This is a genomic window from Pseudomarimonas salicorniae (assembly GCF_023156535.1).
GTDB lineage: Bacteria > Pseudomonadota > Gammaproteobacteria > Xanthomonadales > Xanthomonadaceae > Pseudomarimonas > Pseudomarimonas salicorniae.
Window position 1 is genome coordinate 343,284 of sequence record NZ_JALNMH010000001.1, and the last position, 55,779, is coordinate 399,062.

At 69.9% G+C, this 55,779-nt stretch carries 51 protein-coding genes; 33 read left to right on the forward strand and 18 right to left on the reverse strand.

Annotated features, from left to right (window positions below):
- Positions 1 to 715: 715 nt before the first annotated feature.
- From M0G41_RS01435 to M0G41_RS01460, 7 genes are all read left to right on the forward strand, one after another.
- Positions 716 to 1,777 carry a cyclic nucleotide-binding domain-containing protein gene (locus M0G41_RS01435; RefSeq protein WP_248204413.1) on the forward strand — a complete coding sequence of 354 codons (1,062 nt, stop codon included), beginning with the start codon at positions 716 to 718 and terminating at the stop codon, positions 1,775 to 1,777.
- Positions 1,778 to 2,295: 518 nt separating this feature from the next.
- Positions 2,296 to 2,652 (forward strand): VOC family protein, encoded by a 357-nt coding sequence (locus tag M0G41_RS18875; protein WP_425511221.1) that lies wholly within the window; start codon positions 2,296 to 2,298, stop codon positions 2,650 to 2,652.
- Between the two features lie 1,001 nt (positions 2,653 to 3,653).
- The gene (locus M0G41_RS01440) at positions 3,654 to 4,103 is read left to right on the forward strand and encodes a hypothetical protein (protein ID WP_248204415.1); all 450 of its coding nucleotides are present in this window, start codon (positions 3,654 to 3,656) and stop codon (positions 4,101 to 4,103) included.
- Positions 4,104 to 5,282: 1,179 nt separating this feature from the next.
- Entirely contained in the window at positions 5,283 to 5,699 is a 417-nt protein-coding gene (locus M0G41_RS01445) for a hypothetical protein (RefSeq protein ID WP_248204416.1), read from the forward strand.
- Between the two features lie 492 nt (positions 5,700 to 6,191).
- Positions 6,192 to 6,626 carry a hypothetical protein gene (locus M0G41_RS01450; protein ID WP_248204418.1) on the forward strand — a complete coding sequence of 145 codons (435 nt, stop codon included), beginning with the start codon at positions 6,192 to 6,194 and terminating at the stop codon, positions 6,624 to 6,626.
- A gap of 235 nt (positions 6,627 to 6,861) precedes the next feature.
- The gene (locus M0G41_RS18880) at positions 6,862 to 7,116 is read left to right on the forward strand and encodes a DUF1841 family protein (RefSeq protein ID WP_425511222.1); all 255 of its coding nucleotides are present in this window, start codon (positions 6,862 to 6,864) and stop codon (positions 7,114 to 7,116) included.
- Between the two features lie 654 nt (positions 7,117 to 7,770).
- Positions 7,771 to 8,133 carry a hypothetical protein gene (locus tag M0G41_RS01460; protein WP_248204421.1) on the forward strand — a complete coding sequence of 121 codons (363 nt, stop codon included), beginning with the start codon at positions 7,771 to 7,773 and terminating at the stop codon, positions 8,131 to 8,133.
- 417 nt (positions 8,134 to 8,550) lie between these two features.
- Here the strand turns inward: M0G41_RS01460 and M0G41_RS01465 are convergent, their stop codons facing one another.
- The 4 genes from M0G41_RS01465 to M0G41_RS01480 are packed head-to-tail and all read right to left on the reverse strand — an operon-like array spanning position 8,551 to position 15,082.
- Positions 8,551 to 10,404 (reverse strand): phospholipase D family protein, encoded by a 1,854-nt coding sequence (locus M0G41_RS01465; RefSeq protein WP_248204423.1) that lies wholly within the window; start codon positions 10,402 to 10,404, stop codon positions 8,551 to 8,553.
- Between the two features lie 3 nt (positions 10,405 to 10,407).
- Positions 10,408 to 10,998 (reverse strand): YceI family protein, encoded by a 591-nt coding sequence (locus M0G41_RS01470; protein WP_248204424.1) that lies wholly within the window; start codon positions 10,996 to 10,998, stop codon positions 10,408 to 10,410.
- Positions 10,989 to 11,471 carry a SixA phosphatase family protein gene (locus M0G41_RS01475; protein WP_248204426.1) on the reverse strand — a complete coding sequence of 161 codons (483 nt, stop codon included), beginning with the start codon at positions 11,469 to 11,471 and terminating at the stop codon, positions 10,989 to 10,991. The genes M0G41_RS01470 and M0G41_RS01475 overlap by 10 nt, the downstream gene beginning before the upstream one ends.
- Positions 11,468 to 15,082, reverse strand: coding sequence for a PKD domain-containing protein (locus tag M0G41_RS01480; RefSeq protein ID WP_248204428.1), 3,615 nt, complete (start codon positions 15,080 to 15,082; stop codon positions 11,468 to 11,470). The genes M0G41_RS01475 and M0G41_RS01480 overlap by 4 nt, the downstream gene beginning before the upstream one ends.
- Before the next feature lie 198 nt (positions 15,083 to 15,280).
- On the opposite strand from M0G41_RS01480, the gene M0G41_RS01485 reads away from it, so the two are divergent.
- Together M0G41_RS01485 and M0G41_RS01490 are read left to right on the forward strand one after the other, a co-directional pair.
- Positions 15,281 to 16,759, forward strand: coding sequence for an AAA family ATPase (locus tag M0G41_RS01485; RefSeq protein ID WP_248204431.1), 1,479 nt, complete (start codon positions 15,281 to 15,283; stop codon positions 16,757 to 16,759).
- 950 nt (positions 16,760 to 17,709) lie between these two features.
- Entirely contained in the window at positions 17,710 to 20,541 is a 2,832-nt protein-coding gene (locus tag M0G41_RS01490) for a penicillin acylase family protein (RefSeq protein ID WP_248204433.1), read from the forward strand.
- Between the two features lie 51 nt (positions 20,542 to 20,592).
- Here the strand turns inward: M0G41_RS01490 and M0G41_RS01495 are convergent, their stop codons facing one another.
- The 3 genes from M0G41_RS01495 to M0G41_RS01505 form a co-directional block, all read right to left on the reverse strand.
- Positions 20,593 to 21,270, reverse strand: a complete 678-nt coding sequence (locus M0G41_RS01495) for a PilZ domain-containing protein (protein WP_248204436.1) — start codon at positions 21,268 to 21,270, stop codon at positions 20,593 to 20,595.
- A 119-nt stretch (positions 21,271 to 21,389) separates the two neighbouring features.
- Positions 21,390 to 21,710 carry a hypothetical protein gene (locus tag M0G41_RS01500; RefSeq protein WP_248204438.1) on the reverse strand — a complete coding sequence of 107 codons (321 nt, stop codon included), beginning with the start codon at positions 21,708 to 21,710 and terminating at the stop codon, positions 21,390 to 21,392.
- Between the two features lie 146 nt (positions 21,711 to 21,856).
- A complete protein-coding gene (locus M0G41_RS01505; RefSeq protein ID WP_248204440.1) occupies positions 21,857 to 22,531 on the reverse strand; it encodes a DUF4124 domain-containing protein in 675 nt (224 codons plus the stop codon).
- Between M0G41_RS01505 and M0G41_RS01510 the strand changes: the two genes are divergently transcribed.
- From M0G41_RS01510 to M0G41_RS01540, 7 genes are all read left to right on the forward strand, one after another.
- Complete coding sequence (locus tag M0G41_RS01510) at positions 22,530 to 24,104, forward strand: amidohydrolase family protein (protein ID WP_248204444.1); 1,575 nt, start codon at positions 22,530 to 22,532, stop codon at positions 24,102 to 24,104. The genes M0G41_RS01505 and M0G41_RS01510 overlap by 2 nt on opposite strands.
- A 39-nt stretch (positions 24,105 to 24,143) precedes the next feature.
- Entirely contained in the window at positions 24,144 to 24,545 is a 402-nt protein-coding gene (locus M0G41_RS01515) for a VOC family protein (protein ID WP_248204446.1), read from the forward strand.
- A gap of 114 nt (positions 24,546 to 24,659) precedes the next feature.
- Positions 24,660 to 24,953 (forward strand): hypothetical protein, encoded by a 294-nt coding sequence (locus M0G41_RS01520; protein ID WP_248204448.1) that lies wholly within the window; start codon positions 24,660 to 24,662, stop codon positions 24,951 to 24,953.
- A 68-nt stretch (positions 24,954 to 25,021) separates the two neighbouring features.
- On the forward strand, positions 25,022 to 25,234 hold the full coding sequence (locus tag M0G41_RS01525) for a hypothetical protein (RefSeq protein ID WP_248204449.1): 213 nt from the start codon (positions 25,022 to 25,024) through the stop codon (positions 25,232 to 25,234).
- On the forward strand, positions 25,234 to 26,076 hold the full coding sequence (locus M0G41_RS01530; protein ID WP_248204452.1) for a DUF1223 domain-containing protein: 843 nt from the start codon (positions 25,234 to 25,236) through the stop codon (positions 26,074 to 26,076). The genes M0G41_RS01525 and M0G41_RS01530 overlap by 1 nt, the downstream gene beginning before the upstream one ends.
- A complete protein-coding gene (locus tag M0G41_RS01535) occupies positions 26,054 to 26,269 on the forward strand; it encodes a class I SAM-dependent methyltransferase (RefSeq protein ID WP_248204453.1) in 216 nt (71 codons plus the stop codon). The genes M0G41_RS01530 and M0G41_RS01535 overlap by 23 nt, the downstream gene beginning before the upstream one ends.
- A 6-nt stretch (positions 26,270 to 26,275) precedes the next feature.
- Positions 26,276 to 26,680, forward strand: coding sequence for a class I SAM-dependent methyltransferase (locus M0G41_RS01540; protein WP_248204455.1), 405 nt, complete (start codon positions 26,276 to 26,278; stop codon positions 26,678 to 26,680).
- A 15-nt stretch (positions 26,681 to 26,695) separates the two neighbouring features.
- On the opposite strand, the gene M0G41_RS01545 is transcribed toward M0G41_RS01540, so the two are convergent.
- Positions 26,696 to 27,112, reverse strand: coding sequence for a DUF4156 domain-containing protein (locus tag M0G41_RS01545; RefSeq protein WP_248204456.1), 417 nt, complete (start codon positions 27,110 to 27,112; stop codon positions 26,696 to 26,698).
- A 439-nt stretch (positions 27,113 to 27,551) separates the two neighbouring features.
- Positions 27,552 to 28,064, reverse strand: a complete 513-nt coding sequence (soxR, locus tag M0G41_RS01550; RefSeq protein ID WP_248204457.1) for a redox-sensitive transcriptional activator SoxR — start codon at positions 28,062 to 28,064, stop codon at positions 27,552 to 27,554.
- Positions 28,065 to 28,126: 62 nt separating this feature from the next.
- Between soxR and M0G41_RS01555 the strand changes: the two genes are divergently transcribed.
- The 4 genes from M0G41_RS01555 (at position 28,127) to M0G41_RS01570 (ending at position 32,997) form a co-directional block, all read left to right on the forward strand.
- Positions 28,127 to 29,476 carry an MFS transporter gene (locus tag M0G41_RS01555; RefSeq protein WP_248204458.1) on the forward strand — a complete coding sequence of 450 codons (1,350 nt, stop codon included), beginning with the start codon at positions 28,127 to 28,129 and terminating at the stop codon, positions 29,474 to 29,476.
- A gap of 111 nt (positions 29,477 to 29,587) precedes the next feature.
- Positions 29,588 to 31,315, forward strand: a complete 1,728-nt coding sequence (locus tag M0G41_RS01560; protein WP_248204459.1) for a trypsin-like serine peptidase — start codon at positions 29,588 to 29,590, stop codon at positions 31,313 to 31,315.
- 76 nt (positions 31,316 to 31,391) lie between these two features.
- Positions 31,392 to 32,378 (forward strand): XdhC family protein, encoded by a 987-nt coding sequence (locus tag M0G41_RS01565; RefSeq protein WP_248204460.1) that lies wholly within the window; start codon positions 31,392 to 31,394, stop codon positions 32,376 to 32,378.
- On the forward strand, positions 32,368 to 32,997 hold the full coding sequence (locus tag M0G41_RS01570; RefSeq protein ID WP_248204461.1) for a nucleotidyltransferase family protein: 630 nt from the start codon (positions 32,368 to 32,370) through the stop codon (positions 32,995 to 32,997). Before M0G41_RS01565 ends, M0G41_RS01570 begins: the two co-directional genes overlap by 11 nt.
- Here the strand turns inward: M0G41_RS01570 and M0G41_RS01575 are convergent.
- Positions 32,990 to 33,127 carry a hypothetical protein gene (locus tag M0G41_RS01575; protein WP_248204462.1) on the reverse strand — a complete coding sequence of 46 codons (138 nt, stop codon included), beginning with the start codon at positions 33,125 to 33,127 and terminating at the stop codon, positions 32,990 to 32,992. The two genes, M0G41_RS01570 and M0G41_RS01575, sit on opposite strands and share 8 nt — an antisense overlap.
- 97 nt (positions 33,128 to 33,224) lie before the next feature.
- Between M0G41_RS01575 and M0G41_RS01580 the strand changes: the two genes are divergently transcribed.
- Together M0G41_RS01580 and M0G41_RS18750 are read left to right on the forward strand one after the other, a co-directional pair.
- A complete protein-coding gene (locus M0G41_RS01580; protein WP_248204464.1) occupies positions 33,225 to 36,623 on the forward strand; it encodes a response regulator in 3,399 nt (1,132 codons plus the stop codon).
- Positions 36,623 to 37,573 (forward strand): diguanylate cyclase domain-containing protein, encoded by a 951-nt coding sequence (locus tag M0G41_RS18750; protein ID WP_248204466.1) that lies wholly within the window; start codon positions 36,623 to 36,625, stop codon positions 37,571 to 37,573. Before M0G41_RS01580 ends, M0G41_RS18750 begins: the two co-directional genes overlap by 1 nt.
- Positions 37,574 to 37,628: 55 nt before the next feature.
- Here the strand turns inward: M0G41_RS18750 and M0G41_RS01590 are convergent, their stop codons facing one another.
- From M0G41_RS01590 to M0G41_RS01605, 4 genes are all read right to left on the reverse strand, one after another.
- Positions 37,629 to 38,060, reverse strand: a complete 432-nt coding sequence (locus tag M0G41_RS01590) for a BLUF domain-containing protein (RefSeq protein ID WP_248204467.1) — start codon at positions 38,058 to 38,060, stop codon at positions 37,629 to 37,631.
- Positions 38,061 to 38,130: 70 nt separating this feature from the next.
- The gene (locus tag M0G41_RS01595) at positions 38,131 to 38,679 is read right to left on the reverse strand and encodes a GNAT family N-acetyltransferase (RefSeq protein ID WP_248204468.1); all 549 of its coding nucleotides are present in this window, start codon (positions 38,677 to 38,679) and stop codon (positions 38,131 to 38,133) included.
- 446 nt (positions 38,680 to 39,125) lie between these two features.
- Complete coding sequence (locus M0G41_RS01600; protein WP_248204469.1) at positions 39,126 to 40,133, reverse strand: chorismate transformation FkbO/Hyg5 family protein; 1,008 nt, start codon at positions 40,131 to 40,133, stop codon at positions 39,126 to 39,128.
- The gene (locus tag M0G41_RS01605) at positions 40,130 to 41,470 is read right to left on the reverse strand and encodes an NAD(P)/FAD-dependent oxidoreductase (protein ID WP_248204471.1); all 1,341 of its coding nucleotides are present in this window, start codon (positions 41,468 to 41,470) and stop codon (positions 40,130 to 40,132) included. The genes M0G41_RS01600 and M0G41_RS01605 overlap by 4 nt, the downstream gene beginning before the upstream one ends.
- A 257-nt stretch (positions 41,471 to 41,727) precedes the next feature.
- On the opposite strand from M0G41_RS01605, the gene M0G41_RS01610 reads away from it, so the two are divergent.
- The 9 genes from M0G41_RS01610 to M0G41_RS01650 all read left to right on the forward strand — a co-directional run bounded on the left by M0G41_RS01610 (position 41,728) and on the right by M0G41_RS01650 (position 48,639).
- Entirely contained in the window at positions 41,728 to 41,997 is a 270-nt protein-coding gene (locus M0G41_RS01610) for a phosphopantetheine-binding protein (protein ID WP_248204472.1), read from the forward strand.
- Positions 41,994 to 42,677, forward strand: a complete 684-nt coding sequence (locus M0G41_RS01615; protein ID WP_248204474.1) for a COG4648 family protein — start codon at positions 41,994 to 41,996, stop codon at positions 42,675 to 42,677. The genes M0G41_RS01610 and M0G41_RS01615 overlap by 4 nt, the downstream gene beginning before the upstream one ends.
- Before the next feature lie 31 nt (positions 42,678 to 42,708).
- Entirely contained in the window at positions 42,709 to 43,011 is a 303-nt protein-coding gene (locus M0G41_RS01620; protein WP_248204475.1) for a 3-hydroxyacyl-ACP dehydratase FabZ family protein, read from the forward strand.
- Positions 43,008 to 43,958: a lysophospholipid acyltransferase family protein gene (locus M0G41_RS01625; protein ID WP_248204476.1), complete on the forward strand. Its 951-nt coding sequence runs from the start codon at positions 43,008 to 43,010 to the stop codon at positions 43,956 to 43,958. The genes M0G41_RS01620 and M0G41_RS01625 overlap by 4 nt, the downstream gene beginning before the upstream one ends.
- The gene (locus M0G41_RS01630) at positions 43,897 to 44,538 is read left to right on the forward strand and encodes a LolA-related protein (protein WP_248204478.1); all 642 of its coding nucleotides are present in this window, start codon (positions 43,897 to 43,899) and stop codon (positions 44,536 to 44,538) included. The genes M0G41_RS01625 and M0G41_RS01630 overlap by 62 nt, the downstream gene beginning before the upstream one ends.
- Entirely contained in the window at positions 44,535 to 46,859 is a 2,325-nt protein-coding gene (locus tag M0G41_RS01635; protein WP_248204481.1) for an MMPL family transporter, read from the forward strand. Before M0G41_RS01630 ends, M0G41_RS01635 begins: the two co-directional genes overlap by 4 nt.
- The gene (locus M0G41_RS01640; protein WP_248204483.1) at positions 46,846 to 47,298 is read left to right on the forward strand and encodes a hotdog family protein; all 453 of its coding nucleotides are present in this window, start codon (positions 46,846 to 46,848) and stop codon (positions 47,296 to 47,298) included. Before M0G41_RS01635 ends, M0G41_RS01640 begins: the two co-directional genes overlap by 14 nt.
- Before the next feature lie 42 nt (positions 47,299 to 47,340).
- Positions 47,341 to 48,069: a 3-oxoacyl-ACP reductase FabG gene (gene fabG / locus M0G41_RS01645; RefSeq protein ID WP_248204484.1), complete on the forward strand. Its 729-nt coding sequence runs from the start codon at positions 47,341 to 47,343 to the stop codon at positions 48,067 to 48,069.
- A gap of 63 nt (positions 48,070 to 48,132) precedes the next feature.
- Positions 48,133 to 48,639 carry a hypothetical protein gene (locus tag M0G41_RS01650; protein ID WP_248204486.1) on the forward strand — a complete coding sequence of 169 codons (507 nt, stop codon included), beginning with the start codon at positions 48,133 to 48,135 and terminating at the stop codon, positions 48,637 to 48,639.
- Between the two features lie 565 nt (positions 48,640 to 49,204).
- On the opposite strand, the gene M0G41_RS01655 is transcribed toward M0G41_RS01650, so the two are convergent.
- The 4 genes from M0G41_RS01655 to M0G41_RS01670 are packed head-to-tail and all read right to left on the reverse strand — an operon-like array spanning position 49,205 to position 53,551.
- The gene (locus M0G41_RS01655; protein ID WP_248204488.1) at positions 49,205 to 50,776 is read right to left on the reverse strand and encodes an NAD(P)/FAD-dependent oxidoreductase; all 1,572 of its coding nucleotides are present in this window, start codon (positions 50,774 to 50,776) and stop codon (positions 49,205 to 49,207) included.
- Positions 50,776 to 51,600 (reverse strand): glycosyltransferase family 2 protein, encoded by an 825-nt coding sequence (locus M0G41_RS01660; RefSeq protein WP_248204490.1) that lies wholly within the window; start codon positions 51,598 to 51,600, stop codon positions 50,776 to 50,778. Before M0G41_RS01660 ends, M0G41_RS01655 begins: the two co-directional genes overlap by 1 nt.
- On the reverse strand, positions 51,597 to 52,370 hold the full coding sequence (locus M0G41_RS01665; protein ID WP_248204492.1) for a beta-ketoacyl synthase chain length factor: 774 nt from the start codon (positions 52,368 to 52,370) through the stop codon (positions 51,597 to 51,599). Before M0G41_RS01665 ends, M0G41_RS01660 begins: the two co-directional genes overlap by 4 nt.
- Positions 52,367 to 53,551, reverse strand: a complete 1,185-nt coding sequence (locus M0G41_RS01670; RefSeq protein WP_282452573.1) for a beta-ketoacyl-[acyl-carrier-protein] synthase family protein — start codon at positions 53,549 to 53,551, stop codon at positions 52,367 to 52,369. Before M0G41_RS01670 ends, M0G41_RS01665 begins: the two co-directional genes overlap by 4 nt.
- A gap of 113 nt (positions 53,552 to 53,664) precedes the next feature.
- Between M0G41_RS01670 and M0G41_RS01675 the strand changes: the two genes are divergently transcribed.
- Both M0G41_RS01675 and M0G41_RS01680 read left to right on the forward strand, forming a co-directional pair.
- Positions 53,665 to 54,333 carry a YdcF family protein gene (locus tag M0G41_RS01675; protein ID WP_248204494.1) on the forward strand — a complete coding sequence of 223 codons (669 nt, stop codon included), beginning with the start codon at positions 53,665 to 53,667 and terminating at the stop codon, positions 54,331 to 54,333.
- Positions 54,334 to 54,424: 91 nt separating this feature from the next.
- Positions 54,425 to 54,826, forward strand: a complete 402-nt coding sequence (locus tag M0G41_RS01680; RefSeq protein WP_248204495.1) for a hypothetical protein — start codon at positions 54,425 to 54,427, stop codon at positions 54,824 to 54,826.
- Positions 54,827 to 55,779 lie beyond the last annotated feature (953 nt).

Below are 55,779 nucleotides of genomic sequence, written 5' to 3' on the forward strand. Positions count from 1 at the left end.
ACCGCCGCGCCACTACCCACCGCCCCAAGCCTCCGCCAACACGCCGGCGCCTCCCACGCCCGCCAAGCCCCAGAACCGTTCGTGCTGAGGTACCGAAGCAAGAACGCCTCCGCCAGAACGCGGCTTCGCCTTCCCATAGGGTGCGGCTCGCCGCACCGAACGTACCCCCCGAATGCCCGCACCGCCGCGTCACTGCCCACCGCCCCAAGCCTCCGCCAACACGCCGGCTCCGTCCCCACCGGCCACGTAACGAAAGCGTTCGTGCTGAGGTATCGAAGCAGGAACGGCCTCGCAATCCTGCGGCCTCGCCCTTCGATACCTCAGGGCGAACGGATCACGTGCGTGCGCACGAATAGCCCAGCCGTGGCCTGTCGCGCCGGCAAGCGCGGCAGAAGCGAATGCATTCCAACAGCGCGCCCGCCAGCCCCGAGCCGCCCCAACACCCACCAGCCAACGAAGCCGTTCGTGCTGAGGTATCGAAGCACGATCGGCCCCGCAGCCAAGAGATCACGCTCTCCGCCACCCAAGGACCAAGGCCCGAACGCCATCCCTGCGCCAAGCCCCGTCGCCGCCGCCAGCCCGCCAAACCTCACCCAAAGGCCCATCCGAAACCCGCCCCCGGCAGCGCAGCATCCCCTGCCCGCAGGGCCCGCCTGATTGCAAGCGGCCGCACTGTGGCTAGACTGGCCGGCATTCAATCGGGGGATCCCGCCGCATGACCATCGAAGCGTCCGACCTTGCCAAGCTGTATCCGCTGGACAGCCTGCGTCCGGAAACCCGCGAACAGCTTGCCGGCGAGGCGGCGGTCAACGAGTACCTGAAGGGCGAGGAGCTGTTCCGCGCCGGCGACGTCGACGGCGACACCTTCTACGTGCTCGAGGGCATCGTCGAAAGCGTCTATCCCGATGGCCGTAGCAAGCAGTTCAACGCCAGCTCGCTGCAGGGTCGCTACGCCATCGGCGACTCGCAGCCGCGCCGCTTCACCGCACGCGTGGTTTCGCCCAGCGCCCGCGTGCTGCGCCTCGACCGCCGCTACACCGAGAAGGTCATCGCCTGGGACCAGCTCTCGCGCAGCGAGAACTTCCGCCACTTCGACCCCAGCCCCGAAGGCAACCGCTGGGTGTTCCGCCTGCTGCAGAGCCGCGCCTTCCACAAGCTGCCCACCGGCAATATCGAACGCATGTTCTCCAGCTTCGAGGAGATCAGCGTCCGCGCCGGTGAGGTGGTGATCAAGGAAGGCGACAGCGGCGACTACTTCTATGTCATCAAGGAGGGCGCGGCCTCGGTGTCGAAGTTCCTCGACGGCGCCGAGACCGTGGTCGCCTATCTGGTCCGCGGCGACTGCTTCGGCGAGGACGCCCTGCTCTCCAACTCGCCGCGCAACGCCACGGTGAAGATGATGCAGGACGGCCGCCTGATGCGCCTCGCGCGCAAGGCCTTCGAGGACGTGCTCAAGCCGCCGGTGGTCGAGTGGCTCAGCCCCGGCCAGGCCTCCATCCTCGCCCGCAAGGGCGCCGTGGTGGTCGACGTGCGCCTGCCCGCCGAACACGCCCAGCGCTCGATCAAGGGCTCGCTGAACATCCCGCTGTCGATCCTCCGCGAGGAAGCCTCGGAGAAGTTCGATCGCCGCCAGCAGTTCGTCGTCTACTGCAACACCGGCGAACGCAGCGCCGCCGCCGCCTTCATCCTCACCCGCCTCGGCTACACCGACGTCTACGCCCTGCAGGGCGGCCTCGCCGGCATGCTGAAGCAGCAGGAAAAAACCGCCGCAGGCTGAGCGGTCAAGGCACGCACGCACCGGAAGCGGCGCAGGGCCGCTTCCGGCTGGCGACATCATCGCGCAGCATCCAGCCCGGCCGGCGCGCGTGCGCGCCGCGCTTCGCCGAAGCCACCCCAGCCGCCCCAGACAAGACCCGAACCCCGCCCGGCGCGCGCTCGCAACGGGCGGACACAGCACGGCTGCCCTTTGCCGACATTCCGTCCCTGTTGCGGATACCCAGGCAAGCAGTACGGCGCCGAGGGGCGTCGCTAACCGGGGCAATCAACGCCGCGCGAGATCTCCCCAATCGCCCAACCGCAAACCGGTTATCACCCCGCTTCCGCCCGGATAACGGATATCACCCCGCTTTGACCCCCTCGTTCAGCTTTCCGCACCGGCGATCTACGCGCCCAGCCCGCGTAAGTGGTGGATTCGAGGCACAAAGCTTGTTGACCCTACGACCTCCAGCCACCAAGATCCGAGATATCGCCCCACTTCTGGGGTCTACTAGTAGTTAGGTAGCTGTAGACATGTCTATGCACGTCTCCTACATCAACGTCTTTGTCGATGACTTGGCTGGGGCGATCGAGTTCTACCGAGACTGTCTCGGGTTGGAGTTACAGTTTGCGTCACATCAGCACGGCTACGCCTCTTTCTCCGCTGGCTCAGTCCGTTTGGCTCTCGCCACGGCTCGCGACGAGCACGCTAGCCTTGTAGGGCGTCATACTGGCGTCGGCTTTGAGGTTGCCGACATCCAAGCCGAGCATGGTCGTCTCGCTGGGCGCGGAGTTCATTTTGTCATGCCGCCTACAAATCAGCCCTGGGGTGGCTTAATGGCAATGTTCGAGGATCCATCAGGCAACGTTTACTATCTCAATGAGCCGGCCAGATAGGCACGCTAACGCTCTGTGCCGGCAGCTACCTAACTACGCATTAGAGCGGACCGATGGGACGTGTTTCGATGTTTCCTGAGATGATGTCGGCCATCGGCCGCTCAATGCGGCGTTAGCTCTCGATTTATGGCTTGTCGCTCACTCGCCTTCTTTTCGATTTTGGTCGCGTCCAGCACAACATTTGCTTGTCGTCCGATGCCGTTTTCTGAGAGCGCGATCCATGGCGCCGAGGCAATCGCTATCGGCACGATAACAAGTGTCGCCCACCCAGAGTTCGAGGCCCAGCTCCTGAGCGGCTCGGCGCAAGTTTGGCCGAGTTATGCCCTAGACCCATACAAAGTCAGACTTGTCGTAACGGAGGTCCTCATCGGGAAAGCATCGGGCGTCATTGAGACGCAAGTCGGAGGCTGTCCTCCGCCATGGGTTCCAGGTGAATTGGCGGTTATCATCTTCCGCTCTGGTGAACACCCGAAGCTCTGGCGCTACAAGGTCGTTGGCCCCAGAATAAGGGCCATTATGCTCGGCGACGAGAGCTAACTATGCGTTCAAGCGGACCGCGGGGTGGTGTTTCGCTATTTCCTGAAATTTCATCGGCCCGCGGCCGCTTAACGCGGCGTTGGGCCGCAAGGGAGTCGGGTTTCATCGAGGCTCCGCGAGATCATGTCATCCACGCTCCGGGTCACCGTGGCGTCGGGCGCCTGGGGTCCGCTTTCGCTGTTTCCCGAACGGTTTCGCAGGCGGGCACCGCTTTCGCAGGTCAGGGGTGCTGAGTCGTGCGGCAGGTCGCCATTCCGGTGCCTGGTTCCGCTAGCATCTGGCCAGCGGCTCGGCGGATTTCAGGTGGCGGGCGACAGGGGCAGGCTTTCCGTACCGAGGCGCCTCGCTCCGGCACCCTCCCTTGCTGCCCAACTATGCGTTCAAGCGGACCGCCGGGAGGTGCTTCGATGTTTACTGATACGCTTTCGGCCGGCGGCCGCTTAACGCGGCGTTAGGAAGCTTGGATGGAGTGGCAGGGAGTCTTTGAGCCCATAGAGAAGCCTAGCTTCGGTAACCCGACAAGGGTTGCTGAAATGCTTCGAGAAATGTGGCCGTGTCTGTTGTTCTCTTGGTCCCGTACGGGAGTCGAGGAACTCGCCAGAATTGATGCGCAAGGGTTCAATCCACCGGAAGAGTTTCGGCAGATCGTCGCTGCACGCCCAAGCTTCCTCTGCGGAAGCGGCGTCTCTGAGGGCATCGAGCTGAGCTTCAATGTCGGGAGCGGAGAAACCGCAGACTGCATTTGGGCGACGCTAGGTGGTGAAGACTCTGACGTCCTTGGGGTGATCGCAAAGATCGAGAAGGCGCTAGGTGCGCGGTCGATGAGTCCTGAGCCTCTCGACGTGCGCGAATACGGCGATACCTCGAAGCCCGTAAAGGGTGCGACGTTGTACCGTTCCGGCTCATCTGGCTGAGCGACAGCTTCCTAACTACGCATTAGAGCGGACCGATGGGACGTGCTTCGATGTTTCCTGAGATGATGTCGGCCATCGGCCGCTCAATGCGGCGTTAGCCATCATATGAGACGGTCGATTGCGTCCGGGTTTGCCTGCTTGCTCACTGCCTGCGCGGCCTACGGACCGATGAAGGGCGAGCCGAGTCAGGGAGGTTTCGGCTACTCGGAAGAGCGAACCTCAAACTCCACTTGGCTCGTTCGTTACGACGGCCACAACGAATCAAGCTATGAGAGCCTGCGCTCCGGGCTTGTGAGAAGGGCGTCAGAGCTCTGTCCAGGTTCTTTTTCAGTTTCGGATTACCGGCTGGAGCGCCACTTCGTTCTTCATTCTCGAAAGGTCGTCTGGCCGTTTGTGCAGGCCAAAGTTGAGTGCACGGCTGATCCGATTGACAACTCGGTCTTGTTCGCGCCAGATGAAGGCTAACTGTGTATTCGAGCGGACCGATGGGGTTGGCCTTCGAGTTTCCTGACAAGATGTCGGCCATCGGCCGCTCAATACGGCGTTAGCCACCTTTCACGAGTTCTCTCGAGTCTCGTCGAGATCGCAATGAACCGACCAAGCGTTCTCGTAGTTCTGCTGTTAGCGGCCATCGTTGGCTCAGCCCTAATCTATGTATGGCCTTTCTTGGCACTCTTCAGCCCGAGCGAAGCTGCGTTTGTGCTGGGGCTTGGGGTAGGCGTAGTTCTACTGGCGTGGCTCCCCCTGCTGTACCCTCTGTTTATGATTGTTCGTTCGAAGCCTCAGCAGCCCTGGCGGTTTAGGTTTGTCGGCGTGGTTGGCTCACTCACCTATGGAGCCTCGCTGCTGTTGGCCGCCGTAGTCGGGGTTCCATTGGAGCTTTACCTCTTTCACGTGGCCCCCCAGCTCCAGGCCATGGGTGAGCCAGTTGGTGAGCCGGTGGTAATTGCGGGAGAGTTCATCCTTTCCTACGGCTGGATCGCAGCTCCTGCATTGCTCTCAGTTGCTTCAGTTGTGCTCACTAGATACCTTCTGCCTCGTTGGTCGGCAGTCGTTTCGGCGCTAGGCGGCTAACTGTGCGTTAGAGCGGACCTGCGGGGAGATACTTCGAATGAACCGATCACTGTCGGCCGCAGGCCGCTCAACGCGGCGTTGGGCGACTCCGTAGAGGGCTTCGTGATGATCCAGGCACTCGCCGATACCCTCAGCCTGAAAGGCGTCTTAGATGGGCTCAAGCCATTCGGGTGGGAGCATGTCGATCACTGGCAGCAGGGTGAATTCCACCACGACGTCGTGCTGAGGGTTCAGTCACCTCCGCCGGAGCTTCCTGGTGAAGTGGTTGTGGTTTCTACCAACTGCAATGGCGGGGTGAAGGAGGTCCTGTGCCTGTCGGAGATCCCCGACCGTTATGGACTGTGGCATCACCGCTGCCCAGACAACCCGGAGTTCGACGGCCCTGCTCCGTCAATCAAGGCGGTAGCAAGAACTGTTCACTGGTTTGACCCGTGTGACCTCTTGAAGCCTGGCACTCGCAGCGAATACCGCGAGGAGTTCCGTGAGCGTCAGCGAGGCGGCGGGTACACTTGCAAGAAGTAGCGAGTTGAGTCGCCCAACTATGCATTCGAGCGGACCGATGGGGCTGGCCTTCGAGTTTCCTGACATGATGTCGGCCATCGGCCGCTCAATGCGGCGTTGGGCCGCAAGGGAGTCGGGTTCCTTTCGGGCGCTGCGGCGGCATGTCGCGCAGGCGCCGGTTCACCGTTGCGTCGGGCGCTTGGGGTCGGTTTTCGCTGTTTCCCAGGTCGTTTCGCAGGCGGGCACCGCTTTCGCAGGCCGGGGTTGCTGAGTCGTGCAGCAAGTCGCCATTCCGGTGCCTGGTTCCGCTAGCATCTGGTCAGCGGCTCGGCAGATTGCGGCGCACAGGCGACAGGGGCAGGCTTTCCGTCCCGAGGCGCCTTGCTCCGGCACCCTCCCTTGCTGCCCAACTATGCGTTCAAGCGGACCGCCGGGAGGTGCTTCGATGTTTACTGATACGCTTTCGGCCGGCGGCCGCTTAACGCGGCGTTAGCCTTCGCAGGAGAGTTGGTCGTGTACTCAAGGATCCAAGCGCTCCTCGTCCTGCTCCTTGCCTCGTCGCCTGCATTCGCATGCAGTCCTGCTGTTGAAGCTCCTCTTCCAACCATGCCGACCGGCGAGAAAGTAAGGGCATTCTCGAGCGAAGACTTGGCTCTGGTAGGTGAAGTCAGAGGCAGTTTTCGCGAGCCGTGGCGTGTTGGTCTCTTTGTCCGTGTGACCGATGCCATCGCTGGCCCGGTCCAGATTGACGACATTGTAGAAATTGAGTTTATGGGCGGCACCTACATATGCGGCGAGACTTGGCACTCCGCGCAAGACGTAAAGGCCGAGGAGTTCCCATCCGGCTCGCGGGTTTTTCTTCTTATACCGCGCAGCAGCAAGCCATATCGCGTCCACACTTCTGAGTTCGGCTCCCGCTTCCGTGTTCTTGCTAGGCGCGAAGGCTAACTATGCAATCGAGCGGACCGATGGGGCTGGCCTTCGAATTTCCTGACATGATGTCGGCCATCGGCCGCTCAATACGGCGTTAGCCACCGCAATCGGAGGTAGTCGCAGTTTGGAAGCCTACGATCCAAGTATTGCGCCGGTCGCTGAGCAGTGGCTCGCGCTTTCAGAGTTGGAGCGCATCGATCTCGTCGAGGAGTTTCACAGTGTATCGGGAGATTTCGGTGAGAGCTTGCGCTTGCACTCTACGATTCATGCTGTCGTCGAGAACCAGCTTGCCCAGGGTCAGCCCGTAGAAGCACGGGCAGCTCTTGCGCGCTTGCTCCAGGGTGGTGTGACGCGTCACGATGCGATTCATGCAATCGGTAGCGTCTTGGCAGAGCACCTGTTTCCTGTTCTCCGAGAGGCCGAGGTTCCACAAGAGTTCAATCGGCTTAGCTATGTTCGTGGGCTTGCGAAGCTAACGGCGAGGAAGTGGCGAAGCTGTGGCTAACTATGTGTTCAACCGGACCGGGGAGGTAGTTCGAATTAACCGAACACTGTCGGCCGCAGGCCGGTTAACACGGCGTTAGGCCATCGGAGGATGGACCGTGAGTAATTGGAAGCGCCCGTTCACAGAGTCGTTGCTCTTGGGTACCGCGCTTACTCTGACGGTACTCTTCATCGCCAGAGCTCAGATGTTCACGCTCCTCGAGTGGATTGGGCCGGTGTTCTACGTTCCCTTTCAGGGTTCAGTGCTTCTTTCCGGCAACGCGGAAGAGCCATCGCCGTGGCTCTACCATACGATAATGTTTCTTCAGTTCTTTCTGGCAGTCTTCATCGTGGGGTGGGTGGTCGGTCGGTACCGAGAACGGCCGGCCAAGGCCTAACTATGTATTTCACCGAACCCGGGTTCAGTGCCCCGCGCCGGAGGTTGTGCAGCCGGCCAGCAAGGCGCGCGTCGCAGGGCGTGGTGGTGCAACGGCCAGGACGCGCAGCACACGGATGGCTGCACGATCCCGGCCCGAAGGCTTTCCACGGTGTACGCCCGCACTTTCGTTGGCCGCCTTGAGCGTGGCACCACTACGTCCTTCGGTGTTCGCCCTGGTGCGAGCGCGCACCGTGGCATCCCGGGTCACCGGACCTGTTCAGAGGCTTCTAACCGCCCATGCCCAAGCAACCGCCAACCCCCCTGGTTCTCGCCGGTGTCTCCTATCTGGGTTATCTGTGCTGGTCGCTGATCGCCACCCGATCCGTTGTGGTGGGCGGCGTGCATCTTGTCTTGTCTGCGGTGCTCTTCTTCTTTGTCATGCGTGGCAGCAGGATGGCTGCACGCATTCTTGCCGCTCTTTGTGGGCTTAGCGCGCTGGTTCTGTTCGTCGCTGCGGTGGCAACGTTTCAAGCTCAACCGCGGGCGGCCGGTACGCTCACCGTGATGTCGGGGCTTCTGGCTCTCTTCGTCGCCTACTTGTGTCGAAGCGATGCCATGAAGCGGTTCCAGGAGCGCTCGGCCGCCAGTTCATCGCCATGATCGGCGACCAACCATTCGAACCAGTGCGGGTTCGGTGTTTCCTGAAGTCGCTGTGAGCTGAGCGCCAACCGATCCATCATGCTGGGCTGGAGCACGGGCCGCCACCTGCCCGGCAAGGCGGACGCCTCTCCTTTCGAACCTGAGCGCTGCCGACGGCTTCCCCATCTGGCGCACCGATTCGGGCCTTCGGACGCTATGCCCGGTGCGGCCAGCCGCACCCTATGGGTGTCCTCTACGCGGCTGAACCGGCATTTCCTTCAGTCTCAACGAAGCCGGTGGGGTGGCGGAATTTGGGAGGTGGGGCGCGGAGTTGTCGGGCGACCTCCTCCCGACCGCCCCTTGCGCCGCCTGCGGCGGTGCAAGGGGAGGGGTAGGCGCTACAGTGGCGCAAGGGAAGGTGTGGAGGCAGGCTTCGCACTAGAGAATCGGCGCGAGGCCTGCGCCGAAGGCGGTGAGGATGCGGGTGGAGAGGGACTTGCCGCCGAGCTGGACTTCGGGGAAGTCGCCGACCGGTTCATAGCAGTCCCGGAACGCGGGGTCGGTGTAGGGGATGGGCTCGCAGCCGGGCTTGATGTCCCAGCTGGTGGCGTAGCGCCAGGGCCAGAAGTCGAACAGGGGGAGCACCTCGAAGACCTTGCCTACCGAGTAGTTGAGGCCGGAGAGCACGGGCGGCTTGGGACGCGGGGCGATGGCCCAGGCGTTCTCGGGCAGCGTGTCCTGCAGGATGATGCCGCGCAGGCGCAGGGCGAACTCGCGGTCGCGGACGAGAACGAAACTCTCGGTGTTGAGCCAGTCCGAGCGCGGGTCGAAGTTGTGCGTTCCGACCAGGGCGAGGTCGTCGTCGATGACCATCGACTTGGCATGCATGCCGACGCGCAGGCCGGCCTGGCGCAGGGGCACGGGGCCGCGGCGGGCGGCCGAGCCGCGCGAGGAGCCGAACAGCCGTCGTGATTCGGTGGCGTAGGCGCCGAGCACCTCGCCGTCGACCTCGCGGGCGGTGGAGAGGTCGATCGGTGCCGACTCCGGATGCGGCTTGTACTCGTGGATGCGGAAGCCGAACTCGCGCAGGTAGCGGCGCTTGTATTTGTGCGAGAGGGCGTAGACCGGCAACGCGTCGGTGGAGGCGAGGCTGTTGGTCGAGATAGTGACCGTGGGTGGCCTGTCGCGCTCGCGCAGGGCGCGGAACTGGCGCTGGGCCTCCTGGGAAAGCACCAGGTAGGGGGTCTGCAGGACGATGCTGTCCTCGGCGGTGTCGAGCAGGCCGCGCAGGCTTTCCGAGAGGGCACGCTCCTCGCGCGAGTTGCGCTCGAGCGGCTTGTTGGGAAAGTCGGAATAGAAGGCGACCTCGCCAACCTCGAGCCCGGGGTCGAGCAGCCGCTGGCGGATCAGGATCTCGCTCTCGGCCATGGCCGAGACGTCGAGCAGGCGGTCGCCGCGCTTGATGCGGCCGAGCTGCAGGGCGATGTCGTCCTCGCGACGCAGGATGCGCTCGACATCGCGCAGGGCGGCGATCGGCACGGCCAGCCGGTGCCGCCAGAAGGCCTCGAAGCTCTGCTCCATGGTGCGCGCGGCCGGCCCCAGCACGAGCAGGTCGCGGTCGCGGTAGTTGAAGCCCGGGTCCCAGTCGAAGTATCGGTTCTGGATGTTACGGCCGCCGGTGATCGCCATCACCCCGTCGACCGCGAGCAGCTTGTTGTGCATGCGCTGGTTGAAGCGGGTGAAGCAGCAGAGGATGCCGGCGACGAACTGCAGTCGGCCGGTCTCGGCCTCGCCGAAGGTCGGGTTGTAGAGGCGGATCTCGAGGTTGCGGTGGAGGACGGCCAGTTCGGCGAGGCGACGCGGGTCGTCGACCGAGAACAGCTGGTCGACCAGCACGCGCACCTTGACCCCGCGCCGTGCGGCGGCGATCAGCTCGCGCATGATGAAGATGCCGGCATCGTCCTCGGTGTAGATGTAGCTCTGCAGGACGATGCTGCGCTGGGCGCTGCGGATCAGGTGGATGCGGGCAATCAGCGCATCCTGGCCCCACTCGAGCAGGCGCAGGTGGTGTCGCGGGGGCTCGCTGTCGTACAAGGCATAGGCGCGCTGGTAGAGCGGGCTGGGAATGGCGCAGCGGTCGGGGCGGGCGCAGCTGAGGGCGGCGTCCTGGCGCTCGAAGGCGTCGCGCTGGGCGACGCGGATCTCCTGTCGAGTCGGCATGCAGCCGGCCAGCAGCAGGCAGACGAGGGCGAACGCCGCGAGGCGAGCGCCGGGAGCGTGCGGCAGGGACATCGATCAGCCGGTCGGCGCGCCGTCCTGGCGCAGGCGAAAGCGCAGGGCGAGGCGGACCTTGTCGGAGACCGCCCAGCGCCGCGCGGTCATGCCGTACTCGCTGCGCTGCAGCTCGCCGCGGGCTTCGACCGCGCAGTCGAGGCCCGGGCGCTCGCAGCGCGCGGGAAGCAGCTCGAAGCTGGCCGGCAGGGTGACTCCGCGCAGGCTGAGCAGGCCACGCAGCTCGCCGCCGTCACGGAGCAGGTCGGTGGATGCGCCGAGCGCCTCGAAGGCAATCCACGGATGTTTCTGGGCGTCGAAGAACTCCGGCGACTGCGCCCACTCGGCGTGGTCGGGATTGGGCATCGTCAGGCTCTGCGCGGCGATCCTGACCCGGACGTCGAAGCGCCCGGGCGCGGGGTGCGAGATGCTGCCCTGGATGTACTCGAAGTGGCCTTCCAGCCGGCGCACCCAGACCACCCGCAGGGAGAACTCGGCGCGTGACTGGGCGGGATCGATCTGGCCCAGCAGTTCGCTGGTCTGGGCGCCGGCCGGCGCCGCCGAAGCCGCGGCCAGCGCGGCCCATAACAGACAGCTTGGCCGGATCAGGGCCACCAGAAGGCCACCATCCGCGCACAGCCGGGCTCGACCGGCCCGCCGTCGGGCAGTTCGAGCTCGGCGATGCCGGCCGGCGGCATGCCGCGATGGTCTCCACTCTGCCCGGTGGCCAGCAGGGCGACGACGCTTTCGAAGCCCGGGTTGTGGCCGACCAGCAGCAGCGAGCCGGCATCGCGATGGCGTTCGATGAGCGCCATCAGGGTGCCCGGCGAGGCCTCGTAGATCTCCGCCTCTTCGCGGGTGTCGACAAAGCCGAGCTTGTCGAGCACCCGCGACAGGGTCTGCCGCGCGCGCGCGGCGGGCGAGCAGAGCACCCGGGCCGGCGCGCCACGGGCGGCCAGCCAGACCGCGGCGTCGTCGGCCTCGGCCTCGCCGGTGGACGAGAGCGGCCGCTCGAGGTCGGACTGCCCCGACAGGGCCGGCTCGGCGTGGGCGTGGCGCAGCAGGGTGACGCGAAGCGGTTGGCTCATGGGCGAGGGTCCTCGATGGGCTGGATCGGCGTCTGGTTGCGGGTCCAGCTGCCATTGAGCGGCGCCGGCAGGGTGATGGAGGTCGACAGGGTCGCCCGGTTGCGCGCGCTGTACTGGATGTCCAGCGAGCCGGCCGGCTGCAGCTTCTCCTGCGAGTCGGTGTACCAGGGGCATCCGGGGCAGTGGATGCGGAAGTCGAACAGCGGCACGTTCCCCGAGGCGGTGCTGGGCTTGTCGCCCACCACCCAGCGCGGCGCGCCACTGGCGTCGAAGATGTAGGCGGCGAAGAACTCGAAGTCGGTGCTGCCGACGTCGAGGCTCTCGATCGCCAGCCCCCAGCCCTCTTCGGCCGGATTGAACCAGGCCTGGGTGTGGTTGTTGCTGGCGAAGCTGAAGCCCTGGGTCGCATCCATGAGCTCGACGCCCGAGCGCCCGTCGTTGAACTGCCAGGCCAGCATCAGGCTGTCGCCATCGAGCTGGGCAACCCAGGCGCGGCCTACCGACTGCGACTGGGTGGCGAATCCGCTCGGTGCAGCGGCGTTGGAGACCCGGGTCAGGGGCACCTCCCCGCCCTGGCCCCGGACCGATCCGGCCACCAGGTACCAGGCCGAGGTGGCGTCAGCGAGCCCGGTGTACCAGAGGCCGCCGAAGAACTGCTCGCCACCGCCGATGTCGTAGAAGTAGCCGTTGAGTCCATTGCCCGGACGCAGCGGGTTGAAGTAGAGGCCGCGGCGCGGCTCGGCCACCGGCGGGGCGCTGGCCGGGCAGCTGGTGACGACATTGCAGCTCGAGGCCACTGCCCCGTCGAACGCAGTGTTGAGGGCGAAGCTGCCGCGCAGCAGATCGGCGCTGGCCACGTAGTCGAGGCGCAGGGCGCTGCCACAGGCGGCATCGGCGGCGATCTCCACCGGCACGTTGACGGTCTGCGACTGGCCGACCGCCAGCCCGGGCAGCGCCACCGCCGCCTGCGGCAGACGCAGGGCCTGACGGATCTCGGGCTGCGCGCTGGGGGCATAGCCGCAGTAGGCGCGCTGGGCGGTGACGCTACCGCTGGCATTGCAGGCGAAGTTGAACGGGTCGTTGCCGGCGGCGTCGATCAGGCCGAGCGTTGCCTCGGCGCCGTTGAGCGGATCGGCATTGACGTACTGGTAGGTGACCTGGCCGCTCTGCTCGTAGGCGATCGCCTGGAAAGCGAAGTTCCCGGTCGGCGTACCCCCGGCGTAGCTTTGCATGCCGTTCCACTGGAAGACGTGACAGGGCTGGGCGCCGCCGGCCTGGGCCGGTCGCGGGCAGGTCGCGAAGTAGCGGTAGCGCAGGCCGCCGCCGCTGCCGACCACCAGGTCGTCGTGCAGCACGCGCAGCTGCGGGCCGGACGAGCCGCTGAAGAAGCCGGTGCCGCAGGAATTGGCGAAGGCGCCGCCGGTCTCGGTGCTGTTGAACGAGACGTAGCCATTGGTCGACATGAAGGCGGTGGTGTAGCGCTGTCCGTAGAGCAGCACGCCCTGGCCGCCGAGAGTGATCGGATCGGCGGTGCGCGCGTCGTCGTTGGGGCCGAAACCGTTGCCGTCGAAGACCGCGGTGCTCAGCGCCGGGACGGCATTGGCGCCGCTGGCGATGTCGACAAAGCTGTACGGGCAGCTGCCGGCATTGGCGGTGCCGGCATAGCCGAAGCTGTTCGGACCGATCTCCAGGGCGCCGCCGGCCGAGGCGTTGGCCGCGAACAGGGCGCGACCGCCGCCCAGCGCGCCGTCGCCGTTGTTCTGCAGGCGGACCGGCAGGTTCCAGCGCTCGCCGGGGTCGATATTGGCGTCGCCGTCGCCGCAGATCTGGGTCGCCGCACCGCCGCTGCTGGCGGCGATCTGCGGCCCGCGTACGGTCAGCGCGCGCTGGGTGGAGCCGGTGGCCCCGGTGCTGTCACGGGCCTGCACCCGGACCTGGAAGGCACCGCCGCGCGGCACCGTCACCTGCTCGACATTGCCCGATCCGGTGCGCTCGAAGGTGCCGTCGCCATCGACATCCCAGTCGAAGGTGTAGGGCGCGCTGCCGCCGCTCGCGTTGGCGGTGAGACGGATCTCGGCGCCACTGTCGGGCGGCGTGGTGAAGGCGGGGCCGTCGAGGGTAACCGCGATCGACGACAGCGAATCCAGGCCGTCCAGCGCCAGCGGCGCGGTGCCGCGCGGGTCGAGGTGGTCACGCATGCGGGTCGAGGCGCTGCCGAGGCCGTCCCAGGCGTGGAACAGGCCACCGTACTCGTCGTTCAGCCCGGCCGAGCCGACACCGCAGAACGAGGCGCCGCCGGAGAGCACGCCGACCACGCGGCGGTCGGCATTGAACAGCGGCGAGCCGGAGGAGCCGGGCTCGGTGACGCTGGGCGGCAGCGAGGACGGGGGCGGCTGCATGTTGGCCAGGATCGGCGGGGTCGGATCCCAGTTGGCGCGGAAGTGCACGCCCGAGGCACTGCTGATGTTGCCGAGCACCAGCGGCGACTCGACGAAGGTGATCCGCTTCTCGTCGCCGGCCGGATGATGGATCGAGGCGCACAGTCCGCTGGTCGAGCTGATGCTGGACGGCGCGGCGCAGGTCTGCGGCGGCTGGCGGCGATCCCAGCCGGCCCAGTAGAGCTGGAAGTCGTTGCCGGCGGGCGGCGCGGCGAGTTCGAGCAGGGTCCAGTCCGAGCGCGTGTCGGCGGTGCCGCTGCCGTCGCTGAACGGGCTGTTGGTGGCGGCCAGCAAGCGCAGGCCCTGGCTGGTGCGGGAGGAACTCCTGGACACCGGCTGCCCGCTGGCGGCCGAGCCCGGGATGCGGCAGGTGGGCGACTCGTAGCGCCAGTAGACGACCGAGCCGGCGGCCGCCGAATTCGAGGTGATGCGGCAGTGCGAGGCGGTGGCGAACAGCATGCGCCGGTCATTGGCGGTGTTGTTGAGCAGCGAGCCCGAACAGGCGCCGGTGCCGCCGATGATGATCAGGCCGGCCGAACGCCGCGGCTGGTTCCAGGCATCGCCGGAGGACAGGCAGGCCACATCGGTGTTGCACGAGCCCGACTTGCAGGCCTTGGATTTCACACCGAAGCCGCGGTAGCCGTGGGCCACGCGCTGCAGGGACAGGTCCAGCTCGGGCTTGGCGCCCGCTGGCAGGGTGACCTGGATCAGGGCCTTGTCGGCCATCAGCACCGGGGTCCACAGCTGGCCGTGCTCGAGCCGGTCGGCCACGGTGTAGGGGCCGAGGCGGTCGCTGCCGTCGGCCGCGTAGATGTTCAGCGCGGCGCCTTCGGGCAGGTTGAAGCGATCGAAGCCGAAGCTGAGGTGGGCGGCGTCGGCCGCCTCGACGGCCAGCGCCCAGGTCCAGCGCGCCTTCTCGTCCTGACGCCAGCTTCCGGCCGACTTGGCGTCGGTAGCCACGTCGTGGCCCACCGCGATGCGGTGCGGCAGGCCGGTGATCTTGTCGGTGATGGCGTCTTCGGCGGCCAGCTTGTCGAGGGCCAGCGGGCCGAACTCGAGGCGGTCGGCGTCGGCGAAGGCCTTGGCCAGATCGGCCGGGGGATCGCCGGCGGCGAAGACGGGAGCGATCAATCCAAGGGCCAGGCCGGCCAGCAGTGCGGTGCGCGCGAACATGCGGTTGTCCTCGTGTGCGAACGGCGCGGCGCCCGGCCCGCCGGGAAGGCGGGGACAGGAAGTGGCCGCTGCAGCAACGCACGGCACCGCGTCGACCGATGATAGTCCACATCGGCCGGCCGTCACGTTCACCGCGACTGAACCATTCATTCGGCCCGGACCCTTCGCCATCCGTTCAGCCCATGTGAAACTTGCGCCATGTTCGACGCCCACGACCTTGCCGTGCTGGTGCGCTCCGGCGCGCCGCTGATCATCATCGACACCCATGAGGAAGGCCCGCTGGAGGAGGCGCTGCGGCGCGTCGTCGGCGAGCTGTTCCGGCCGCTGTTCCGCTGGAGCATCACCGACGGGCTGGCCCGCCTCGACCTGGATGACGAGGCCGTGCCGCCCTGCAACGACAGCAGCCATGCGCTGGAGTACCTGCACCGCTTCGAGCAGCGCGCGCTCTGGCTGCTCTACGACTTCGGTCCCTATCTGCGCTACGCCAGCAACCTGCGCCGGCTGCGCGAGGTGGTGCTGGGGCAGGGCCGCGAGCGGCAGTCGGTGCTGCTGGTGGGGGCCAAGGTCGAGGTGCCGGACGAACTGGCCGACCTGGTCACCCGCTTCGAGATGCGCCTGCCCGACGAGGCCGCGCTGTCGCGCCTGCTGCGCGAGGAGGCCTTTGCCTACTCGCGCGAGCACGGCGGACGGCGGGTCGAGGTCGACAGCACGGCGCAACGTGCCCTGGTCCGCCACCTGCTCGGGCTGTCGCTGGTGGATGCGCGCAGGATCATCCGCCAGCTGGTCCACGAGGACGGCCGCATCGGCCCCGACGATGTGGGCGCCGCCCAGCAGGCCAAGTTCAAGCTGCTCGGCCGCGACGGCGTGCTGCACTTCGAGCCGGAAACGGTCGCCTTCGAGGAGGTGGCCGGGCTGTCCCAGCTCAAGCGCTGGATCAGCCAGCGCCGCGTGGTGTTTGTCGAGGACCGCGCCCCGAAGGGACTCGACCCGCCGCGCGGCGTGCTCCTGCTCGGCGTGCAGGGCTGCGGCAAGAGCCTGGCCGCCAAGGCGGTGGCCAGCGGCTTCGGCGTGCCCCTGCTGCGGCTCGACTTCGGCGCGATCTACAACAAGTACCACGGCGAGACCGAGCGCAACCTGCGCGATGCACTGAAGACCGCGGAGGCCATGGCGCCCTGCGTGCTCTGGTGCGACGAGATCGAGAAGGGCCTGGCCACCTCGAACAGCGACGACGGCGTCTCCCGCCGGGTGCTGGGCTCGCTGCTGACCTGGATGTCGGAGCGGAAGCGGCCGGTGTTCCTGGTCGCCACGGCCAACGATGTCAGCCAGCTGCCGCCGGAGTTCCTGCGCAAGGGCCGCTTCGACGAGATCTTCTTTGTCGACCTGCCGGGCGCCGAGGCGCGCGGCGAAGCCTTCCGCATCCATCTGCAGCGCCGCGAGCTGCGCCCGGAGCCGTTCGACCTGCCGGCGCTGGTCGAGGCCAGCGAGGGTTTCTCCGGGGCCGAGATCGAACAGGCGGTGGTGTCGGCGCTGTATGAGGCACATGGCGAGAGCCGGCCGCTGGACCAGGCCCACCTGCTCGGCGCGCTGTCGGCGACCCGGCCGCTGTCGGTGCTGATGGCGGAGAAGGTCCAGGCCCTGCGCGCCTGGGCGCGGGAACGCTGTGTTCCGGCGGATTGATCGGGGGGAAGTCGTTTGCCCGTTGCTGCCTTGGGGCGGATATGTGGAGGGTGGACGGTAGTCGCTGGTCGCTAGGGCTGTGTCTGCATCGCGCACCGGGGCAGAGAAGCTCCGCGGTCGCGCTCATGTGCGCTCCTACAACAGCCGACGAGGTGGAATAGGCGGTGCGGGAGGATTTCTGCTCTTGAGTAGGAGCGGACATGGCCGCGACCGGGGCGTTGCAGGATCACCGCAGACCGGGGCAATGCGTAGCTCTGCGGTGGCGCCCGTGTGCGCTCCTACAAAAGCTGGGTGATCGAAGGACCCGAAGGAGCGGGAATCGTCCCGCTCTCGTGTAGGAGCGGGCTTGCCCGCGACCGCGGCGTTGCAGGTATGCATTGGACCGGGGCAGTGCGCGGCGCTGCGGTCGCGCCCGTGTGCGCTCCTACAAAAGCTGGGTGGTCGAAGGACCCGAAGGAGCGGGAATCCTCTCGCTCTCGTGTAGGAGCGGACATGGCCGCGACCGGGGCGTTTCGTTTCGCCCGGGCGGCGAGGAATACAGAGACGCCGCGGTCGCGCCCGAGGGCACTCCCACAGGAGAGCCGGTTATGCGGGTCGTCTTTGCTTTTCGCTTCACCTGGAGTGGGCTTGCCCGCGGCCGCGGCCTTACAGGAATGCCGCAGACCGGGGCAATGCGCCGCGCTGCGGTCGCGCCCAGGAGGACGCTCCCGCTGGGGTGACGCGGTCGGGTCGGGGAGGGCCGGTCGGAGTGAATGACGCCTTTAACATGGTGTTTAGACTAACGTCGGCAGAGGGCGGCAACGCTGCGTTTCGCCCGAGCATTCGGATCCAGCCAGGCGCCGGCACTACCGCGGCAGAGCGCGGCGGACTACGAAGAATGCTGCACCGCGCCTAGGTTGCGCGGGGCGGAGGTGGGACACTGGGGATTCGCCCACAGGGAGGAATCCGTCGTGTCCAAGTCCACGCCGCGCCTGAGGGCGCTCAGTCTTGCCCTGCTTCTGACCATCGGCGCCGGCGCCAGCGGTGCCCAGGCGCAGACCGCCATTCCCGCCCCCGGCCTGCAGGCCAATGGGACCATCACCTACGACAGCCAGGGTGTGCCGACGATCACCGCAGCCAGCGACGTCGATGCCGCCTGGCTGATGGGCTATGCCCACGCCCGCGACCGCTTCTTCCAGATGGACCAACTGCGCCGCGTGGCCTCCGGCACCCTGGCCGAGCTGTTCGGCCAGGCGGCGCTGTCCTCGGACGTGCAGTTCCGCACCTTCGGCCTGCGCCGCGCGGCGCAGAAGAGCTGGGAGGCCTCGCCGGCCGCGCTGCGCGGTCCGCTGCGCGCCTATGCCGACGGGGTCAACGCCTGGCTGGCGCAGAATGCCAGCACCCTGCCCATCGAGTACGGCGCGCTGGAGCTGACCCGCGCCCAGCCCTGGAGCCCGGTGGATTCGCTCGTGATCGGCAAGCTGCTCGCCCTGCAGCTGTCCTTCGACGACGACACCGGCTACACCGCGCGCCTCGGCGCCTACCAGCAGGCCGGCGCCGCGGCGGGTTTCAATGGCGCGGCGCTGTTCTTTGAGGACACCCACCGCAGCGCGCCGGCCGATGATCGCGCCTCGATACCGGGCTTTTTCTCCGACCAGAACAAGTCGGTGCGGATCAAGTCGGATCCGAACGCCGGCATCGATGCCGAGCAGCTGGCCCTGCTGCAGACCCATGTGGCCCGGGTCGAGGGCCACCCGATCCTCGGGCCCCTGCTCAACCGCCGCGAGAACCGCGCCGGCAGCAACTGGTGGATGGTCTCCGGCGAGCACACCGCGTCGGGCCGGCCGATCCTCGCCAACGACCCGCATCTGTCGATGGACACGCCGACCCTGTTCCACGAGGCGCATATCGTCTCCAACGACCCCGCCTTCCCGCAGCCGATGAACACCGCCGGCCTGGTCGCACCCGGCACGCCGCTGCCGATCCTGGGCTGCACCAGCGACTTCTGCTGGGGCCTCACAACCAATTCCCTCGACGTCACCGACTGGTACTTCGAGCAGTTCATCCTCAACACCTATGGGCTGCCCACCCATTCGATCACCAATGGCGTCGCCGAGCCGGTGCTCTGGGTGTTCCAGAGCTACTTCGTCAACCGCTTTGACGGGGTGATGGACAACGCCGCCCGCGACAATTCGATCGGCTACACCAACGGCGCGGTCACCGTGCTGGTGCCGCGGCGCAACTTCGGCCCGATGCTGGTCGCGCCGAACGCCCAGGGCCAGGGCATCACGGTGCAGTACGCCGGCTGGGGGTCGACCTTCGAGCTGGAGGCCTTCCGCAAGATCAACCGCGCCACCAACCTCGAGGAGTTCCGCCAGGCGGTGCTCAACTTCGACGTCGGCTCGCAGAACTTCGGCTACGTCGACAAGGCCGGCAACATCGCCTACTACGTCTCCGCCGAGGCGCCGATCCGCCAGGACCTGCAGGCCAACACGGTAAACGGCCTGCCGCCCTTCCTGGTCCGCAACGGCAGCGGCGGCAACGAGTGGCTGCCGCGGCAGACCACGCATCCCGGCCAGGCCCTGCCCTACGAGGTGCTGGCGCCGTCGGAGATGCCGCAGTGGGTCAACCCTGCGCAGGGCTATATCGCCAACGCCAACAATGATCCGGTCGGCGCCACCTTCGACAACAATCCGCTGAACCAGCAGCGCGCCGGCGGCGGCATCTACTACCTCGCCCCGGGCGGCTCGCCGTTCCGCATGGGCCGCATCGACCGCGAGCTGCAGGACCTTATCGCCCGCGGCAACATCACCGTGCAGGACATGGCCCGGCTGCAGGCGAACACCGAGCTGCTCGACGCCGAGCTGGTCCTGCCGCACCTGCTGAACGCCTTCGACAACCGCCCGGCCTGCCCGGTGGCCAACGATGCCAAGGTCGCCGAGGCGATCGGCTACCTGCGCGACTGGGACCTCTCGCATCCGACCGGCATCCAGCAGGGCTACGACGCGGGCGACAATCCGTTCGCGCTGGCGGCGCCGTCCGAGACCGAGATCGCCAACAGCGTGGCCGCCACCCTGTTCACGATGTTCCGCAGCCAGGCCATCCGCGGCACCATCGACCACACCCTGGGCCAGGTCGGCCTCGGCAGCTTCCGCCCCGGCGGCACCGATGCCTACACCGCGCTGATCCACCACCTGAAGATGTTCCCCAGCCGGCAGGGACGCGGGGCCTCGGGGCTCGACTTCTTCACCCGCGTACCGAGCGGCGTGGCGGCCAATGCGCCGGCGGCCACGCGGCGCGACTGCATCCTGCTCGACAGCCTGAAGCGCGGCATCGACCGCCTCGCGAGCAACGACTTCGCGCCGGCCTTCGGCAACTCGACCAACCTGCGCGACTACCGCTGGGGCCGGCTGCATCGCATCGTCTTCGACCATCCGCTGGGCGATCCGCTGTCGATTCCCTCGGACAACGGCTATCCGTTCACCAACCTCGCCCCCGGCCTGCCCGGGCTTGCCCGTCCCGGCGGCTTCCAGGCTGTCGACGCCTCCAGCCATGACGTGCGTGGCGACGGGCTGAACAGCTTCATGTTCGGCAGCGGACCGATCCGCCGCTTCATCGGCGAGATGACCGACACGCCCACCCTGCTGCAGGTGATCCCGGGCGGACAGGACGGCAAGATCGGCGGGCCCGGCTACATCAGCCAGCTGCCGCTCTGGCTGGTCAACGGCTACAAGCCGCTGGTGATCGACCCGCAGGCCTCGGCAGCCAGCGCCGTCGCGACCCTGCAGTTCAGTCCGCGCTGAGCACGCCCGCGGGCTGCCGGTGCGTCGCCACGGCGACGCCCCGGTCCCGGCTCAGGCCAGCCCGCCGCTGGCCTGCAGCTGGGTCAGGGTGAAGTTCTGCAGCAGGGCCTTCTCGGTGCGCGAGATGCCGTTGAAGGCGATGCCCACCCGGGTGCCCTGACCGGCGGCCCCTTCGCCGCTGTGGCAGATGGCCCCCGACAACTCCAGCGCGTGGACGCCGCCCTCCAGCGGTAGCTCGAGCGCCAGGCTGACGCGTTGCCCGCTGCCGCCGAGCGGTGTGCCCAGCTCGATCATCGCCCCGGCATGACTGAGATCGACCACGCGGGCCGGCACCGTCAGGCTGGGGTCGCTGCCCCAGGCCATCGCCGGCAGCGAGGTGGCGATGCGCAGCGCGCTGCGCACGCGGCGGCCCTCGACCTTGCCCGGCCAGGCCAGCAGCACGTAGGCAAAGGGCACGGTGAAGCTGCCGAGCACGCGGGTCGAGAAGCGGTAGTCGTACTGGCCGGTGAAGCCTCGGACCTCGAGCTCGGCCATCTCGCGCCACTCGGCGCCGGCCTGGCCCTCGTGCAGGGGCACCACCATCAGGCCCTTGCCCTCGATGGCGGCGCAGAACTTGGCCTCGGTGGAACGCTTCCCATCGCCCGGAGGATGCGCCTGCAGGAACATCCCCGGCCGCAGCCGAAGGGCGCGAAGTGAAAGCGATTCTGGTTCGGCGGCCGGTCCGCTCATGCGTCAACGCTCCGTGGTGCAGCCAGGGAAACGGCCGCTGCAGGCAGCGAAGATACCCGATGGACGCAGGCTGGCAAGCAGGAGTTTCCCGGATCGGTTCTTAGCCCATTGCTTGGCTTTCAATGACGGGCCCGGACCAGGCGAACTGCATGCCGGAACAGCAGGGCGGCCGCCATCAGACCGCCGAGGCCAAGCACCGGCCAGGGCAGCGACCAGGCAAGCCCGCAGCCCAGCGCGACCAGCAGCAATGCATAAAGCACGACCCCGCCGGCGCTGGGACGCAGCAGGTTGAACCCGCCGCAGCGCGGACAGCGGTACTCCCCGCGCTGCTCGCTCCAATGCCACCAGCGCTCGCGCCGGTAGGGCACCTCGATGTGCGTCTCGGACAGGTCGAGCAGTCGGCCGCAGTGGGCGCAGGGGCAGCGGGTGGCGGGAATCATCGGGGCGGGGGCGCGACGGGCCAGGCAGGGCGGCCGAGCCTGCCCGCAGCGCAGCCGGTGCACAAGTGCGCATCGCGTGTGTCCGCGCCCCCTTCCGCCCGTCCCGCCGTCTGCGCCGCAAGGGCAGGAGTCGGGACAGCGCCCGATCACCCGCCGCAGTGGTCGGCGAGAATGCTCCTCAGGCGCTCGACCTCGGCGGCGGCCTCGCGGCGGGCGTCGCCGATGCCGTTGAACTCGCGGCGGCGCATCTCGTCGCGGAGCTCGCGGTAGGCGCGGCAGGCCTGCCCGGGGCTGAACTGCCGGCAGCGGTCCTCGACCAGGACCATGGGCGGGAGCGCACCTGCGATCTCCGGGCGCGGCGCGCCGGGACCCTCGCCGCCCGCGCGTGGCGCCGGTCGCCCGCCGCGGCCGGCGAGGCCGCGCGGACCGGCCTCGTTGCCGGCCACCACCCAGTACGGCACGTAGCGCGGATCGGGATCGTCGCGCGGCGACAGCCGGGACTTTCCCTCGAAGTCGACGCAGCGCCAGAGCGGCGGCGGTGGATCGATGGGTGGGGGCTCGGGGGGTGGCGATGCCGACTCGGCGGGCGGCGGTTCGGGGACCGGATCCTGGACCGGGGTGGCAGGGGAAGCGGGATCGAGCCGGGCCTCGCTGCGCCGGTCGAGCTGGCCGGGCGGACAGGGCTGGTCCTGCAGTGCGACGCGGCCGGAGGCATCCACGCAGCGGTAGACCGTGACCGTTTCGGCCCCGGCGGAGGCGGCGAACAGCAGCAGACCGGCTAAGCTGGCCAGCCCTGCCTTGCCCGGAGGACCGCGGTCCATGTCGCCACGCCTTGCCGTCATCAGCCGATTCTGCTCCCTTGCCGTCCTGATTGCCGCAGGCAGCGCTGCGGCCGCGATCCCCCCGGCGCCCGACCGCGACGAGGGCGAGGGCCCGTTCGGGCAGCTGATCCTGCGCGACGTCAGCGTGGTCAACGGCACCGGTGCGCCGGCTTTCGGTCCGGTCGACATCGTCATCGAAGGCAACACCATCCGTCGTGTGCAGGCGGTGGGCGATGGCAAGGATCGGCCCGAGCTGGCAGCTGGCGGGCGCGAGCTGCAGCTGGCCGGGCATTTCGTCCTGCCGGGCCTGGTCGACCTGCACGGCCATATCGGCGGCGATGAACAGGGCGTTCCCGCGGAGTACGTATACAAGCTGTGGCTGGGTCACGGGATCACCAGCGTGCGCGATCCGGGCTGCGGCAATGGCCTCGACTGGTGCGTGTCGGAGATGCGCCGCAGCGAGCGCAACGAGATCGCCGCGCCGCGGATCTTTCCCTATGCGTTCTTCGGCAGCGGCCGCGACGCCCCGATGACCACGTCCGAGGAGGCCCGTGACTGGGTGCGCGGCATCGCCAGGAAGGGTGCCCTGGGCATGAAATGCTTCGGCTACCGGCCGGATGTGCTGCAGGCGGCCTTCGAGGAGCTGTCGAAGCTCGGACTGCGCGCGGCCTGCCACCATGCCCAGCTCGACGTCGCCCGGGTCAATGTGCTGACCACGGCGCGCTGGGGGCTGACGACCATGGAGCACTGGTACGGCCTGCCCGAGGCCCTGTTCGATGGCCGCACGGTCCAGGACTACCCGGCCGACTACAACTACTACGACGAGCAGCACCGCTTCACCGAGGCCGGGAAGCTCTGGGCCCAGGCAGCGAAACCGGGCAGCAAGCGCTACGAGGCGGTGATCGGCGAGCTGCTGGAACGAGGTGTGGTGATCGACCCGACCTTCAACATCTATGCCGCCTCGCGCGACGTGATGCGCGAGCGTCAGGCGGAGTGGCACGAGACCTATACCTGGCCCTCGCTTTGGACCTTCTTCACGCCCAGCCGCAGCAGCCACGGCAGCTACTTCTTCGACTGGGGCACCGAGCAGGAGCTGCTCTGGAAGGACAACTACCGGCGCTGGATGGCCTTCGTCAACGACTACAAGAACCGCGGCGGACGGGTCACGGTCGGCTCCGACTCCGGCTACATCTACAAGGTCTACGGTTTCGGCACGATCCACGAGCTGGAACTGCTGCGCGAGGCCGGCTTCCATCCGCTGGAGGTGATCCGCGCCGCCACCCTGCACGGCGCCGAGGCGCTGGGGGCGGCCGACCGGATCGGCAGCATCGAGCCCGGCAAGCGCGCCGACCTGCTGGTCATCGAGGGCAATCCGCTGGCCAACCTCAAACTGCTCTACGGCACCGGCCACCCGCGCCTGGGTGAGGATGGCGAGGTGCATCGCATCGGCGGCGTCGACCTGACCATCAAGGACGGCATCGTCTACGACGCCAAGGCCCTGCTCCGCGAGGTGGCCGGGATGGTCGCCGCGGAGAAGCGCGAGCGCGGCTGGGACCGCCTGCCCCGCCACTGAGCCCTGTCCGAACCGCCCTCCGCGAGGAATCCAAACGCCATGTTCAGCCACGTCATGCTCGGAACCAATGACATCGAGCGCGCCAAGCGCTTCTACGACGCCGTGCTCGGCGTGCTCGGCGTCGGCGAGCCGATCCGCAACCTGTCCGCCGGCGGCAAGGCCCGGCTGTTCTATCGCCACCAGGGCCAGACCTTCTGCGTCAGCGAGCCGATCAATGGCGATCCGGCCAGCTTCGGCAACGGCAGCACGATCGGCTTCCGCTGCGACTCCCCCGAGCAGGTGCGCGCCTTCCACGACGCCGCGGTGGCCCACGGCGGCACCTCGATCGAGGACCCGCCGGGCCTGCGCGAGGTAGCCATGGGCTCGCTGTACCTGGCCTACGTCCGCGACCCCGACGGCAACAAGCTCAATGCCCTGCACCGAATGCCGCCGGCTGGCTAGCCGTTCCGGCCGGTGCGGAAGGCGGCCGGTCACGCTGGCACGGCTTCGCCGTCCTTTTCCGCAGGCCCCGCCTTCTGCGGCGCCGCCAGCAACCTCAGGGAGCCCCACGCAGCAATGAACCGAACCGAAGCCGGCTTTGCAATTACCACCCTCCTGGCCACCGGCGGCTGGGGCCTCGGCCGGATGCTCGGCACCGAAGGCCTTGACGATGCCGTGGCCGGTCTCGGTTTTGTCCTGATCTGCCTGGGGCTGTTCCTGCAGCATCGAAAGCCCCTGACGACGGCGCTCGGCGAGGGCGCGTCCGCAGCCGACCTGCGTGCCCCGTTCCGCGGGCTGCCAGCGCTGCTGCAGGTGACCGGCGCCCTGGCCTTGTACGTGGGCATCCTGATCTGGTGGCTGGAGCGCTAGCCAGGCCGCGGGTCCGGACACCCTGCGGGGGTATGCTGCGCGGGACTCGGCAGCATGGGCGGACAGGCATGGCTGACTCGCAAGGCGGATCCGGATCATCCGGCGCAGCGGACGAGGTCGCCGAGCTGCGCGCTGCACTGTGGCAATGCTATGTGCTGGCCGGCGGCGATGGCGAAGCGCTGACGCCCGATCAGCTCGACAGCCGCGAGCTGGGCCTGCTCGCGGTGGACTGCGTGCGCGACCTGCGCGGCTTCTTCGCCGCGGCCCGCCTCGACCGCTGATGAAGCGCGACGCTGCCGGTCTCGCCCTCGGCGCCCTGGTGCTGGCGGCGGCGATCGTGCCTTCGCTGTCGGGCGCGGGCTGTCGCAGCGAAGGGGTGCGCCTGCTGCCGGTGCTCGAGCTGTACACCTCGGAGGGCTGCAGCAGCTGCCCCCCGGCCGACCGCCGGCTGGCCGAGCTGGTCGAGGCGGGCATCGGCGAGGTCGTCGTGGCGCTCGCCCTGCATGTGGATTACTGGGATTACCTCGGCTGGCGCGACCGCTTCGCCGACCCGCGGCATACCGCGCGCCAGCGGGCGCGGGTCGCGACGGCCGGCGGTCGGGTCGTCTACACACCGCAGTGGATGCTGGGCGATGCCGTGCAGCTCACGCGCAGCGACCTCGACCGGGGTCGCCTCCGTGCCAGGGCCCTTGGCGCAGAGGCGCCCGCGGTGACGGCGCGGCTCGCTGCCCGCATCGAGGGCGACCAGGTCGAGGTCGACCTGCACGCCGATGCAGCGCCCGGTCAGCCGCAGATGCAGGCCTGGCTGCTCGGCTGGAGCAGCGGCCTGCGGAGCGCGGTCAGCGCCGGCGAGAACCGCGACCGCCAGCTCAGCCACGTTCGCGTGCTGCGCCGCTGGCAGGGGCCCTGGCCGGTGTCGCCCGGCACCCCGCTGTCCGGGCTCAGCCGCCTGCCGCTGGAGTCCGAAGCGCATGCGGCGCAGGGGCTCAGTCTTCTGCTCGCCAGCGATGACGCGGCTCCGGCCTGGGCCCTGGACCTGCCGCTGGACGATTGCGCACGCGACCCCGGCCCGCCCCTCGAAGCCGGTCCGGAGCCCGGCGATGCGCCCGCGCCCCGAGCCTGAGAGCCTCGCCCGGGCCCGCGAGGACACTCCGCGGGTGTACGAGAGCCGGGCGGCGGGCTGGGACCGGCACCGGCCGAGACAGCTGTTCGAGCGCCGATGGCTGGACCGCTGGCTGGCGCGACTGCCGGATCGGCCACGGGTGCTCGACCTCGGCTGCGGCGCCGGCGAGCCGATCACCGGCTATCTGTTGTAAAAGGGTGTGGAGTATGTCGGGCTCGACGCCTCGCTGCCGATGCTGGACCTCGCCCGCGGGCGCTGGCCCGCGGCGCGCTTCCTGCACCGCGACATGCGCGACCTGTCGGGCCTTGCAGACTTTGACGGCGTGCTGAGCTGGGACGGCAGCTTCCATCTGACCGCGGCCGAGCAGGTCCGGCTGATCGCGGCCATCGGCGGCTGCCTGCGGCCGCACGGGGCGGTGCTGCTGACCATCGGCGATGCCGCAGGAGAGGTGATCGGCCACGTCGAGGGCGAAGCCGTCTACCACGCCAGCCTGGCGCCGGATGACTATCGCAGCCGATTTCGCGAGGCCGGGTTCCTCGATGTCGAGATCAGCCTGCTCGATGCGGCCTGCGACGGGCACTCGCTGTGCCTGGCATGGCGCTGAGTCGCGCCGGCGGGTTCAGTCGCCGCGGACGGGGAAGGTCTCCGCATCGCCGGCGGGCGGCCGCTCGGCAGGCGCCGCGCGGCTGGCCTGGGCCGGCGCAGCACTCCGACCCGCGCCGCAGCGGAAAGCCTGCCAGCTCTGCTCACCGTTGACCGGCTCGTCGACCGCCCGGATCGTGTCGGCCTGCATGTCCGGCGCCTCGTTGCGCGCCATCACCTCGAGTTCGTCCTTCACCTTGATCGGATCACGGCGGTAGAGCCCGACCTGATCCTTCACGGTGACCGTGATCTCGCCGAGCCGCTGGCAGGCCGAGAGGTTCTCGCTGGCCCGGGCGACCCGGATCGAGTGGCCCTGCGGCTCCATCTTCACCCAGGTGCAGGCGCCCAGCGTCGCGCCGGCGGCAAGGACAAGCAACAGTCGTGAGGCGGTCATCGTGGTCTCCATGGGTTCGCTAGCCTATTTGCCCCCCTGCGGCTTAGCAACGGGTGAATCGCAATGCAGGGGTGCGCCGCCGCTCCTGCCACGCGCAGGACGAGCGGGGCGACGGACATCGCACGGGTGATCCGGCCCTCCTCGATCCGAGCATGGGCGGAACCAGGTGGGAGTTCGGACCGGATCAGCAGTGGGGTGATCGGCGGGCACCGGCCGAGCGTCAACATTCTTGAGGGGCCGCTGAGGGCGCAGAGTTCGCATTCGCCTCGGTCCCGCTGTAGGAGCCAGCTTGCTGGCGATAGTCGCCCCGGATGGGACGATCGCCAGCAAGCTGGCTCCTACATTCGGGTGTTGTGGAAGGTCTTCTTCGCGCCCAATCGAGACGGTGCGCATCGCCTCTTCGAGTCCAGGTCGGCGGTCGTCACCTTGCCGACTCTGGTCATCCCGGATTGCGGGCAGGGTAAGTCCTGGCAGGTGCTTGCCGATGTGCCGGCTCCGCCTCGCCCGCGACAGGCAGGCGCCGGGCGCCGCTGCCGAGGGCGGCGAGCTGGTCCTCGGGGTTCCACAGGGCGCAGGCCTTCAGCGACAGGCAGCCGCAGCCGATGCAGCCGTCGAGGCGGTCGCGCAGGGCGATCAGGGCCTCGATGCGGGCATCCAGACGGGCGCGCCAGGCGCGGGAGAGCCGGGCCCAGTCGGCCTTGGTCGGGGTGCGCGCCTCAGGCAGGGCGTCCAGGGCCTGGCGGATCTCGGCCAGCGGAATGCCGAGCTGCTGCGCGCTGCGGATGAAGGCGACGCGGCGCAGGATGGCGCGCGGGTAGCGGCGCTGGTTGCCGGCGCTGCGTTCGGCGTGGAGCAGACCCTGCGCCTCGTAGAAGTGCAGGGCGGAGACGGCCACGCCGCTGCGGCGGGCCAGTTCGCCGACGCCAAGGCTGGCGGTTTGCCTGACGGCCATCGCTTGACCTCAAGTTTACTTGAGGTTGTACGGTGCTCGTCGATGACCCTGAATGCAAGCCGATGAATGCCCCTGCCCTGAGCCCCAGCCTGTTCTCCCCCGGCCTGCGCGCGCCCTCGATCGGGGCGGTCGCGCTGATTTCCATGGTCGCCTTCGAGGCCATCGCGGTGGCGGCGGCGATGCCGACAGCGGCCGCGGCGCTGTCCGGCATCGGTCTCTATGCGCTGGCTTTCGGCGGCACGCTGGCTGCAGGACTGGTCGGCATGGTGCTGGCCGGCAACGACTGCGATGCGCGCGGTCCGCGGGCCAGCATGGTCTGGGGGCTGGGCCTGTTCGGCGCCGGCCTGCTGCTCGCCGGGGTGGCCGGCAGCATGCTGCAGCTGGTCCTCGGCCGCGTCGCCCAGGGCCTGGGCGGCGGCATGATCGGGGTCGCCATCTACGTGGCCGCGGCCAGGCTGTACCCAGGGGCGCTGCGACCGCGCCTGTTCGCCCTGTTCGCAGCCGCCTGGGTGCTGCCGGCGATCCTCGGTCCCGGGCTTGCCGCGCTGATCGTCGAGAGCGTCGGCTGGCGCTGGGTGTTCCTCGGCGTGCTTGCCCTGTTGCCGGCCTGCGCCTGGCTGCTGCTGCCCGCGCTGGCGCCCTCGGTCGAGGCGCCGCGCTGGCCGGCGGATGCCCGGGCCCGGCTCGGCTGGGCACTGCTCGGCGCGGGTGCCGCGCTGAGCCTGCATGCGCTGGGAAAGCCGCCGCTGGACCTGACCGGCGCCGGGCTCGGTGCGCTGTGCCTGTCGGCGCTGGCGCTGTCGGCCTTCCGCCTGCTGCCCCCGGGCACCCTGCGTGCGGGCCGCGGGCTGCCCAGCGTCGTCCTGCTGCGCGGGCTGCTGGCGTCGAGCTTTCTTGCCGCCGAGGTGTTCATCCCCCTGTGGCTGACCCTGCATGCAGGCTGGAGCGTCGCCGAGGCCGGCCTCTCGCTGAGTCTGGGCGCGCTGTGCTGGAGCCTGGGCTCGGGGCTGCAGGCGCGGATCGGAGGCACGGCAAAGCGCAGCCTCGCGCTGCGCGGCGGACTGCTGCTGACCGCGCTGGGCATCGCCGGCCAGCTGCTGGCGGTGTCCGAGCTGCTGCCGGCCTGGAGCATGCCGCCGCTCTGGGCGCTGGCCGGCTTCGGCATCGGCGTCGCCTTTCCGATCCTCAGCGTGCTGATGCTGGAACTGGCCGAACCGGCCGAGCATGGCCGCGCGGCGGCGGCGCTGCAGCTGTCCGAGGCGCTGTCGCACACCGCCCTGCTGGCCGTGATCGGCATCGGCTTTGCCGCACTGCAGGCGGAACAACCTGTTCTGGCCTTCTCTCTGGTTTTCGCACCCTGCGCGGCGCTGGCCACGCTGGCCACTCTGCTCAGCCGCCGCCCGTCAGGCTGAGCACGCCTCATTCCCGCACGTCCTGGCGCATCCGGGGTGGACCCCCGGGCGTAGACTTGGGAGTCAACGGGCCGCGTCGCGGCCCGCGCCCACGCTCCAGGAGCCGTTGCGATGAACCTGTCCAAGTGCCTGCTGGCGGCCGCGCTGGCCGCGCCCTGCCTGTCCGTGTGTGCCCAGAGCGTAGGCGGCGAGTTCTCGACTGCGATCGAAGTGCCGGCCGAAGGCTTCGTCGCTCTGGCCAAGGGCGGCCTGGCGATCGAGGCGCCGGCGCCGGAGGCCGAACAGATCGACGCGCTGCGTGCCGAGAACGCCGCGCCCGGGGCCAAGGCGCTGAAGGTCGGGCTGGAGCAGGCCACCCGCGAAGGCGCCACTCCGCTCGCCGACTCGCTCAGCTGGCAGCGGCTCGGCGATGGCCGCTGGGCGGCGCGGCTGGCCGTGCATTCGCCGGGTGCGGAGGCCCTGCGCGTGGCGCTGGAGCCCGGTGCCCTGCCCGCCGGCAGCCGGCTTGCGGTCGCCGCGGATGCGGCCGGCCAGCGTGGCCTGGTGGAACTCGATGCGATGAGCCTGTCCGCCCAGCTGCGCCAGGACAGCCGCCTGTGGACGCCAGTGACCTCGGGCGACGTCCAGCACATCGAACTGGTCCTGCCCGCCGGCAGCGACCCGAAGTGGGTGCGTCTGTCGGTGCCGGCGGTCAGCTGGCTGCTGGTCGATCCGGCGGGTGCCTACGACGCCGCCAAGATCGGCGAGTCGGGGGCCTGCGAAGTCGACGTGCGCTGCGTCAGCAATCCCACCGAAGCGTTCAACAACACGCGCCGCGCGGTGACGCGGATGCTGTTCCAGCAGGGCGGCAGCACCTTTTCATGCACCGGCACCCTGCTCAACGACACCGATACCAGCACCCAGATCCCATGGATCTACAGCGCCGCGCACTGCTTCACCCAGCAGAGCGTGGCCAACACGCTGACCACGTTCTGGTTCTACGAGGCGACCGGCTGCGGCACCAACCGGCTGGACTCTGGCTCGCGCCAGGTCGCCGGAGGCGGCACGGTGCGCTATGCCGACGAGTCCAGCGATGTGCTGTTCTACCGGCTCAACAATGCGCCCCCGACCGGCAGCTTCTACCTCGGATGGGACGCCGCCACCGTACAGGCCGGCACCGATGTCGTGGCGGTCCATCACCCGGCCGGCGACGTGATGAAGGTTTCGATCGGCGGCACGACCGGTATCGGGCCGTCGAACCTCGCCCCCGGCAGCTTCATCAAGGCGGGCTACACCACCGGGACCACCGAGGGTGGCAGCAGCGGCTGCGGCCTGCTGACCAGCGATGGCGCGCAGTTCTTCCTGCGCGGCGGCCTGCTCGGCGGAAGCGCCTCCTGCAACAACACCGGCGCGCTGAACAACCCGGGCAACACCGACGACTACTCGCGATTCGACCTTGCCTTTGCCCAGCTGCGCCATTTCCTTTTCCCGACCAGCGCCGAGCCGCCAAGCAACATCAATTACACCGGCGCCTGGAGCAATCCGTCGCAGGACGGCTGGGGCCTGGTGGTGATCCGCGGCGGAACCGGCGCCTACGGCATGTACATCTACCACTACGACCAGGACCGCACGCCGGCCTGGTACCTCAGCTCGGGCACGCTCTCGGGCACCCGCTTCAATGCCGACCTGTTCGCATTCAACGGGCCCTGGTTCGGCGAGGCGATGTTCAACCCGGCCCAGGTCACCGCCCGCGATGCCGGCTCGCTCAGCGTGACCTTCAACAGCGAGACCCAGGCCACGATCAGCTTCACCATCGACGGCCGCACGGTCAGCACCACGCTGAACAAGCTGGTGTTCTGAGCCTTGACGGGCGGCCGGTCGCGCCCGGTCGCCCGTTTCGCCGCGCACGCACGGCGGGGACGCTATCGTGCGCGGCATGGACATCCATCCTTCATCCCTTGCCGGCGCCGACGGCGGCGCGCCCGAGGTGCTGCGCTGCCTGCGCCAGCAGGTCGGCGCTCAGGCGCCCTGCGTCCTCGCCCTGGTCTGCGAGGTCGACGGCTCGGCCTACGTCGCCCCCGGCACCCTGCTGCTGTTCGGGCAGGCCGGCCGGCTGCGTGGATGGGTCAGCGGCGGCTGCCTCGAGCGTCACATCGAGGAGCGCGCCGCGGCGCTGATTGCCGAGGAAGGCGTCGGCGAGTGGATCGAACTGGACCAGCGCGACGATGCCGCCCTGCTGGCGCCCTCGGCCAGCGGCTGCCGCGGGCGCATCCGCCTGCGCCTGCTCGGGCCTCGGGACAGCGCGCGCTGCGCCGCGCTGGCGGAGCTGTTCCTGTCCGCCGGCCTGCCGATGCGGGTGAGCGTCGATGCGCAGGGCAGCCTGTCACTGGACTGCGGCGACACCGCGATGCACAGCGCCCGCCTGGCCTTGCCCTGGCCCGGTCCACTTCCCGATCCGCTGCTGATCCGCCCCGCGCCGCGTGTGCTCCTGCTCGGTGCCGGCGCCGAATCACCGCTGCTGATTCCGCAGCTGCGCGCGCTCGGCTGGCGCGTCGAGGCCTGCGAGCAGCGGCCCCGCTGGCTGCCGCTGGCCGCCGGCGTCGACCGCCTGGTCGAAGCGCCTCCCGAGCGCGGCCTCGCCCTGCTCGAGCCCCGCGAAGAGGACGCGGTCCTGGTCATGCACCATGACTTCGAGCGCGACCGGGCGGCGCTGGCCGCCCTGGCCGGGCACCCCTGCCGATGGATCGGTCTGTTAGGGCCGCGGCGGCGGCGCGACGACCTGCTGCGCCTGCTCGGCGAGGCGTCCGCGGCGCTGGCTCCGCGGCTGGAGGCCCCGGTCGGTCTGGATCTGGGCGGTAAAGGGCCGGCGGCGATCGCCCTGTCCATCGCCGCTTCGCTGCAGCGCTGGCGGCATGCAGACTGAGCCCGACCACGCCGTCGTCGTACTGGCCGCCGGACAGAGCCGACGCCTGGGCCAGCCCAAGCAGCTGCTCAGGCGCGATGGCGAGACCCTGATCCGGCGCGCGCTTCGCCTGGCCCTCGCCACCCGGCCCGGACTGCTGCGGGTGATCCTGCCGCCGGGCCGCGCGGACTGGGTCGCCGGCAGCGGGGCGGAGGTCCTCTCCGCCTCGGGAAGTCTGGGCGACAGCCTGCGCGTCGGCCTCGCCGATCTCGACGGGCGGGCCGGCCGGGCGCTGCTGCTGCCCTGCGACCTGCCCCGTCTGCGTGCCGATTCGCTGCAGCAGCTGCTGCGCGCCGCGCGCCGCGCACCCTCGGGGATCGCCGTCAGCACCCACCAGGACCGGCCAGGCATTCCGGTGGTCATTCCCGCACCGTTCGCAGCGTGGCGGCAGCGCCTCGAAGGCAGCGGCGGGCTGGGCGGCACGCTCGCCGCCCTGCCTGCCACGCAGCTGGGCTGGGTCGAGGACGAGGGCCTCTGCAGCGACCTCGACACGCCTGCCGATCTGCATATTGCGCGGACCTCGGGCTGGATCGACCCGGCGGATGCGCCGGACGCGGACGGATCACGGTCCCTCAGCTGAGCGCCGCCCGGCCTCGATTACGCAGGCCCAGCACGGAATCCAGGCGGGCGATGCGCAGGATCGGTGCATCGTTCCGCATCACGGCGAATGCGGTGTAGGCTTCGTGCAGCCACGTGCCCACTTCGGACATGTCATTGCACACCCGGGACGAAGATCGACCAGTCCACATCGAGGCGACCGATCGCGGTCCTTCGGTCACCACCGGGCCGAAAGCGGTGGCCGGGGGCGTGGACGCCTTCGCTTGGCTGCTTGAAGGCGCCGGCCCCGGCTGGCTCGCCGCCGATGCATCCGGACTGATCCATCGCGCCGGCGCCTCCGACGACCGCCTGCTCGGCGGCCCGGCCGAGGCGCTCTGCGGCCGCAGCCTGACCTCGCTGTTCGTCGACCGGGCCGATGTCGAGACCCTCGAATCGCAACTGGACGCCGCCCGGGCCCTGCCCGGGGCCAGCGTGTTCAAGCTGACCGCAGTGCTGAGCGCGGGCCAGGAACACCGCCAGCGGCTGCGCCTGCGCTGCCTGTTCGATCCGTCCAGCGCCGATCCAAAGGGTGCCCTGCTGGTGGCCCTGCGTCAGGTTCGACAGGTCGCGCCACCGGCGGCAGAGCAGTTCCAGGCAGCCCTGCTGCGCAGCGCCGAGTTCGCCGTCATCGCCACCGATGCCGAAGGACTGGTCACCCTGTTCAATCCGGCTGCGGAGCGCCTGCTCGGCTACAGCGCGGACGAAGTGGTCGGCAGGCACACGCCGGCGCTCTGGACCGACCCCGCGGAGCTTGCACGGCGGGCGCGCGCAGCGTCGGCGCAGCGCGGCGAGGACATCCAGCCCGATATCGAACTGCTGCGCGGACGCTCGCGGGAAGGCGAGGTGGTCCGCCACCAGCTGACCTATCGCCGCAAGGACGGCCAGCAGATCTCCGTCAGCACCACGATCTCGGCGCTGCGCGGTGGCGACGGCGAGGTCGAGGGCTTTCTCGGCATCGTGACCAGCCTCGAGGACGAGCGCGAACGCGAGCGCGCACTGAGCTCGACCCGCGAGCAGCTGGACAAGGCGGTCGAGGTCGCCGCACTCGGCATCTGGACCTGGAACCTGGCCGACAACTCGCTGGCCTGGAACCGGCAGATGTACGACATCTACGGCTATCCGCATACCCTGGCGGAGGAGGGCATCCAGTACGAGCACTGGCGATGCCGACTGCACCCCGAAGACCTCGAGGCCACCGAGGCCAGCCTGCTCGGCGCGGTCGAGGGCACCACCGTGTACGAGCCGGTGTTCCGCATCATCCGGCCGGACGGCGAGATGCGGCACGTGCAGGCCGCCGCGCTGATCGATCGAGATGCCGAGGGCAAGGCGATCCGCGTCACCGGCATCAATCGCGACGTGACCCTGGAGTGCGAGGCCGAGGCGGCGCTGCAGCAGGCCAAGCTCGAGGCCGAGGCGGCCAATGCCGCCAAATCGGAGTTCGTGGCCAATGTCAGCCACGAGATCCGCACCCCGATGAACGCCATCCTCGGCATGCTGCGCCTGCTGGAAAGCACCGATCTCGCCGACCGCCAGGCCGACTACGTCAAGAAGGCCTACGGCGCGGGCAGGGCACTGCTCGCCCTGCTCAACGACCTGCTGGATTTCTCCCGTATCGAATCCGGCAAGCTCGAACTCGACCCGCATCCCTTCAGCCTGGAGCAACTGCTGCACGACGTCGGCGTGGTCATCACCAGCGCCGTCGGCAGCAAGCCCATCGAAATCATCATGCGGCTGCAGCCGGACCTGCCGGACTGGTTCGTGGGCGACTCGGTGCGGCTGCGCCAGGTCCTGCTCAACCTGGGATCGAATGCGGTCAAGTTCACCAGTGAGGGCCTGGTCTCGGTGTCGGTGGAGGGCGGGCCTGGCGCGGCGAATGGCTGGCGCCTGCGGTTCCGGGTCCGCGACACCGGCATGGGCATTCCTGCCGATCGTCTTGAGCAGATTTTCGAGAGCTTCACCCAGGCCGAGGGCGACATCGCCCGGCGCTTCGGCGGCACCGGCCTGGGCCTTGCGATCAGCCGGCGGCTGGTCGGAATGATGGGCGGCGAGCTCGGCGTGCAGAGTCAGGTCGGTAGCGGCAGCGAGTTCTGTTTCGAGATCGAGCTGCCGCCCTGCGAGCGCACGGCGCCTCGCCATGAGGTGTTCGGGCAGTGGGGTCGCTGCCTGGTGATCGACGACCACCCCGAGGCCCGCGAGACGCTGCGCGAGATGCTCCAGGCGCTGGGCACCGAGGTCGATCTCGCCTGCGACGGCCAGGAAGCGCTGGCCATGGTGCAGGGCCGCCCCCGCGCGCAGCACTACGGCATGATCCTGGTCGACTGGCAGATGCCCGGCCTCGATGGCTGGGAGACCGCTCGCCGCCTTCGCGAGATGCTCGGCCCCGACTCCGCCACGGTGATCCTGATGATCACCGCCCACCTGCGCGAGGCGCTGGCCGACCGCCAGGCGCGCGAGCCGGGGCTGCTGGACGCCGTGCTCACCAAGCCGGTCACCCCGTCGATGCTGGTCGATACGCTGGCCGAGGCCAGCGGCGGGGCGCTGCGGCCCAGCACGCGCTCCGGGCCAGACCCGCGCTGCGGTCGGCTGCCGGGCTGCCGCATCCTGCTGGCCGAGGACAACCCGATCAACCAGCAGGTGGCGTGCGAGCTGCTCGGCATGGAGGGCGCCCAGGTCACCGCGGTCGGCGACGGCACCCTGGCGGTGGCGACCATGCAGCAGCGGATGGGCGATTTCGACCTGGTGCTGATGGACATCCAGATGCCGGACATGGATGGCTTCGAGGCCTGCCGGCGGATCCGCCAGCTGCCGGGCGGCCAGCGCATCCCGATCGTCGCGATGACCGCCAATGCCATGCCGATGCACCGACGCCAGGCCCTGGCCGCGGGCATGGACGACCACCTGGCCAAGCCGATCGATATCGACGCGATGGTGGCCACGGTGCGCGGCCTGCTGGACGACGGTTCACGCCGCGAGCCGTCCCTTGGCAGCGAAGCAGCACAAGCGGCGACCGTCCTGCTCGACGTCGAGGGCACGCTGCGGCGGATGGCCGACAACCGCAAGCTGCTCGATCGTTCCCTGGACAATTTCCGGACGCGCTGGCGCTCCGCGGAGGCCGCGGCCAGCCTTCAGCCCGAGGCGCACCACCCGGACCGGATGGCCGCCCTGCACAGCCTGCGCGGCCTGGCCGGCACGCTGGGCGCCGTGGCGCTCGCCGAGGCGGCCGGGCGGGTGGAGCTGGCGCTGGGCGAGGGACGCCAGGGGCCAACCCTTCCGACGCTGGAGGCCGAGCTGCAGGACTGCCTTGCCGCGACCCTGCACGCCATCGACCAGCATCTCGGCCTGCCGGCTGCGGCGCTGCCCGAGCCCCCGCCCGCGGCCGCGCCTGAATCCGGGCCGGGCGAGGCCACACAGGACTGCCGATCGGGTCTCGCCCGTCTGGCCGAGGCCCTGGAATCGCGGAGCCTCGACGCGCTGGATCTGCTCGAGGCGCTGGACGCGGCAGTCCCCTCCGCGGCCCGGGCCGACTGGGTCCGCCTTCGTGACGAAGTCGAACGCCTCGATTTCGACGCCGCACGCTCGACCCTGGCGCGACTGCGGGAGGCCGCGTAGTGAGCGCGGGCGCGCCGCCGATCAGCCCGCCCGGCGGGCGGCGGACGCGGATCCTCGCGGTCGATGACGAGCCGCTCAATCTTCGTCTCCTGCAGCAGGCGCTGGGTGGCGAACATCAGCTGTTCGCGGCGCTGGATGGCGCCCAGGCGCTGGAAATGGCCCGTCGCTGCGAACCGGATCTTGTGCTGCTCGACCTCGAACTTCCCGATCTGCATGGTCAGGAGGTCTGCCGCCGTCTGCGGGAATCGATGCCAGGGCAGGCGCCCCCGGTGATCTTCATCACCGCCCATCGCACGCTCGACGAGGAAACGGCCTGTTGGGAGGCCGGCGGAGTCGACTTCCTGTCCAAGCCCTGGAACCCGATTACCCTCACCAATCGGGTTCGCGTGCATCTGGCGCTCAAGCTGCAGGCCGACCGTCTGCGCGAGCTGGCCCTGCGCGACGGACTGACCGGCGTGGCCAACCGCCGCCTGTTCGACGAGCAGCTCGACGCCGAGTGGCGCAAGTCGGAACGCTATGGCCGCGACCTGGGACTGCTCCTGCTCGACGTCGACCACTTCAAGCGCTTCAACGACCATCATGGCCACCTGGGCGGTGACGACTGCCTGCGCCAGCTGGCCCATCGGCTCGATCTCACCTTCTCGCGGCCCGGGGACCTCGTGGCGCGCTACGGAGGGGAAGAATTCGCCATCCTTCTGCCCGAGTGCGGCGAGAGCGACTGCCTGGCCAACGCGCAGCGGGTGCTTGAGGTGGTTCGGGGGATGGAATTGCCGCACGGCGACTCGCCGGTGGCGCCCATCGTCACCGCCAGCGTGGGCCTTGGCATGCGCGGTTACGCCGGCGCGGACTCCAAGGCCGCCCTGATCGCCTCGGCGGATGCCGCCCTGTACGCGGCCAAGAAGGACGGACGCAACCGCTTCCGCAGCGCCTGGATCGGCGAGGGCGGCTGAGCCCGGCGTTCCTGTGCTGTCCGCGGGCAGGGTCCCGCGCCCGGCGATGAATCGCCTAGCGGGCGGTCGAGCCGGCCTGGCCGGACCAGAACTCCTCGAGGAGGACCAGGCCGGGAGGCATCGAACCAGGCTGCCGCGCGGCCGCCGCCGCGCGCTTCCAGCTGGCGCTCGACAGGGCCAGGAAGTGCGAACGGGTCGGGCGGGCAAGGCCCATCCACCAGTCGGCGAAGACGCGCTGCTCGATCGGTTCGTCGAGGAGCACCCGCAGGCCGCGGTGCCGGCGGCTGCCGCGGATCCTCAGCATGGTCTCGTCGACGGCGGCCGACGGCCCCTCGAGGTACTGCAGGAAATCGCCATCGGCGTAGAGCAGCACGCCGCTTACTCCAGAATGGGCGTTGTTGCGGCGGGACTCGGAGAGCAGCCCCTCAAGCGCCGCCTCATCGAAGGGCCGGGTGGCAGAGCTCAGATAGCAGATACCTCGAAGCATGAAAGGCATTGTCGCCGACTGACCGGCGCCTTTGCAGCCATCCGCGAAGGGCCGCGGCGGCGGCGGCGCTTCAGCCCGGGGGACGCAGGCTCGCTTGCCCAGCCGGCGCGTGCAGGCGTTTCCAGTACAGCGCCGTGGGATGCAGCCGGCCGTCGGGACTGCGTGCGTAGTCGGGGATCTGTCCTGCCGGCTGCCAACCGCGGCGCCGGTAGAGCGCCTCGGCGCCGGAGCCGGCCTCGGTGTCGAGGACCAGCAGGAAGCGGCCCTGCTCGCCCGCGGCGCGCTCGGCGACATCCAAGAGGGCCGAGCCGATGCCGCGACCGCGCGCCGAGCGGTGCACCATCAGCTTCTGCAGCTCGGCCCGATGCCGGCCATTGGCCTTGTGGCAGAGCCCCAGCTGCACGCTGCCCAGCAGCCGGCCGGCGTCCTCGGCCACCCAGCACAACACATCCTGTTCCAGCGACTCGGCCAGGCCCTGCCAGTAGCCTGCGGCCTCGGCCCGGTCGAGGTGGGCCATGAAGCCGATCGAGGCGCCGCCCGCGACGGCGTCGAGGAGCAGGTCGCAGAGTGGGTCGACCAGTTCGGGGCCGAGCTGGCCAAGGCGTCGGATCGCGGGCATGGCCCAAGGTATCGATTGGTGCGGCGGGGCGGTAGCGCCGGCCTGCTGCTTGCCGGTGCGAACTGCGCACCGTTTTTGGGCCAGGCCTTGGGTGCGGGCGTTCAGGCAGCCCGGACCACCCCCTCCCAGCCTCCCCCTCCACCGCCTTCGGCGGCGCAAGGGGAGGGGCTGATGGAGCCGGGCGTCGATGGGCACGGCCGAACGAATCGGGCTCCTCCCCTTGCCGCGCTTCGCGCGGTAGGGGGAGGTTGGGAGGGGGTGGCGACGGTTCGCGTGGTTGGGGGTCGTCAGAACGCATTGCGTGCGATTGTGGGCAGTCGTTCGTTACCCAACGCTGGATCAGCGCAGCAAGCTGCGCACCACGATTTCGTATTCGCGCCCGTTGGGGACGGCGCCTGGTTCTGAACCTCGACTACTCCGCTCGGCGCGGAGAGGGAGCCGGCCCGCTAGCGGTGGAAGCCGTCGATCTCGATGCGCAGTTCGGCGCGGCAGACATCGGCGGCGAGCAGCAGGCGCTGCGTCGCGGCGGGCAGATGGCGGTCAAGTTCGGCAGCGACGGCGGCGGCGCTGTCGGCATCACGGACGTAGGCCTTGAGCAGGCTGCCCGCGCCGAATGCGGGCGCCAGGGAGGGGCGCAGGCCGCGCGCGGCCTGCAGCAGGCTAGCGAAGTTGCGGAAGGTCTCGTCGACCTGGTCGGCCAGGCTGTCGCGATGCAGGGAGGCGTGGCCGACCACGCTGGCCGTGCCGGACAGCAGCAGGGGCAGCGAAGGCGCGCCGGGCAGGGTCGCGCGGGAGAAGCTCGGTGGCTGCGGGCCGTACTGCCGCGGGTAGCGCCAGGCGGCGACCTGCCGTGGGTTCTCGATCGGGGTGCCCGGCTGCGGGCCGGCCAGCCAGTACAGGCGCAGCACGCGGGCGCCGTCGCGCAGGCCGATGGCCGTGGCAGCGGGATAGGCGGACAGCCGCTGGCCGATGCCGAGGGCGCGACCGATGCAGAACTGGCGGTAGCGCTCGGCATCGCCCTCGCCCTCGGTGATCGCGTCGATGTAGTTCCAGCTGCGCAGCAGGGCGGGATGGGGGCCCGAAGCCAGATGGTCGAGCAACTGCCGGTAGGCCGCCTCGGCGGCCGGCGTGATACCGCCGTGGCGCGCCTCGTCGACGCAGAGCGAACCGAAGGAAAGATCGCCAGCGCGGGCCCAGGCGATGTTGCCGTCGCGGCCGCAGAGGGCGTCGGCGTCGACCCGCCAGACCTCGAAGGGCACGGCGGCACCGAGCGGCTCGAGACCGACGTTGAAGTAGCGCGGGTCGTCATCCCGGGCCGGCGCGCGGCGACCGAAGCCGATCACCGCCAGGGTGCGCGGGTCGTCCAGCAGGCTGGACAGCGACGCCTCGCGATAGGCCACCTCGAGCTGCGGCAGGGCAGGCGCGGATCCGGGAGGCCATTCAAGGCTGCTCATGCCCGCCCTCCCTGCGACGCGCTCGATTGCAGCGTGTCCTCGGCAAAGGCGGCGCGGGCGTCGGCGCGCCGGCGCCACCAGCTGCGCAGGGCCTGCGGCGCCATGCGCAGGGCGGTCAGCCGGTAGACCATGCGGAAGGCGCGCAGGCGGCGGCGCACCGCGGGGTTGTCGAAGACATCGCCGGCCAGCATCGAGATCACCGCCTGCTCGATCTGCCAGTGGTTGCGCGGGCGGGCGAACAGTTCGCGCATCACCGGCGAGTTGAAGCGGTAGATGAACCACCTGAACTCATCGGTGCCGCGCTCCAGGCGACGGCGCATGGCCTGCTGCAGGCCACGCTCGCGGGCCGGTTCGCGCAGGGCGCCATCGACCACCTCGGCGCCCTGCTCGGCGCTGTCCATGGCGAGGAAGACGCCCGAGGAAAACACCGGATCGATGAAGGCGTAGGCGTCGCCGACGGCGATCCAGCCGCGCCCGCCCAGCGCATCGCAGGCGTAGGAGTAATTGCCGGTGACGTGGACCGGCGCGGCCCGCTCGGCGCCCTGCATGCGCGCAGCGACCTGCGGGATGGCCAACAGGGTCTGCGCCAGAAACCCCTCGCGATCGCCGCGACGGGTCTTGAGGTAGTCCGGGGAGCAGACCGCGCCCACGCTGGTCAGTCCGTCGGACAGGGGGATCAGCCAGATCCAGCCATGCTCGAAGCGCAGGATCGAGATGTTGCCGGCGTCCTCGCCCTCGCGACGGCTGACGCCCAGGTAGTGGCTGAAGATCGCCGCCGACTGGTGGCGCGGATTCCTGCGCTTGAGCCGCAGCTGCCGGGCGAGCAGCGTGTCGCGGCCGCTGGCGTCGACCACGTAGCGCGGACGCAGGGCGCGCTCCGCACCGGCCTCGCGCACGCTGACCCGGGCGGCGCCGCGCTCGTCCCATTCGACCGCGGTGACCTCGGCGCCCTCCCGGGCATCGACGCCGGCCGCGCGGGCGTGGGCGAAGAGCAGGGCGTCGAACGCGTCGCGGCGCACCTGGAAGGCGTGGTCGTGTCGCGCGCCCAGCGCGCGGCGGAAGTGGAAGGTGTTCGTCCGCTGCGCATCGATCGGGAAGTCGGCCCCGGCCTTGTGCACGCCGATCGCGCGAACCGCTTCGAGCACGCCGAGCCGCTCGAGGATGGGCAGGTTCATGGGCAGCAGGGATTCGCCGATATGGAAGCGCGGATGACGGTCCTTTTCCAGCAGGCAGACGCGCCAGCCGCGACGCGCCAGCAGGGTGGCAATGGTGGAACCCGCCGGGCCGCCGCCTGCGACCAGAACGTCCGGGTTGTCCACATTGCCTGCGTCCTGCATGTCCGGGCCCATCGTTGCGTGGCGGGGCAGGACGCGGGTTTCCGGCGTCGTCGCGCCGGCGGCGCACGGAAGGCTGCTGGCCGCAGCGGCGCCCGCCGGGCGGCGGACCCCAAACCGCGCATGATACACTCCGCGCCCGCCGCCGACGCCCCTGCAATGGGCTTTCCAGCGTGCATTTCGCCCGTTGTGCGCCCTCTGCCGGCGCGCCGGACGTCCCACCCTTAGCTTGCTGCCGGGCGCCGCCCGAGGCCATCGCCATGTCCCAACAGACTCCAGCTGAACGCGAACTAGCCGTCCTCCTTGTCGAGGCGCTCAACCTCGAAACCGTCACCGCCGAGGACATCGATCCCGAAGCCGCCCTGTTTGGCGAGGGCCTTGGCCTCGATTCCATCGATGCGCTGGAGCTGGCTCTTGCGATCTCCAAGCGCTATGGCTTCCAGCTGCGCTCGGACAGCGAGCAGAACCGCCGCATCTTCGCCAGCCTGCGCGCGCTTTCCGCCCACGTCGAGCAGCACAGGACGGCGTGACGCGACTCCTGCCGGCCGTGCTGGCGGTGACCTATCCATTGCTCGCCCACGCGGCGGCCTGGAGCGGCCAGCCGGTGTGGGCGCTGCTCGCCGGCGGCGTGCTGGTGCTGTTGGTCCTGTGGCCGGCCCTGGCACGCGGCCACTGGCTGGCCTGGCTGTCGCTGCTGCTCTGCGCCGCAGGTCTTGCCGCGCTGTACCAGCGCGCACTGGGCACCCTGCCGCTGTTCGCGCCGCCGGTGCTGCTCAACGCCTTCCTGGCCTGGCTGTTCGGTCGCACGCTGGCCGCGGGCCGGCGCCCGCTCATCGAGCAGATGGTGCGCGTCCTGCACGGGGAGCCCGATGCCATCGATGCGGGCGTCGCGCCCTACGCGCGTCGCCTGACCGCGCTCTGGGCGGGGCTGTTCGCAGCGCTTGCGGTGATCAACCTGATCCTGGCCCTGCTCGCCGTGCCCGACGGCCTGCTGGTCGAGACCGGCTTCGCGCCGCCGCTGGCTGTTCCGCTGTCGCTGTGGTCGCTGTTTGCCAACGTGCTCAACTACGTGATCGTCGCCGCCTTCTTTCTGCTCGAGTACGCCTACCGCAGGCGTCGATTCCCGGACCAGCCCTACCGCAACGTGGTCGATTTCACCTGCCGCGTCGCCCGGCTGGGGCCGGCCTTCTGGCGCGGGCTGGTACGCTGATGGCCGCGCGCTGCCACCGGCGGTCCGGATCATGAGCCTGCCGCTGCAGACGCTCTGCGTGCCCCCCGACCACCCGTGCCTGGCCGGCCACTTCCCGGGCAATCCGGTGGTCCCCGGGGTGCTGCTGCTGGAGGCGGTGCTGGACGCGGCCGAACGCATTGCGGATTGGCCCGCTGGCGGTTGCCGGCTGCCCCAGGTCAAGTTCGTCCGCCCGCTGCTGCCGGGGCAGGTCGCCGAGCTGCAGATCGAGCGGATCGACGATTCGCGGCTGCGCTTCCGGATCAGCCGCGAAGGCGAGCTGCTTGCCAGCGGCGAGCTGGGGGCGGCGGCATGAGCTGGAAGCAGCGCCCCGAGGGCGGCGGCCGCTTCGCCCTGTGGCTGATCCGCAGCATCGCCCTGTACGGCGGGCGCCCGCTCGGTCGCCTGCTGCTCTATCCGATCACCCTGTACTTCCTGCTTCGCCGGCGCCCCGAGCGCCACGCCTCGCGGGCCTACCTGTCGCGGGTGTTCGGTCGCCCGGCACGGCTCTCCGAGGTGGCCCGGCACATCCACACCTTCGCCTGCACCATCCTCGACCGCGTCTTCCTGCTCTCCGGTCGCTTCGGCCGCTTCGAGGTCGAGGTGCATGGCCTCGAGGTGCTGCATCAGGCCATGGAACAGGGCCGCGGCGTGCTGCTGCTCGGCTCGCACCACGGCAGCTTTGAATCTCTGCGCGCGCTGTCCCAGACCCGACCCGAGGTCGATGTGCGGGTGGTGCTGGACAAGGGCCAGAACCCGGAGATTACCCAGCTGCTCGACGCCCTGAACCCGCAGCTTGCGCGCGGGGTGATCGACGCCTCACAGCCCGGCACTTCGATCGTCCTGGCAATCGGCGAGGCGGCCGCGGAAGGCGCCCTGATCGGCCTGCTGGCCGACCGCGCCCGGCCGGGTGAGCCCTCGATGGATTGCGAGTTCCTCGGCAGCCCGGCGCCGTTCCCCACGGCGCCGATGCTGATCGCCTCCTCCCTGCATATCCCGGTGGTGCTCTGCTTCGGCCTCTACCGCGGCGGGCGGCGCTACGATCTGCACTTCGAGCTGTTCAGCGAAGGCCTGCGGATTCCCCGCGCCGGCCGCGCCGCGATGCTGTCCTCGCTGCTGCAGCGCTACGCCCAGCGGCTCGAACATCACGTCCGGCTGGCGCCGTACAACTGGTTCAACTTCTACGACTTCTGGCAGACCGATGCGCGCAACGCTGGCAGCCCTGCTGTTCCTGCTGAGCCTGTCGCCCGCGCGGGCGGCTGAGGACCCTGCCGCGCTGGACGCGCTGCTGGACCGGCTGCGCCAGCCGGTGCCGGCCAGCACGCCCTTCGTGGAGCGTCGCGGCTCGGCCCTGCTCAGCGAACCCCTGCTGCTCAGCGGTCGGCTGGAGCGGCCCGATGAGGACACCCTGCTTCGCGTGGTCGAGGCGCCCTACCGCGAGCGCAGCACGATCCGCGATGGCCGCGTCGAGCTGGAGCGCGAGGGCGAGTCGACGCGGCGCTTCTCGCTGCGCCGCGCCCCCGAACTCGCTGCCTTGCTCGACAGCTTCCGCGCCCTGCTCGGCGGCCAGCGCGCGCTGCTCGAGAAGCACTACACCGTGCGTTTGAGCGGTAATCCCGAGGCCGGCTGGCAGCTGTCGCTGACTCCGCGCGAGGCGCGCCGCCGGCAGCGGGTGCGCGGCATCGACCTGTTCGGCCGCGGCGCCTTGCTCGACTGTCTGGTGGTCCACGACGGCGAAGGCCAATCCAGCCCGATGCTGCTCGGCGCAGCGGCGGGCGGACCGACCGGAAGCCTGGCCGAGCGCTTCGCCGGCCACTGCGCGCCGCCGCCCTCGCAGCCATGAGCGCGCGCCGCCGCGCCGCACTGGCCCTGCTGTGGGCGGTCCTGCTGGCGGCGCTGGCGGCGTTCGCCGCCGCCCGGCTGCAGACCAGCGGCGACCTGCGCCTGTTCATGCCGGCGGCACAGACCACCGACCAGCGCCTGCTGCTCGACAGCCTTGGCGAGGGGCCCGGCTCGCGTCTGCTGCTGATCGCCCTGTCCGGCGCCGGGGCCGAGCCGCTGGCCGATGCCTCCCGCGCACTGCGTGAAGCGCTCGACGGGCAAGGGCTGTTCCGCCGCGTGCTCAACGGGGAGCAGGGCGCCGAGGCGTTTCCCGAGGACAGCCTGCCCTACCGCTACCTGCTGAGTGACGGCCTGGCTGCCCGGCCCCTCGACGCCGAGCACCTAGGCCGCGCGCTGCGCGCCCGCCTGCAGGACCTCGGCTCGCCGGCGGCCAGCCTGATCGAGCCCTGGCTGGCCCGCGACCCGACCCTTGAGATGCTCCACCTGGCCGAGCGCTGGCAGCCGGCGCGGGAGCCCGAGCGTCGCTTCGATGTCTGGTTCGACAAGGCCGGGGAGAACGCACTGCTGGTCGCCGAGACCGAGGCCGCCGGCTTCGATCCCGAGGCCCAGCAGGCCGCGCTGCGCGCCCTGCGGGCCGCGGTCGACGAGGTCGCCGAAGGCACACCGCTGCGGCTCGAAGTGTCAGGACCCGGGGCCTTCTCGGTGCTGATGCGCGAGCGCACCGAGGGCGAGGCGACCCGCCTTGGCCTGCTGGCCAGCGCGGCGATGATCCTGCTGATGGGCCTGGCCTACCGCGGCTGGCGCCTGCCCCTGCTCGGCGCCCTGCCGCTGGCCACTGCGGCGCTGGCAGGACTGGGCTGCGTGGCCTGGCTGTTCGGCTCGGTGCACGGCATCACCCTGGCTTTCGGATTCACCCTGATCGGCATCGCGCTGGACTATCCGGTGCACCTGTTCAGCCATCGCCACGCCGAACGCTCGGCCTGGCAGGACGCCCGGCGGATCGGCCGCACCCTCGCGGCCGGCGTGGTCTCGACCTGCCTCGCCTACGCCAGCTTCCTCGTCTCCGGCGTGGCCGGGCTTGCCCAGCTCGCCGCCTTTGCCATCGCCGGATTGCTGGCCGCGGCCCTCTCCACGCGCTGGCTGCTGCCCGCGCTGATGCCGGCAGCGGCAGGCGACCCCGGCCGCTCGGCCTGGGTGATGCGCCTCGACCGCCTGCCGGGTGCCCTGCCGCAGGCGCCGCGATGGGCGACACTGCTGGCCGTACTGGCGCTGGCTGCACTGCTGGCCTCGCCGCGATCACTCTGGGACGACAACCTCGGTCGTCTGACGCCGCTGCCGCAGGACCTGGTGCAGCGCGACGCCGAACTGCGCGCCGCCCTGCGCGCCAGCGACGTGCGTCATCTGCTGGTGCTCGAAGGCACCGACACCGAAGCCCTGCTGCAGCGCTGCGAGGCCCTGCTTCCCGGGCTCGATGGGCTGGTCGAAGCCGGCGCGCTGGACGACGCCGAGCCGCCCTGCCGCTACCTGCCCAGCCAGCGCACCCAGCTGGAGCGGCGTGCGGCCCTGCCCGATGCCGAGACACTGCGCGCCGCCCTCGAGGCAGCCGCCCATAACCTGCCGTTCCGCCAGGAGGCCTTTGCACCCTTCCTGGAGGACGTGGCTGCGGCACGCGAGGCCGCGCCGCTCGGCCCCGCCGACCTCGAGGGCAGCCCGCTCGGCAGCCGCCTCGCCTCCCTGCTGCCCGCCAGTGAGCCTCCGGTGGCCCTGATCGGCCTGTCCGGCCTGCGCGACGTATCGGCGCTGCAGCGTTTCGCGGCAACGTCCGGGGATGACCTGCACCTGCTCGATATGAAGGCCGCCTCCGAGGCGCTGGCCGCGACCTATCGCGAGCGCATGCTGCTGGCCCTGAGCCTGGCCTTCGCCCTGCTGCTGCTGGCCCTGGCCGCCTTCCTGCGCGACCTCCGCCGGGTCGGCCAGGTGCTGGCCCCGGTGCTGCTCGCTGCCCTGTGCACGGCGGCGGCCCTGCACCTGGGCGGCGTCGCCTTCAACCTGTTCCACCTGGTCGCGCTGATCCTTGCCAGCGGCCTCGGCCTGGACTACGCGCTGTTCTTCCAGCGCGCCGGGCGCGACCCGGACGAGCGCCGGCGCACCCTGCACGGCATCGGCGTCTGTGCCGTCTCGACCCTGCTGGTGTTCGGCCTGCTGGCCAGCTCGAGCGTCCCGGTGCTGCGGGCGATCGGCCTGACCGTCGCCCTGGGCGTCGCCTTCAACCTGCTGCTGGCGAGCCAGCTTGCCGCGGAGCGCATCGATGATCGACCGTGACGCCATCCTCGCGATGATTCCGCACCAGGGCAGCATGTGCCTGCTCGATCGCGTGCTCGACTGGAACGACGAGCGCATCCACTGCCAGAGCGAGGCCCACCTGCGCGCCAACCTGCCGCTGCGCAGCGGCGGCCGCCTGCGCGGGGTGCACCTGTGCGAGTTCGGCGCCCAGTCGATGGCCGTGCACGGCGGACTGCTCGCCCGCGCCAGCGGCGGGCGGGCCCAGCCCGGCCTGCTGGTCGCCTTGCGTGGCGTGCGCATCAGCCATGGCGTCCTGCCCGCGCTGCCGGGCCCGCTCGACGTATTCGGCGACAAGCTGGCCGCCGGCGAGACCGGCTGGCAGTACGCCTTTCGCGTCAAGCACGCCGGCGAGCTGCTGGCCGAAGGCCGCGCCGCGGTGATGCCGGCACCCTGCGGCATGAACCTGTCGTTGCGCTGAAACGCCTCGACCCCTGAACCCAGAACCAAGGGAGACCTGACCATGAGCACCATCCGACGCGCCCTGGTCACCGGCGGCAGCGGCGACATCGGTAGCGCCACCTGCCGCGCCCTGTCCGCCGCCGGCTGCCACGTCATCGTCCACGCCCACCGCGGCCTTGAGCGAGCCGAACAGCTGGTTCAGTCGCTGCGCGAGGCCGGCCACGGCGCCGAGGCGGTGGCCTTCGACGTTGCCGATCCCGCGGCCAGCGGCCAGGCCCTCGCCGGCCTGCTGGAGTCGGGGCCGATCCAGGTTCTGGTCAACAACGCCGGGATCCACGAGGACGCGACCATGGCCGGGATGGGCTTCGAGCAGTGGCAGCGGGTGGTGAACGTCAGCCTGAACGGCTTCTTCAACGTGACCCAGCCGCTGCTGCTGCCGATGGCGCGCACCCGCTGGGGCCGGATCATCAACGTCTCCTCGGTGGCCGCCGTGCTCGGCAACCGCGGCCAGACCAACTACGCCGCCGCCAAGTCCGGTCTGCACGGCGCCTCACGCTCGCTGGCCCGCGAACTGGGATCACGCGGCATCACCGTCAATGTCGTCGCGCCCGGCGTCATCGAGGGCCGGATGGCCGATGACAGCTTCTCCGCCGAGCAGGTCAAGCAGATCGTCCCCGCCGGCCGCGCCGGCCGCCCCGAGGAAGTCGCCGCCCTGATCGCCTTTCTTGCCTCGGACCAGGCCGGCTACATCAACGGGCAGGTGATCGGGATCAACGGCGGGATGGGGTGACAGCTCCGGCCTTATCACGCAGTATCGTGCAGCCAGGTTCCGTTCACCCATACAGGAGGCTTCTTGAAACCGATGCTTAAGCTGTTGCCGTTTGCCCTCGCCCTTGCCAGCGCACCGGCGCTCGCCGACAGCGTGCGCATGGCCGCCGAAACACCCTATTCCGAGGACGCGGAGATCTCCGAGAAGGTGCGCAGCGAGTGCCTGAAGCTCAACGGACAGCTGCCCGCCTACACCCGCGAGTTCGGCGCCGAATTCGGCGTGCGCGTCGATCTGCTCGACCGCATCGACACTGCGGCCGAGGGCCGGGTGCTCGAGGTCGAGATCCTCGATGCGGTCAGCATGGGCAACGCCTTCATCGGGCACCAGAAGCACTCGCGGATCAAGGGCAACCTGTACGAGAACGGCCAGCTGGTGGCCAGCTTCAAGGGCCGCCGCAACTCCATGGGTGGTGCATTCGCCGGCTACAAGGGCTCCTGCTCGGTGCTCGGCCGGACCATGAAGGCCCTTGGCAAGGACATCGCCCAGTGGCTGCAAAACCCCACCGACGGCGCGCGACTGGGCGACATGTAGCCCGCGGCTGCGGGGGCTTTCCCTTCGGCCGCTACTGCCCCAAGGCACCACAAGCGGCGCAGCAGGACAGCGCACCCCATCCCTGCGTCGATGGGGTCGTCGCGCGCAAGGTTCGCATTCGCCTCGGTCGCTGAAATGCCCGCGCCCTCTGTGGGAGTGCCCTTGGGCGCGACCGCGGAGTTCCGCTCTGGCCGCGGTCTATGGTGAATCCACAGCGCCGCGGTCGCGCCCATGGGCACTCCCACAGTCGGGTCTCGTTGAAACGCGGGAATGCGGTGGAAGTGGTCGGGATTCAGACGCGCCACAAGGGCGCGAAGTTCGCGTTCGCCCCGGTCCCGCTGTAGGAGCCAGCTTGCTGGCGATAGGCGCCCCGGATGGGACGATCGCCAGCAAGCTGGCTCCTACATTCGGGCGTTGTGGAAGGTCTGCTTCGCGCCCGTTGTTTGCATTCACGCCTCGGCGAGCGGGCTTCGGGGCAGGTGCGGTGCATCCTGTTTGCCTGGCGCGGCCGCGGGTGGGCCGGGCGCCCTGGTTCTGAACATGCCGTTTGGCCTGTGCGTCGGGCTCAGGCGACCTCGCGGAACAGGGCCGGCGGATCGGGCTGCGGCGGGGCTCCGGGGCTCAGCCCGGCGCGTCGGTCCAGGGCCTGGGCGAGGCGCTCGAGGAGCTGGACGTTCTGTCGCAACCGCTGGCGCAGGGCGTCATCGTCGAGGGGGTCGTGCAGGCCGCGGTTGAGTTCGTGGAACCAGTCGAGTTCGCCCTGGTCGAGCATGACCGCGTCATTGGGCGCGGGGCCGCGCTGGTCCCAGGCGCGGAAGAGCGACTGCATCCGCGCGTTGAGCTGCTGGGCCTGCTCCAGTTCCGGGCGCAGCTCGCCGAGCAGGATGAGGTCGGTCAGGCGATGCTGGAAGACCAGCTGGCAGAGCACGCCCCAGTAGTAGGCGTAGTCCCAAAGCACCTTGTTCGGAAACACCTCGGCATTGCCGAACAGCGGGTACTGGTCCTGGTAGAGGCTGAGCGTGTTCTCGTAGAAGGACTGGAACAGCTGCTCGTAGAGCCGCGCGTAGGGGCCGAGCGATGCCCCCTCGCGCTGGCGGGCAACCAGTTCGACGATGTAGGTGTTGGCGATGGCGATGAAGTCGCTGCCGGGAGAGTAGAACGGGTCCAGGAAGACCCCGGCCTCACCGGTCAGCGCCCAGCGGTCGGCCGAGAACACCTGCTTGCAGCGGTAGGAGAATTTGCGGAAGAAGGCGAAGTCGAGCAGGCCCTTGCGCGCGGCCTCGACATGGTCGGCGAGCAGGGGCTGGTGGCGACGCAGCCAGTCGAGCGCGCGCTCGAAGCTGTTCATCGACTCCAGCGGATGCAGGGCCGGATCGGCGACGATGCCGACCGAGTGCGCCCCGGAAGACAGCGGGATCAGCCACACCCAGTAGCCCGGCCCCACCAGGTGATTGGTCGAGCGCCAGCGCTCGGGCGGCTCGCACTCGGCACGCCAATCCGGGTTGTCGCACCAGTCATCGATCTTCAGCCGCCGGTCGAGCCGGAACCAGACGGCATGGGCGTTGTGCGCGTTGTCCTCGGCCAGGCCCAGGCGGCGCTTGATCAGGCCGGCGCGGCCGGACGCATCGAGCAGCCAATCGGCCGTGACCTCGTGGCGCGCGCCGGCCTGCTCGAAGACCACCCGGTGCGGCTGGGTGTCCCCGCCGATGGCCAGCTCACGGACCACGGCGGCGTCGCGGAACTCGATGCCGCGACGGCGCACTTCCTCGCCGAGGAAATTCTCGAAGATGCCGCGGTCGATCTGCCAGGCCGGAGTCGGCAGCGCGCGGCGCACGCCCAGCTCGGTGACCTGGTCGAGCTCGCGATGGCCATCGGAGAAGAAGAAGCGAAAGCCGAACTTCCGGATGTGGCAGCGCTCGAGGTGCTCGCGCAGGCCGAGAGCGTCGGCGAAGTAGTGGGCACCGATCTCCACGGTCGATTCGCCGACCTTGTGCGCCGCCTCGGGCACCGGATGCGGGCGCCGTTCGACGACCAGGATGCGCAGCTCGGGAAAGCGCTGCCGCAGCTGCAGGGCAAGGGTCAGGCCGGCGAGGCCGCCGCCGAGGATCAGGGCGTCGACGCTGGCCGCCGTCGGCATCAGCCGGGCCTTGCCGCGGCGACGCCCGAGCCCAGCGCATCGCCGCCGGCGGACTGCTCGGGCACCCAGACCTCGGGCCGGCTGCGGCGCGCCTCGATGTATCGCGGGATCACCCGGCCATGGGTCCAGACCCGGCCGACCACGTGGGAGGTGATCCGCCACAGGTCGGTCAGCGGGCGGAAGTGCGAGCGGCGCAGCTTCTCGCCGAGGCCCGGTCCGGAGTAGCGCGATTCGATCGGCACCGAGACGCAGTGAACACAGAGTTTGCGCGCGGCCTGGATCAGGATCTCGGCCTCGAAGACGAAGCCGTCGGTCTCGACGTCGAGCGCGGCGACCTCGATCGGGTAGTAGCGCTGGCCGCTCTGGGTATCGGCGATGCGCCGGCCGGTGGCCCAGGCGATACCCCAGTCGCCAAACTCGTTGGCCAACCGGCGGTAGAGCGGCTGCTGGGCGCGCTTCTTCAGGCGGGCGCCGATGATGATGCGTCCGGGGTGGACCTCGGCCGCGGCCAGCAGGCGCGGGATGTCATCGGGATCGTGCTGGCCGTCGCCGTCCATGCTCAGCACGCCCTGGTAGCCGGCCTCGACGGCCAGGCGGAATCCGTCACGCAGGCTCTCGCCCTTGCCACAGCGCCGCGCGTGTCGGACCAGGGTGACCGGCAGGTCGCGGATGCACTCGACGGTGTCGTCGGTGGAGCCGTCGTCGACGACGATCACGTTCGGACAGTGGCGCAGCGCGCCCTCGACCACCTCGCGGATGCGCAGCGCCTCGTTCAGCGCCGGGATCAGCACCGCGATGCGCCGGGACAGCGGAGACGGACTCATGCCGCCAGCTCCACGCTGAGCCGAGAGCCGGGTCCGGCCGGCAGCAGGCAGCGACCGCCGCCGCGGGCCAGGGCGCTGAACAGCGGCAGCATCGGCGCCATGGCATTGCCGGCGTAGCGCTCGGCCAGCGCATCGCGCTCCCTATCCGCCGCGCCTTCCTCGAGGCGCAACCGGTGGTCGCCCTCGGCGCCGCGGGACAGCACGAGCCCGGCGGCCAGCAGGCCCTCGCTGCGGCTGATCCGACCGAGCGGGCCCTGCGACTGGGCGTCGTAGGCCACCAGCAGCACCTGCGGGGCGCCGTCGGCCAGCTGGGCGGCGGCTTCGAGCAGGCCCTGGGCGAAGCTGGCATCGAAGGCGGAGAGCGCCGTGGCCGGCGCGTGGCAGCCGACGCCGATGGTCCAGTAGCCGGCCGCGGCGTTATGCACCGAGTTGTGGAACTTGGTCGGCGAGATGCTTCGCGGCGCCTCGGCGAGGCTGGCGCACATGTAGTCGGTGATGGCGAGGTCGCCGTGGGTCGAGGTGAACACCGAGGGCAGGGCCGCGGGGTCGGCGCCGGCATCGCGGCAGGCCGCCATGGCGACCTCGATGGCCAGGGCCACGGTGTCCGGTGCGCGACGGCGCTCGTTGGGCGGGAGCAGGTCGGGGGCCGGCTTGCGCGGCGCGGCCTCGGGCAGCTCGCCGGTTTCGATGAAGCGGCGTGCGAGGTCCCAGCCGGGCAGCCCACTGGCCCAGAAACCGATGCCGTCGATGCGGAAGGCGAACTGGCTCATGCGTAGCCGAACAGCAGGGAGGCGTTGTTGCCGCCAAAACCAAACGAATTGTTCATGACGTGGCGGCAGCGGCGCTGGCCATTGTCGAGGCGCAGCTGAGGGCCGCAGAGCGGGTCCAGCTCGGCGCTGTTGAGGGTGCCCGGCACCTCGCCGTGCTCCAGCGCCAGCAGGGCAATCACCGACTCGATGATGCCCGCGGCGCCCAGCGTGTGGCCGGTCCAGCCCTTGGTCGAGCTGGCCCAGGTCGAGGCCGGGAACAGGCCGGCGATGGCGTCGGCCTCGATCTCGTCGTTCTTCGGCGTCGCCGTGCCGTGCAGGTTGATGTAGTCGATGTCGGCGGGCGTGAGGCCGGCGCGGCTCAGTGCGCCTTCCATGGCCAGCCGCGCGCCAAGTCCCTCGGGATGCGGGCTGGACATGTGGTGGGCATCGCTGGATTCGCCCCAGCCTAGCAGGCGCGGGCCGCTGCCCTCGCGTTCAAGCAGGGCGAAGCCGGCAGCCTCGCCCAGCGAGAGACCGCGGCGGGCGACATCGAAGGGACGGCAGGGCTCGCTGGAAACCAGCTCCAGCGCGTTGAAGCCGAACAGGACGCTGCCGCAGAGGGTGTCGACGCCGCCGACCACGGCGGCCTCGACCACGCCCGAGCGGATCAGCCGCGCGGCCTGGGCGAAGACCTTGGCGCTGGACGAGCAGGCAGTGGCCACGGTGACCGCCGGGCCGCGCAGGCCCAGCGCCTGCTGGACGAAGTCACCCAGGGAATGCGGCGTGTGCACGATCGGCCGGGCGAGGTCGGCCGGGAAGCCGCCGTCACCGTCGAGCCGGGTGTAGGCCTCCTCGCTGGCGCCGATGCTCGAGGTCGAGGTGCCGACGACCACGGCGACGCCGCGCTCGCCGTGGCGCTTGCGCGCGGCGGCCACCCGGTCGAGGAAGCCATCGGCCTGCAGGGCCATCCAGGCCAGCCGGTTGTTGCGGCAGTCCCAGCCTGCGAGCGATGCGGGCAGGGCGGACTCCTCGACGCCGGCGACGCGGCCGATGAAGGTGTCCAGCCGCTCCCCGTCGCCGAAATCGTTGCGCCGCAGGCCGCTGCGCCGGGCAGCCAGGGCCTCGCGCAGCGGGCCGAGGCCGACGCCGACGGCGCTGGTGGCGGTATAGGCGGCAATGCAGGGAGCAGCGTTTGCGGACAAGGACTTGCACCGGGTGGACGGCCGGGCAGTATCGCGCCTGTGACGATGGCGCGCCAAGCAAGAGGTGCGCGCCGGGCGTGGCGGGGCCGCCGATCCTGCCGCAGAATTCGGCGATGCGCGCCCCCGACGACCCGCACCTGCGCCGCGATATCGCCCACTCGCTGGGCATCGCCTCGCTCGCCTGCCTGGCCACCTGCGGCCTGCTCTACCTCGCCTATCTGGGGCATGTACTGCGCGTGGCGGTGGGCAGCCGGCAGCGGATCGAGGGCGGCGACTGGGTGCTGGTGTTCGGCAAGCGCCTGCAACAGGGCCGGCCGGATGCCGATTTCGAGGCCAGGCTGCGACATGCGCACCGACTGGCCCACGCGGCGCCCGGCCGGCCGCTGATGCTGCTCGGCGGCGGCGCGGCGCACGAGCCCAGCGAGGCCGCGACCGGCCTTGCCCGACTGCGGGAGCTGGGCCTGCCCGAGGCGCTGAGCGTGCGGCTGGAGGACCAGTCGCAGGACACGCTGCAGAACCTGCGTCATGCCCGACGCCTGTTGGGCGAGGCCCCGGCCCGGGTGGTGCTGCTGTCCAGCCGCTACCACCTTGCCCGCTGCGCCCGGCTGGCCGGCCAGCTCGGTTTCGACTTCGAGCTCTGCGCCGCCGAGTCGCGCTTCGAGCCGAGCCCGCGGATGCTCGGACGGCTGGCCGGCGAGGCCGCCTACCTGTGCTGGCTGGATATCGGCACCCGCTGGGCGCGGCTGATCCGCCACCGCCGGATGCTGGCCCGGGTCACCTGAGCCGCACGGCGGCCAGGCCGGAGCCCGGGGACTTGCCAAGCCGCACCGCGCTGACGCAGCCTTCGCCCTCCTCTCAACACAGGGTTTGACCATGACGCTACGCATCGCGCTGTTCCTGCTGCTCGGCCTCCTGGCCACGCCGTTCTCCGCCATGGCCGCGGCCGAGCTGGTCGATCCGGATCCGCTGGCGGTGCCGGCAGGCGTCGATGGCGAGACCGTGGCCACCGAGATCAAGCGCGCCCTGATCGGCCGCGGCTGGGTGGTGACCGGCGAGCAGCCCGGGCGGATCGACGCCAGCCTGCACCTGCGCGCCCATGTCGCCCGCGTCGCGATCAGCTTCGATACCGAATCGGTACGGGTGAACTACGTGTCCTCGGACAACCTCGACTACCGCGAGAAGAAGGGCCGCCGCTACATCCACAAGAACTACCTGAGCTGGGTCAACAACGTGCTGACCGACCTCTCGCGCAATCTGCAGATGGCGACGCTGTAGGGTTTGAAGCACCGGAATCGGGGATCGCGGCGATCCCCGTCCGTTCGCCCTGGAGTATCGAAAGGCGAATCCCCACGCTGCGTCGGGCCGCTCGTGCTTCGAAACCGCAGCACGAACGGCCTTGGGGGTCTGGGGGATCCGGGGCGAACTGAGCCGGCGTCCGGAGACGGCGCGCGTAGTCACGCGGCGCCTTTGCGGACCGCGCGGCTTGGCGGGAACACCACGCCCCGCCGGAGCCCGTTCGCCCTGAGGTATCGAAGGGCGAACCCCCACGCTGCCGAGCGCCGCACGTGCTGCGATACCTCAGCACGAACGGCTTCGTGGCGTGGCGGATGACGGGGCTTCGCTGCGCGTCGGCGAAGCCCCATAGGGTGTGCCTGGGCGCGTCGATACGGGCATTCGGACGGTACGCCCGGTGCGGCCAGCCGCACCCTATGGCGCCCCGAATGAAACCCGTTCGCCCTGAGGTATCGAAGGGCGAAGCCCCACGCTGCCGAGCGCCGCACGTGCTGCGATACCTCGGCACGAACGGCTTCGTGGCCTGGCGGATGACGGGGCTTCGCTGCGCGTCGGCGAAGCCCCATAGGGTGTGCCTTGGCGCACCGATACGGGCATTCGGACGGTACGCCCGGTGCGGCCAGCCGCACCCTATGGCGCCCCGAATGAAACCCGTTCGCCCTGAGGTATCGATGGGCGAAGCCCCACGCTGCCGAGCGCCGCACGTGCTGCGATACCTCAGCACGAACGGCTTCGTGGCGTGGCGGATGACGGGGCTTCGCTGCGCGTCGGCGAAGCCCCATAGGGTGTGCCTTGGCGCACCGATACGGGCATTCGGACGGTACGCCCGGTGCGGCCAGCCGCACCCTATGGCGCCCCGAATGAAACCCGTTCGCCCTGAGGTATCGAAGGGCGAACCCCCACGCCGCCGAGTGCCGCACGCGCTTCGATACCTC

Bases quoted from the DNA above. Each gene is read 5' to 3' on its own strand.
- M0G41_RS01480 (WP_248204428.1), bottom strand. From the start codon at position 15,082: ATGTTCGCGCGCACCGCACTGCTGGCCGGCCTGGCCCTTGGATTGATC.
- M0G41_RS01570 (WP_248204461.1), top strand. From the start codon at position 32,368: ATGCAGACTGAGCCCGACCACGCCGTCGTCGTACTGGCCGCCGGACAG.
- soxR (WP_248204457.1), bottom strand. From the start codon at position 28,064: ATGGCCGTCAGGCAAACCGCCAGCCTTGGCGTCGGCGAACTGGCCCGC.
- M0G41_RS18875 (WP_425511221.1), top strand. From the start codon at position 2,296: ATGCACGTCTCCTACATCAACGTCTTTGTCGATGACTTGGCTGGGGCG.
- M0G41_RS01485 (WP_248204431.1), top strand. From the start codon at position 15,281: ATGTTCGACGCCCACGACCTTGCCGTGCTGGTGCGCTCCGGCGCGCCG.
- M0G41_RS01610 (WP_248204472.1), top strand. From the start codon at position 41,728: ATGTCCCAACAGACTCCAGCTGAACGCGAACTAGCCGTCCTCCTTGTC.
- M0G41_RS01640 (WP_248204483.1), top strand. From the start codon at position 46,846: ATGATCGACCGTGACGCCATCCTCGCGATGATTCCGCACCAGGGCAGC.
- M0G41_RS01520 (WP_248204448.1), top strand. From the start codon at position 24,660: ATGAACCGAACCGAAGCCGGCTTTGCAATTACCACCCTCCTGGCCACC.
- M0G41_RS01560 (WP_248204459.1), top strand. From the start codon at position 29,588: ATGAACCTGTCCAAGTGCCTGCTGGCGGCCGCGCTGGCCGCGCCCTGC.
- M0G41_RS01665 (WP_248204492.1), bottom strand. From the start codon at position 52,370: ATGAGCCAGTTCGCCTTCCGCATCGACGGCATCGGTTTCTGGGCCAGT.
- M0G41_RS01535 (WP_248204453.1), top strand. From the start codon at position 26,054: ATGCGCCCGCGCCCCGAGCCTGAGAGCCTCGCCCGGGCCCGCGAGGAC.
- M0G41_RS01530 (WP_248204452.1), top strand. From the start codon at position 25,234: ATGAAGCGCGACGCTGCCGGTCTCGCCCTCGGCGCCCTGGTGCTGGCG.
- M0G41_RS01460 (WP_248204421.1), top strand. From the start codon at position 7,771: ATGCCCAAGCAACCGCCAACCCCCCTGGTTCTCGCCGGTGTCTCCTAT.
- M0G41_RS01505 (WP_248204440.1), bottom strand. From the start codon at position 22,531: ATGGACCGCGGTCCTCCGGGCAAGGCAGGGCTGGCCAGCTTAGCCGGT.
- M0G41_RS01445 (WP_248204416.1), top strand. From the start codon at position 5,283: ATGATCCAGGCACTCGCCGATACCCTCAGCCTGAAAGGCGTCTTAGAT.
- M0G41_RS01630 (WP_248204478.1), top strand. From the start codon at position 43,897: ATGCGCGCAACGCTGGCAGCCCTGCTGTTCCTGCTGAGCCTGTCGCCC.
- M0G41_RS01525 (WP_248204449.1), top strand. From the start codon at position 25,022: ATGGCTGACTCGCAAGGCGGATCCGGATCATCCGGCGCAGCGGACGAG.
- M0G41_RS01500 (WP_248204438.1), bottom strand. From the start codon at position 21,710: ATGATTCCCGCCACCCGCTGCCCCTGCGCCCACTGCGGCCGACTGCTC.
- M0G41_RS01605 (WP_248204471.1), bottom strand. From the start codon at position 41,470: ATGCAGGACGCAGGCAATGTGGACAACCCGGACGTTCTGGTCGCAGGC.
- M0G41_RS01515 (WP_248204446.1), top strand. From the start codon at position 24,144: ATGTTCAGCCACGTCATGCTCGGAACCAATGACATCGAGCGCGCCAAG.
- M0G41_RS01555 (WP_248204458.1), top strand. From the start codon at position 28,127: ATGAATGCCCCTGCCCTGAGCCCCAGCCTGTTCTCCCCCGGCCTGCGC.
- M0G41_RS01635 (WP_248204481.1), top strand. From the start codon at position 44,535: ATGAGCGCGCGCCGCCGCGCCGCACTGGCCCTGCTGTGGGCGGTCCTG.
- M0G41_RS01625 (WP_248204476.1), top strand. From the start codon at position 43,008: ATGAGCTGGAAGCAGCGCCCCGAGGGCGGCGGCCGCTTCGCCCTGTGG.
- M0G41_RS01600 (WP_248204469.1), bottom strand. From the start codon at position 40,133: ATGAGCAGCCTTGAATGGCCTCCCGGATCCGCGCCTGCCCTGCCGCAG.
- M0G41_RS01565 (WP_248204460.1), top strand. From the start codon at position 31,392: ATGGACATCCATCCTTCATCCCTTGCCGGCGCCGACGGCGGCGCGCCC.
- M0G41_RS01575 (WP_248204462.1), bottom strand. From the start codon at position 33,127: ATGTCCGAAGTGGGCACGTGGCTGCACGAAGCCTACACCGCATTCGCC.
- M0G41_RS01465 (WP_248204423.1), bottom strand. From the start codon at position 10,404: ATGTCCCTGCCGCACGCTCCCGGCGCTCGCCTCGCGGCGTTCGCCCTC.
- M0G41_RS01620 (WP_248204475.1), top strand. From the start codon at position 42,709: ATGAGCCTGCCGCTGCAGACGCTCTGCGTGCCCCCCGACCACCCGTGC.
- M0G41_RS01440 (WP_248204415.1), top strand. From the start codon at position 3,654: ATGGAGTGGCAGGGAGTCTTTGAGCCCATAGAGAAGCCTAGCTTCGGT.
- M0G41_RS01590 (WP_248204467.1), bottom strand. From the start codon at position 38,060: ATGCTTCGAGGTATCTGCTATCTGAGCTCTGCCACCCGGCCCTTCGAT.
- M0G41_RS01510 (WP_248204444.1), top strand. From the start codon at position 22,530: ATGTCGCCACGCCTTGCCGTCATCAGCCGATTCTGCTCCCTTGCCGTC.
- M0G41_RS01435 (WP_248204413.1), top strand. From the start codon at position 716: ATGACCATCGAAGCGTCCGACCTTGCCAAGCTGTATCCGCTGGACAGC.
- M0G41_RS01680 (WP_248204495.1), top strand. From the start codon at position 54,425: ATGACGCTACGCATCGCGCTGTTCCTGCTGCTCGGCCTCCTGGCCACG.
- M0G41_RS01660 (WP_248204490.1), bottom strand. From the start codon at position 51,600: ATGAGTCCGTCTCCGCTGTCCCGGCGCATCGCGGTGCTGATCCCGGCG.
- M0G41_RS01475 (WP_248204426.1), bottom strand. From the start codon at position 11,471: ATGAGCCAACCGCTTCGCGTCACCCTGCTGCGCCACGCCCACGCCGAG.
- M0G41_RS01675 (WP_248204494.1), top strand. From the start codon at position 53,665: ATGCGCGCCCCCGACGACCCGCACCTGCGCCGCGATATCGCCCACTCG.
- M0G41_RS01595 (WP_248204468.1), bottom strand. From the start codon at position 38,679: ATGCCCGCGATCCGACGCCTTGGCCAGCTCGGCCCCGAACTGGTCGAC.
- M0G41_RS01655 (WP_248204488.1), bottom strand. From the start codon at position 50,776: ATGCCGACGGCGGCCAGCGTCGACGCCCTGATCCTCGGCGGCGGCCTC.
- fabG (WP_248204484.1), top strand. From the start codon at position 47,341: ATGAGCACCATCCGACGCGCCCTGGTCACCGGCGGCAGCGGCGACATC.
- M0G41_RS01495 (WP_248204436.1), bottom strand. From the start codon at position 21,270: ATGAGCGGACCGGCCGCCGAACCAGAATCGCTTTCACTTCGCGCCCTT.
- M0G41_RS01545 (WP_248204456.1), bottom strand. From the start codon at position 27,112: ATGACCGCCTCACGACTGTTGCTTGTCCTTGCCGCCGGCGCGACGCTG.